Below are 57,671 nucleotides of genomic sequence, written 5' to 3' on the forward strand. Positions count from 1 at the left end.
GCGACAACTAGTTTAGCTTTCGCGACCGCATTACGGGTGAAGAGGCGGATCTCAGATACCACAGCAATCTGCCTCTTCGTATTCTACGGCAATAATGCGGTTGTCGCGCTCCCGTCTAGCGAAGCTACAGAGCCACATATAGAGGGTGTATGTGGCGTTCTCGATTCGATTTGAATCGGCTATAATCGGTGCTACGTTATCGTTCGTGTGGTGCTTTCGGCAAGAGCTGTTGAAACAGGGGAAGAAACGGCTTCAGGAGTACTATTGCCACGAGCAAGAAGAGATAGATCGATATCTCATTTGACACCCCTACCTCCCTTGCAACGAGGGAAACACCAGCTGCGAGACCAACGTAGAGCCAGAACGCCAGAACGACGGGGATGTACCCGTGTGTTGGAGAAGGAGACTCGTACATATTTAGACATATGGGCAGAATAGTATAATACTACCGGCTAGTACACCATTTTTGGGCTTTCTGCACCAAATTTATTTATTTTTGCCGGATGTCGCTGTCTTGGCATTGTCGGTGCCGTATAGATACGCCCTATTCAGCACGACCACAGAAAGCTCTCCAACAACTGCCACAAGTGGCGTACTCTATACAGGTGGTACACATCTAACCGGTTCCGCCATCACGTCTCTACTACAGCCACGTTGCAACCCCGTCAGTTGTACAACCCGACGAGCAACAGCACCGCCGCCCCGAACAGCGCGAACAGGCCCACGAGGGGAACGCCCGTCACGTCCAAGTCGTGGAAGCCGACGGCGGCGGCGACGGCGACACAACCGTAGACAGCAGTCGCCCCCGAGTGGCCCACCTCGACGGGCCACGTCCGCGCCTCGTTGCCGAGTTGCTCGCCGAGGTTGATTGCCTGCTCGCCGGCGTCCCACGCGACGACCGTCGCCGCGAACGCGCCCAACAGCGGGAGCATCTCGGCCCCGCGGACGAGTCCCGAGAGACAGATAGTGAGGACGACGAACGCCGCACCAAGCGAGACGAACGTCCGCGAGAACCGCTTCCAGACCGGCACGACGCCGCAGGCGACGAGCAGTGGTCCGAGGAGCCCCGGCGCGATTTCGACGCGCTGGCTCACCGTCTCGGCTCGGACGACGACGACGCCGACAGAGGCGAGCGAGAGGCCGACCCCCGCCAGTGCGACGAGGCCGCCGACGACGCGGTGACCGCGGTGCCACGCCGCCCCGCCGAGGGCGAGGACGGCGATACCGGCGACGTCGACGCCGAGTGCGAGTCGCTGGGCGCTCGTCGTCCCGAGGAGCGCGATGGCGAGAACGGCGGCACAGACGGCGACGAGACTGCTGACGCGCGTCGGGTGGCGCGTGATTCCGTCGACTCCGCTGATTCCGTCGCCGCTCATGCGACTCCCTCCTGTGCCCGCAGCAGTTCCGTTCCGAGGCGGTCCGTCTCGGGGTTCCAGTCGACCACCGGGATGCGGGATTCGCGTAACGTTCGCATCCGATTCTCGCGCTCAGTCGCCGCGAGTCGGCCACCGACCGTCTCCTCGTTCGTCACGTCCGGACTCACCACGGTGACTCGCGTCCCGTTGGCCTCCAACCCGAGCGCCATCGTCAGCACGTCGGGCGAAGTCAGCGGCGTGAGCAACACCACCTGCGCGTTGCTCCCGAGGCGACGCTGCAACTCGGCGTGTTGACTCTGGACGTCCCACTCCTCGTTCTCTCCGTTCTTCCCACTCCCACTCTCTCTCTCGCTCTCACTCGGCGGAATCGTCGAGAACGTCGGACTCGTCGCGAGCAGCGTCGACGCGGCGTCGCCGTGCTCCGGTCCGGTCCCCGGGGCTAACCACGCGAACTCCCGACCGATGCCGGCGAGACCGACGAAGTTCCGCGTGTTCGACAGCGCCGTGAGCATCTGCTCTGCGCCCGCGAGACTGTGCGCCACCGCGTTCTGCTCGTCGGCCCGCCGGGCGCGGTAGGCATCGGCGGTAGCGTCGACCAGCAGGACGACCGACGCGGTTCGCTCCTCGCGGAACTCGATGGTCGTCAACTCGCCCGTCTTGGCGTGGCGCTTCCAGTCGATTCGGCTCATCGGGTCGCCGTGGCGGTACTCGCGGGTCTGGTGGAACTCGATGCCGCTCCCACCCTCGTCGGTGATGACTCGGCCGCTCTGCTGCTCGGTCTGTTGCCGCAACGGGACTTCGGGGACGGTTCCCGTACAGGCCAACTCTGTCTCGGTGTCGACGGTGGTCTCTACCTCGCGCGTCCCCGCGACGTCGCGGGCGACGACCGTCGCCGGTTCGAAGCGATGGCGACCACGTGCTGCGCCCACTGTGTACTCGAACTCGGTCGTCTTTCCGGGACGGAGCACCGCGGCGTGCCGCGGCGACCCGTCGCTCACCGTGAGCATCGGTGGGACGCCGTCGACGATTCGGAGGTCCGTCAGCGTGCTGTCGCCCGTGTTCTGGACGCGGACGGTCACCACCACGTCGTCGCCGTCGTCGGGACTGTCGTCGCCGAATCGACGCTCGATGTCCAGACGCACCTCGGGCGTCGCCGTGAGATGCGGGTAGGCCGCGAACGCCGCGCCGACGACGCCGAGGAGGAGCACGAGCGGACGGGCGGCGACGACGCCGACGCCGCCCACGAAGAGCGCGACGGCGACGATGCCGCGCCACCGTCGGGTTCGACGGACGGTCATCGGTCGTCCTCCGTCCGTCGGCCACCGTCGGTGACGCGCCGGTCACTCGTACCGACTATCTCTTCCGCTGCCCGGCGTGCACCGTGCTGGAACCACGACCGACCCCGGAGTGCGGCCGTGACCCGCGAGGAGACGGGCGGACTCGGCCCCCTCTCGCCGCCGACGAAGGCGGCCGCATCTCTGTCGTCGGTCCACGTCCCGTTCTCGACGCGTTCGCGTGCCGTCTCGCGGCCGCAGTTCTCGCGGCGCATCACGGTCTGGGTCGCCGTCTCCCGAAGTCGACCCCGAACGCGTTCGCGCTCGTCGCCGAACAGCTGTTCGCGGAGGCCGACGCCGCCGCCGACGACGCTGTCGAACTCGGCTCCCGGGGCGGGTGCGGTTCGGACGTGCTCCGGGTCTGGCGGCGTCGCCTGCGCCTGTCCGCCGACCGCGCGGAGGCCGACCACGACGAGGACGAGGAGGAGGGCGACTGCACCGAAGACGACGAACAGTTTGTAGTCGCTCCCCGCCGCGTCGACGGCGTCGGCGACGGGAATCGCCCCGCCGAGGCCCGGCGTCAGGAGGACGCCGAGGGCGAGTGCGAAGACGGCGACGCCGAGGACGACGACGGGCGTTCGCGCCCTCATCGCTTCCCTCCGAGACCGAGTTGGCGGCGACTCCGCGAGACGCGTTCGAGATGTGCGTCGGTCGGTGACTGCTCACCGTAGCGCACTTCCTCGAACGCTCGCCGGAGGCTGTGGACCGGTTCGGGGTCGTAGCCCGCGGCGACGGCGTCTTCAGCGCACTCGGCGGGTGTCTTGGCGTGCGGCCGGTCGACACCGGCCGACTGTAGTAGGTCCAGCCACGCCCGCTCGACGTCGTCTCGTGGTTGCCACTCGACCCGCCTCGCGTCGTCGTTCGTGTCCCGGTTTTCGCCACTCGCCAGCAACGCCAGCAACGGGGCGGCCAGTCGTCGTCGGTAGCGATAGGCGAGACCGACGACGGTCGACACGACGAACGCACCGACGAGATACGGCAGTAGTGCTTCGAGGAGAGCGATGAGCGTGTCGAGTAGACTCTGCTCGTCGGTTGTCTGGTCGGCGCTGGCGCTCGACGAGCTAGAACTCGAACTCGATGACGACGAACTCGCACTCGACAACTGCGACTGCGATTGGGATTGAGATTGAGACTGAGACTGCGACTGCGACTGCGACTGTGATTGACTCTCTTCGGACTGCTGGACGTCCTGTTTCACCTCTTCGGCTTGCTCTCGGCCGATAGGGAGCGTGTCGTAGTCGAGTTCGATGGCGTCGTCGGGGTTCGACGCCAACGACGATTCGAGCGTCGTCGACGCCACTCCCAGTGAGGCGACGCAGGCTAACGCGATAACGACGGAGACGACTCGCTCTGTGTTCATGCGCGCGGTGGTAACTCCTTGTGTCCACTCTACCGGGTTCCTCAATAGTTATTCAGCGGCTAATCTCACACTCCCCGAAACCCACGATTCTCCTCTGTTCGAAGCCTCTCGAGGCGCTCTTGCTGTCGAGACGTGTGGCACGTTGTCCTCGACTGACGACGTCCGCACTCGTTCGGTTCCGTAGCGGCCGCTGTCAAGCAGACGAACTTACGACGGGTATAATGAAGGGCCGCCCCCCCGTGCATCGAACTAATGAGCCTGTTCGGCACGAGCGGAATCAGAGGACCAGTCGGTGACGAAGTGACGGCGGACCTCGCTTTGGCGGTGGGGCGAGCGGTCGTCTCCGAGGGCGCAGGGACCGTCGTCGTCGGCCGCGACCCACGTGGGAGCGGCGAGATTCTGGCCGACGCCGCGAAGGCGGGCGTCCGCGAGTGTGGTGGTGACGTCGTCGACCTCGGGATGGTCTCGACGCCGACGCTCGCACGGAGTATCGAGCGACACGACGCCGACGCAGGCATCGTCGTCACCGCCTCGCACAACCCCGCTCCCGACAACGGCCTGAAGCTCTGGAACCCCTCCGGACAGGCGTTCGACACGGCCCAGCGCGAAGCTATCGAGTCGCGCATCCTCGACGAGGAGTTCGACCTCCAAGCGTGGGACGGAATCGGCGAGGAGTCGACCGACGTCGACGGAACCGACCACCACATCGCCGACCTCGTCGCGTCGATGCGCGAGGAGTTCGACGGCGAGGAGACGCCGTTCGACGGTCTCTCCGTCGCCGTCGACGTCGGTAACGGCGCGGGCGGCGAGACGGCCGACGCGCTGACCGAACTCGGCGCGCACGTCCACACCCTCAACGCCCAACCGGACGGCCGGTTCCCCGCCCGACCCAGCGAACCGACCGCCGAGAACTGCCGCGCGCTCTCGGCGTTCGTCGCCGAGTCCGACGCCGACCTCGGCATCGCCCACGACGGCGACGCCGACCGGATGCGCGGCGCCACCGAATCCGGCGCGTTCATCTCTGGCGACACCCTCTTGGCGCTCTTCGCGCGCGCCGTCGTCTCCGAGGGCGACCGCGTCGCCGCGCCGCTCAACGTCAGTCTCGCCGTCGACGACGAACTCGAAGCCCGGGGTGCGTCCCTCACGCGCACGCGCGTAGGAGACGTATACGTCGCCGAACGTGCGACCGAGTCGGACGTCGTCTTCGGCGGCGAGTCCAGCGGTGCGTGGATTTGGCCCGACGAGACGCTCTGTCCCGACGGCCCGCTGGCGGCGTGCAAACTCGCGGCTATCGTCGCCCGCGACGGGTCGCTCGACGCACTCGTCGACGAGATTGCGACCTACCCCCTGCTCCGCGACAACCGCGAACTCGACGACAAGTACGACGTGATGGCTCGCGTCGAGGAGGCGGTCACGGCCGCCTACGACGACGACCAGGTCTCGACCATCGACGGCGTCCACGTCGAGACCGAAGACGGATGGTTCCTCGTCCGCGCGAGCGGGACACAGCCACTCGTTCGCGTGACGGCGCAGGCACGCTCCGAAGGCGAGGCCGAAGACCTGCTGGCGACGGCGCTCGACTTCCTCGACGACGCACAGTAGCGCAGACCGCCTACACTCTCTATCTCTCATCTTAGCGCGTGAGACGTTCTAATTCGCTCCCGAGTCTCTCGACTCGACAGCGACTGCGACTCAAAAGAAGTGTTCGACTGTCGGGCTAACAGTCGTCGTCGACGTCGGGACCGTCCGAACCGTTCTTGCTGTCGTCACCCGTGTCTCCGTCGGAGTCATCGCCAGCACCGTCGTCGCTGTCGTCTCCGGAGTTGCCGTCGTCATCAGAGCCGTCACCGGCACCGTTTTCGCCGTCACCGGAGCCATCGGCGTCGTTGCCACCGTCTCCCCCCTTTTCTCCGTCACCATCCTCTGACTCGTCTTCGCCAAGTGTGACTTTCGCGAGGACGCCGAAGGAGCCAGACCCGTCGTGCGCACTGGAACTCCCGGCGAGGATGGCACTGTTCTCTCCGACTGCGAATCCCTCGTCGAGTCCTTCGTCCGTTTCGTTTTCGTCGGCGACGACGTGCCACTCGTACGAACCGTTCGTGTCGACCTTGAGGACGTACAGGTCGTCGTGCTCCGCCGAACTGGGAGTGTTCCCCGCGGTGAGATAGCCGTCGTCGTGTTCGACGATACGCCGACCGTAGCCAGTGAACTCGGCCTCGTACGTCTCGTACCACTCCAGTTCGCCCTCCGCGTCGAGTTTCGCGAGTCCCGGTCGGTCGTCGGCTCGCTTGGTCTCTTCGCCGACCCACTGGACACCCGACATGGCGACCCCACCGTCGGCAGTCGCAGTGATGTCGACTACGATCCAGTCTTCGAGCGAGCGACTCCAGATTACTTCGCCGTTCTCGTCGAGTTCGTGCAGTCCGGTGGCGGTCTGCAGTAGATAGGTGCCGTCGACTGTCACCGACCCGCTCCAGACTTCGTGGGGCGTGTCGTTCCCGTAGTCTCCGAGGTTCCCCTGTCTCTCCCACTCCATCTCGCCGTCAGCGTCGAGTTTCACGACCCAGACCGACCGGTCGTAGTCCTCTTCGCCGTCGTACTTCTGTCCGCAGAGGATGGCACCCCCGTCGGGCGTCGCGATTGCCTCCTCGAAACTGCGGTAGGCTGAACTGTCACCCTCGTCGTATCTCCGCTCCCACTGGGCCGTTCCCTCGGAGTCGACTTTCGTCACGCCCGCGATTCGCCCGGGTATTTGTCCTCGCGGCGTGTCTCGGGAGGTATTCCCGCAGATGATGTAGCCACCGTCTGCCGTCTGCACGGTGTCTTGTTGCCCCATGTCGCCGTTGTACGTCTCGGTACGAACCTTCTCACCCGTCTCGTCGAACCACTGGAGAGTGAACCCGACAGTGCGGATTCCACAGACGTAGCCACCGTCATCGAGCATCGAGACCGACAAGAAGGTGTGTCCCGACTCCGCAGGCTCTTCGTCGTAGCGTCGAAACCACTCCACTGCCGGCCCGCGTTCGTCGCCCTCGGTGTCGTCAGCCGCCACAGAGAGGCCGGTTCCGGTGGCACCGACGACGCCGGCAGCGCCGAGTAGCTTCAAGATACTGCGTCTAGAGGTTGGTTTGTCTACCATCGCGGTGATTGTTATTCTTAATAGACACTTCAATATAAATCGACTAAGCTATCTAAGACGCTTTTACCAACTCACAAACTTGTCTATCGATGATGAATCCCAGTCTCCTTTGTCGTGGCTTCTTACCCAAGGCAATACATTCGTATGCCATGCCGCCGAAGGACGATCAAGTCTCACCGACACTGTCCCCTATGATTACGGCCGACGTTGACTTTCTCGACTTTCTCACCGACCGATGACAGACGACGAACCGGGCAACACGATGCGTGAGCGAGTCGGTACTCGCCGCACCCGTTTCCTGCTCTACGCGCAGTTGAACGTCAACCGCCTCGTGCTCACGCTGTGGGTGAGCCTCGCGTTCTTCGTCGCGCTCATCGTCCTGAGCACGTTCGACGGAACGCCCATCCGCGTCGTCATGCGGGCGTCGGACCCCGTCGAGACGTTGTTCCAAGGCTTTCTGACGGCCATCATCACGGGTGTCACGTTGGTCGTCACTATCTCGCAGTTGGTGCTCTCACAGGAACTCGGGCCGCTCGGCGACCAACGCGACCGGATGGAGGGGGCGATGTCGTTCCGTGACGAGGTCGAAGACTTCTTCGACGCCGCGCCGCCGCCAGAGCCCTCGTCGTTCCTCCAGGCGCTCATCGACATGAGCGCGGAGAACGCCGAAGAGCTCAGAGAGACCGTCTCCGACGACCACGACGAGGAGTTTCTCGACAGACTCGACACGTTTCTCGACCAACTCGTCAGCAACGCCGAGGCCGTCTCTGCAGAACTCGAAGACGCTCAGTTCGGGCGGTATCAGGTCGTCAAGTCGGCGCTGGACTACAACTACTCGTGGAAGATCTATCAGGCGCGACGGCTCCAGCGCGACCACGCCGAGGACCTCTCGGCGGCGGAGCGGGCGGCCTTCAACGACCTGCTACAGGTGTTGCAGTTCTTCGGCCCCGCCCGCGAGCACTTCAAGACGCTCTACTTCGAGTGGGAACTCGTCGACCTCTCGCGGAAGATGCTCTACGTCTCGGTACCCGCGCTCCTCGTGGCGACGGCGATGCTCGTCATCGTCGACCCGTCGACGCTCCCCGGTATCTTCCTCGGCATCGACACGATGAACTGGATCGTCATCGCGTCGGCGACGGTGTGTTCGGTTCCGTTCTTCCTGCTCGGCGCGTACATGCTGCGACTCGGTACCATCGCCCGTCGGACGCTCGCCATCGGCCCGTTCATCCTCCGGGAGTCGGGCCGTTCGGACACCATCGACTGGGAGTCCTGAGTGCTCCGTCTCGTCGGCCTTCACGGTGGCCGACACGAGCGCTCTCCCCCGGCTGCTGAGCGTCTTCTGGTCACGGTTTCTCTCTCGTCTCAACTGTCGGTGCTCGACGCGCCGTTTTGACTCGTTTCAACCTCCTAATCGTGCGCACCAGCACGTAGCGTCCGTGTTCTCTCCCGTAGCCAGTCGCTCGTCGAGTGAGGTGTGAGACACTGATTTATACACCGCTAATCGGCCACGAAGCCCGCCGTACTCCCTTCGAAACCGCTAATCTCTCCTCTCGACCGCTTAACCGGCTCATAATAATGGGCGCTTGGTGAGTAGACGTAGTCAACAAGACATGCAGGCAGTCATCTTAGCCGCTGGCCAGGGAACGCGAATTCGCCCACTGTCGGAGACGACGCCGAAGCCGATGCTCCCGGTGGCGGACCGCCCCATCGTCGCTCACGTGGCAGACACCGCCGTCGAGGCAGGTGCCGACGAACTCGTGTTCGTCGTCGGCTACCTCGGTGAGCGCGTCCGCGAGTACTTCGGGGAGGAGTACCGCGGCGTCTCCGTCAACTACGTCGAGCAGGACGAGCAGGTCGGCACTGCCGACGCCGTCAACGAGGCACGCGAGTATCTCGACGGTGACTTCGCCGTGATGAACGGTGACAACATCTTCGACGCCGAGTCGGTGTCGGAACTCTTCGACGCCGCCCCGAGCGTGGCCGCTTACACCGTCGAGGACCCGTCGAGTTACGGCGTGCTCTCGACGGACGACGGTGGGTCGGTCGTCACCGACATCGTCGAGAAACCCGACGACCCGCCGACGACGATGGCCAACGCGGGAGCGTACGTCTTCCCCGCGGAGGCACGCGAGTATCTCGAAGTCCCCGCGAGCGAACGCGGCGAACACGAGATTACGGACGTGCTCGAACGCGTCATCGACGAGTTCACCGTCACGCCCGTCGAAGTCGAGCGCTGGCTCGACGTCGGCCGGCCGTGGGAGCTACTCGAAGCGAACGAGATTCTGCTCTCGGACCTCGAACGCGACGTCCGCGGCGACGTCGCCGAGGGCGCAGACCTCCGCGGCGACGTCGTCGTCGAGGAGGGCGCGACGGTCGAACCGGGCGTCGTCGTGAAGGGCCCGGCACTCATCCGCGAGGGCGCGAAGGTCGGTCCGAACGCTTACATCCGGGGGGCGACGCTCGTCGGCAAGGACGCTCGCGTCGGCCACAGCGTCGAGATAAAGAACAGCGTCCTCATGGAGGACGCTCACGTCTCGCATCTCTCGTACGTCGGCGACAGCGTGCTCGGACCGCACGTCAACTTCGGTGCCGGCACGAACGTCGCCAACCTGCGCCACGACGACGAGGACGTCCACCTGATGGTCAAAGGCGAGTACACGTCGACGGGTCGCCGCAAGTTCGGCGTCGTCGCCGGACCACGCGCCAAGACGGCCATCAACACCAGCCTCAACCCGGGCACGAAGCTCTCGCTCGACGCGACGACGAAGCCCGGCGAGTCGGTCATGAAGGACCGATAGCACGATAGCACGATAGAACCGCTCACGAACACCCCGCTACCCACCACTACAAACTACTTCCCGTGTCACGGAGTCTCGTCACCGCGTTCGCCTCGATTGCCGGGTCGCGTATACTCGTCATCATCGCCTCGGCCGTCATCTCACCAGCGCTGGTCTTCTTCCTCACGACCGACCAGTTCGGCGAGTACGGCTCCGTCATGGCCGTCTTCAGCCTGTTGATGATCCTCGTCAGCTCGGGTATCAACAGCGGCGTCCGCAAGTACATCTCCGAGGAGCGCGACGAGGCCCACTGGCAGGACCACGTCTTCGCGTACTACTTCCGCCTCGCAACCGGTCTCGCCGTCGTCGCGGCGGGTGTGTTGGCCGTCGGCGCGTACACCGGCGCACTGTCGAACCTGCTGAACTCCGACGGTGGCGACCTCACGACGTACTTCTACCTGCTCGCGCTGCTCGTCGTCGCCTCGCAGTTCCGCGAGTACGTCCGCCGGGCGCTCATGGGGCTGAAGTTCGAACACATCGGCGAGCCACTTCGCGTACTGGAGAAGATCTCCTTCGGTGTCGTTGCCGTCGTACTCGCCGCACTCGGCTACGGCGTCGTCGGCGTCCTGTTCGGCCTCATCACCGCGAGTCTGCTCGTGTTCACGGTCGGCCTGTTCTTCATCGCCAAAGAGGTCCGACTCTCCTACGTCCTGAAGCCGCTGCCGGACAACTTCCCCCGTAAAGAGCTGTTCCACTTCAACCACCTCACCATCGTCTACGTCTTCTTGCTCACGTCGATGTACCACATCGACCTCATCTTCGTGAAGGCGTTCATCGGGTCGACGGAGGCTGGACTGTACAAGATGGCGCTGGTGTTGGTGCAGTTCCTCTGGGTCATCCCGCGCTCCATCCAGTCGGTGATGATTCAGTCCACCTCGAATCTCTGGGCCGAGGGGAAGATAGACCAGATTCAGGACATCGCGGCGCAGTCGACGCGGTACGCGTTGCTCATCACGACGCTACTCGCGCTCGGTCTCGGTGCGCTCGCGAGCGACTTCGTCCCGCTCTATTACCCCAGCGTCGAGAGCCCCGAGACGGTCGTCACCGCGATTCTCCTGCTCCTGCCGGGGACGCTCGGGTTCGCGATGGCGCGACCGCTGCTCTCTATCAACCACGCGAAGGGTGACATGAAGTCGCTCATCGCCGCGACGGGTGCAGCGGCCGTCATCAACCTCGTGTTGAACGTCATCCTCATCCGTGGTGTCGGCCCGATCGACCCGATGGGGACGCAGGGGGCGGCCATCGCGACCAGTATCGGCTACGGGTCGCTGCCGCTGTTTCAGGTGTGGGTCGGTCGTCGCTTCGGCTACGACCCGTTCGCGGACGTTCGGTTCTTCCGCATCGTCGCCACGGGCATCATCGCCGCTATCCCCATCTTCGGCCTCCCGTACTTCGTCGTCGACAACGCGCTGCTCTCGCTGTTCCTCGTCCCGCCGCTCGGGTTCGCGGTGTTCATGGCAGCGGCTATCGGGACGGGAGCGGTACGGACGGGCGAAGTGCTGAAACTCCTCGGGTCGTTACCCGAGCCAATCGCCTCGAAGGCACGCGGGGTCGAACGATGGCTCGACGGCGGGAACGACGGACCGCTCGGCGGTGGTGGCTCCCGGACGCTGTTCAGCGTCGCACTCCCCATCGCGGGCATCGCGTTCTTCGCGGTCGGCATCGGCTTCGTCGCCGGCATGCCAGGACTCGGCCTCGGCGGCGGTAACGACTCCAACACGACGCCGATGGCCGACAACGCCACGCCGACACCCACGCAGAACGGGTCGTTGACGAACAACACCACTGCGACGCCGACGGCGTCGCCGACGACGGCCGCTGACGACACCGGGGCGACCCCGACGCCGACGGCGTCACCGACCACCACGGACGACGGCGGTGGACTGTTCGGTGGCGGCGACGACGACGACGACGGCCTCTTCGGAGGAGACGACGACAGTGGAAGCGGTAGTGGCGGCGACGACGCTGGGAGCGGTGGGAGCAGTGGAAGTGACGACGACGACGACAACGGTGACAGTAGCGACGACGATGACCCGACAGACACGCCGACACCAGAGTCGACGACTTCCACGACGACGACCGAGACCACGACCGAACCGACCGAGACGACGACAACAGCGACCACGACGACTACGACGACCACCGAGACGACATCGGAACCAACTGAGACGACGACAACGACGGAGTCGACGCCCACGCAGACGGCGACGGACACAGCGACGTCGACTCCGGAGCAAACGACGGAGCCGACGGCCACCGAGACGTCGACGGCAACGGCAACCGAGACGACGGCCGAATCGACCAGCGGGACGAGCGAGTCGAGCAGTACGAGCGACACGAGTGGTACGCCATCGACGTCTGACACCTCGGCTACTCAGTCAGACGACACGTCGACGACCTCGTAGCTACACTCACACACGGCTCGTGTGAACGCGCCGCAAAATATTCTACTATTCCGTAGTATTCGGACGGTATACCCCCCTCTACATCCTGTTTAAACAGTTCGAAACTGATTTCGTCGGACGAGTGTCAGACGCTCAGCCGCCGAAAATCGCTCGTTGCAACGATTTGCAACAGTCGGGAGTGTCGACCCAGTTTATTATCGCCCCGTTATTTCGCTTGACCAGCGATGAACGCAACGCAGTCGACCCGTGCATCACCCACGTCCGCCGAGGCAAGCGGCGACGACGTGGCGCAGTTCGAACCGCTCTCGAAGGATAAGCTCTTCCACATCCTACAGAACCAGCGGCGACGGTACGCACTTCGGTACTTGCAAGGGACCGAAGAAGTCGTAGACATGCGCGATGTCGCCGAACAGGTGGCCGCGTGGGAACACGACACCACCGTCCAGCAGCTCACGTCCAATCAGCGCCAGCGAGCGTACATCTCGCTCTACCAGTGTCACCTGCCGAAGCTCGATGAAGAAGGGATCATCGACTACAACCAGCAGCGTGGCTTCGTCGAGCGAACGCCGTTGGCGGATCAACTCGACCCGTACCTCGAAGCGACCGGGTCGACGGAGAAGGACGCCGAAGAGTCCGAAGACGACACCGAGCTGTCGGCACGGGAGGGTCGACAGATGGGTGTCTCCGAGTGGATGACGATCGGCGGTGTCGCAGTCGCGGCACTGTTGTCGGCGCTGACCGCCCTCGACGTCTCGGTCTTCGCCGGAATTCCGGACCTCGCAGTGGCTGGCGTAGTCCTCTGTCTCTGCTCGTTCCTGACTCTGAAGCTTCCCCGCTCGCTGACGCAGTCCGTTCGGTAGTTTCTCAGACACTCTGCAGGCGGCTTGGTAGCACGACTCGCGCCCGACAGCCCAACCGTGACACCTACGTGTGAGGGGATAGTGCTGTCGAACACGAGTAGCGGACCAGCCGTTCACCCGCCCCGTCACGACCCATGCAAACCCGTACACGCGCCGCGGTAGTCGCCGCGCTCGTCCTTACTGTCAGCCTCGTTGCGATTCCCGTCGGTGCCGTCACCGCGCAGCTCGGTGCCGTCACCGTTGAGGGCGACGCCGTCGTCCAAACGGATGCCAACGAGACCTATCTCTGGCAGTCAGAATCGTTCACAGTCAACACTTCGTTCGCAACCGACACTGGTGGCGTGTACCAGTTCTGTCTCGAGGGGAACAACGACGGGAACAAGTCACAACGACTCACCTGCCAGTCCCAGACTATCAAGAACAACACGACCACGTCGATATCGTTCCGCGTGAAGAACGCCTCCGGACTCAACGGAGAGGTGTCGCTGAGCGTCTTGGCCACCGAATCGTTCAACAGCAACAGCATGCCCGTCAACCGGTCGAAAACTGTCTACGTCATCCAGAAACAGGGTGACTTCGATGGCGACCGACTGAGTAATCAGGCGGAAGTCCGCGCCGGAACCGATATCAACGGCACCGACACCGACGGAGACACGCTTCGGGACGGTGACGAGGTCCAAATATACAATACGAGTCCGACGAAGTCGGACACCGACGGCGACGGTCTCTCCGACAGTACCGAGGTGGGGTCGTCCGCACGGTCGAACGCGACTGTCGCCGACACCGACGGCGACGGCCTCCTCGACGGTAAGGAGGTCGAACTCGGCACCAACCCCGCCGTGGCCGACACCGACGGCGACGGTCTCTCCGACGGCGAAGAGGTCCACACCTACGACACCGACCCGACCGAGGTAGACACCGACGGCGACGGGATTCCCGACGACGAGGAGATCATGGTGGGAACGACCCCGAACGACGGCGAGGCCGACAGCGACAACGACGGCGTTCCCGACAACGAAGAGGCCGAAGCCGGCACCAACGCTTCCTTGGCAGACAGCGACGGCGACTTCCTCTCCGACAAGACGGAGTTAGAGCTCGGCACCGACCCGACAGACGGGACGACACTGCTCGTCTTGCTCGCCGGTATCGGTTTCCTCGTCATCGGTCTCGTGGGCTGTATCCGTCTCTTCGGCCCCGACGACCCCGCTGACCTCTCCGCGTGGCTCCCGTCCGGCGGGGCTGCGAGTGGTTCGTCCACGCCGTCCGACGTCGCCACCAACGGTGGGTCGGCTATGACGACGGACTCGACGTCGCCCGCCGACTCGGCGGATACCCCCACGCCCGTCGGTGAGGAGACGGGCGACCCCGACGACCCGATGCACAACCTTCCGTTCGACCTCTCGGACCCACTCACCGACGAAGACGAGGTGTTGAAACTGCTCTACGAGTCCGAGGGCCGACTTCGGCAGAGCGAAATCAACAACGCCACCGACTGGTCGAAGTCGAAGGTCAGTCGTCTCCTCTCCAGTATGGAGGAAGACGGCAAGATTCGGAAGATAACTATCGGCCGCGAGAACCTCGTCACACTCGCCGACCGCGTCCCCGAGAGCGCCGAATCGCCGTTCGAAGACGAAGCGAAGTAGCGCGACTTCGAAACGACGCTCGGTGACGCGTTCGTCGAAAGCGATACGTGTAGTTAAATAGTGTCGTCGAAAATACGTCTCTGTCCCGTCATGAGTGGTCTCCTCCCCCGGTGGTTCACCGCGAAACCGTTCGCCGTACAGATCCTCCTCCTCGCACTCGCCCTCGACCCGATTGGGTTCGTCTCCGGCTATCTCCTCGCGCCCTCTTTCGGCGTCGAACCGCTCATCGGGGGCGTCTACGGCCTCGTCGCCGCGAGTTTCCCGATGTCGTGGCACGTGATGAGCCACGCTGCCTGACCGAATCGGTCCCTACTTCGTCGCTCCGACTCAGCGAAGAGAGCGAACCGTCACTTACCGAAACCGACCGAGTACCGCTCGCACGACTCGCTCTCTCGACGTCGGCAGGTCGTACAGCTGTTGGTCTTCGGTCCACGAGAGTAACTCCCGGACGTCGCGCCGTATCTCGGGTGTCCGGCGGTCACGGATATCACCGGTCTGTACCGCCAGTGCCGTCTCGATGGCGTCGCGGTGGGACTCGTTTCTGACGACGTTCAACAGCGTGAGCAGTTCGGTTCGCCTGTCGTCGGCGTCCCACACGTCGTCGCCGAGCGACGCCTTCGGGTCTTTCAGGAGTTGGAGCGGCCCCGACGCGGTTCCCGCCCGAAGCCAGTTTCTGTATCGCTGCTCGAACAGGCGGACGGCAATCTCCTGCCAGTAGGCCCGGAGTCGCTCGCGGTCCGCCGTAATCTCGGAGACGCGATGGAGATAGTCGAGATGTTCTCCCACTTCTCGTTCGCGACCCATCTCGCCGACGACGCCGTCGACGAGTTCCGTCGGAATCAGGTCGATACCGGTCAGCGTGTCACCCTGCAGCGTGAGTTCGACACAGAGGCCCCACTTCGTACTCGGGCGGTTCGTCTGGTCGAACAGGAAGTTCCCGAGGCTGTAACAGATGGGGACGTCGTCGTAGACTTCCCACCCCTGGGCGACGTGGGGGTGGTGGCCGACGACTGCATCCGCCCCGGCGTCGACGAACCCGCGGAGTTGCGCCTGTCGCTGCTGCGGTGGGAGCGGCGTGAACTCCACGCCGCCGTGGGCGACGACGAGGACGAAATCGTTCGCCGCCGCCGCCTCGGCGATTCGGCGTTCGGTACTTCGATGAGAGGCCCACGCGGTCCCCGGCGTGTCGTGTTCGGCGACGCCGAACTCGCGTTCACAGACGTTCACCACTGCCAGCGATGTCTCGCCGACGGTGAGTTCGAGCGGGTCGAGTGCGGCCTGTTGGTTCTCGCCCGCGCCGACGGTCTGCAGACCGGCAGCGTCGCAGGCGTCGAACGTCGCGTCCAACCCGTCCTCGCCGTAGTCCATGATGTGGTTGTTGGCGAGACAGGCGACGTCGAACCCGGCGTCGGTGAGGAGTTCGGCCGCCCTCGGGTCCGACGCCTTCGCCGGTCCCGACTTGGTGATGGGTTCCCCGTCGCCCGGGACGGGTGCTTCGAGGTTGACCAGTGCGTGGTCGGCCGCCGTGATGCGTTCTGCGAGGGAGTCGGCGATGGGGTCGGCCGCGAGGCCACCCTGATAGATACAGTCGCCGGCGAGGAAGACGCGCCGAGTCGGTCGGTCACTGTCGTCGGTGCTCTCGGGTCGGTCGCCAGCGAGGACGAGTCTGTCGGTGTGAGTGGTCGTCATAGATGAGTCGGAAGGTGTAGTCAGCAGTCGGCCGGGAGGTGTTTAGCTACGGTGGTCCGGTGGGTTCGGTTTCTGTCTCACGTCGAGAGCGACGGCGGGCGGAGGAGTTCGTCCGGTGTGCACTGTGATTCGCCCGTCGCGAACTCGATCCACGTCGTGAGGTCGTTCATGCGGAGTTTCACGCGTGGGGGGAGACCGTGAACTTCCTCGTAGCCAGGGAAGAGCTTCTGGTCGAGGTTGTTTCGGTCGTACAGTTCCTGGCGGTCCGGCCACGGGTTCTCGAAGGCTTTGACGCCGGGGAGTTTCTCTCGGAGGAACTTCTCTATCTGGTTCATCCGGAAGGAGTGGTGTGGTCTGTCCGGTGGCTGGTGACGGAGAATATCGGGGTCGAGTTTCTCCAGTGCCTGCAGGAACGTCCGCGTGTTGCGGTGTTCCGGCGGTGTCTTCAGATGCCACTCCAACAACTCGCGGTCGACGGCGACGAAGCTCTCGACGTAGTGGTCTGCGAGGTGGCCGCGGAACGGAAGCGTCGGCTTCTGCTTCACCCCGAGGAGGTCGATGGCGTTGTGCGGGTCGTCCGCTCTGTCGAAACACGCCTCGTAGCGCGGTTGAATCACGTCGCGAGCGAACTCGTCCGCCGAACGTTCGTCGAGGCCATCGTAGTCGGCACCCGAGCCCTCGCTGCCAAGAAATCCCAGTTTCTTGGCGAAGTGCTGGGGCACGTCCGGGTCGGGTTCCAACCCCTGCAGCGGGAAGGTCCGGTCGAACATCTCGAGTCCCTTGCCCGGGAGGAAGAAGCCGCGGAAGAGCGTGTCGAACAGCATCCCGTGGTAGACGGTGTCGACCTCTATCTCGTCGTTGTTGCCGCGGTGGTGGATGTGCAGCGACTCGCGAATCCCTTGGGAGTACTGGATGACCTCCGGTCGGACGTCGAGATAGCGCTCCGTCACTTCCAGCGTCTCGTGGTCGATGCCGTACTGTGCGGCGAGTTTCTTGGCGACTTTCACCTCGGCGGCCTCGGGCGTCCCGAGCGTGTAGCCGACGTCGAGGTCCGGATGTTGCGAGAGGATGGCCCGCGAGTCGTAGCCCGCACTGAGGAGCATCCCCTTTCGGCCGGGAAGTTCGATACGCCGCTCGATGGCTCGCTCTAGTCGCTCGGCTAGCTCGGTGGCGTAGTCGAACTCCGACGGTGGCTGTGGGTCGTAGACGAACCGCGAGAGTTCGCCCGCCGACTCGGGGGTGAGATAGCCGTCGAACGGCACCCGCTCCAACTCGTCGAACACCGTCGCTTCGTCGAAGGCGACGCCGAAGTGCGTCACTTCCGCGAGCGCCTGTTCGTCGAGCGAGGCGTTCGTCACCGCTTGCGCGACGTTCGCCGCGTCGGTGCCGAACACGCGGACCTCCGGTGCGTCGGTGTAGTAGCACTCCCACGACCGAATCGCGTCGGTGACGAGTTGCGCGTCGCCGCCGTGTTCGACGTAGGCGAGATACGACCCGTTCAGCAGGTCGAAGGCGTCGTCGCCGACTTCGGCGTAGCGACCCAGGAGCTCTTTGGCTGGCGAGGCTCCCGTCTCGGAGACGACCTCACCCCAGACGACACAGGTTCCCGTCTCGTCGTCGTGGGCGACGGTTCGCCCCGGAAGGCCGTAGCCAACGTCACGGACGCCGATGGTGGCTTGGTCGGTCTCGACGACCGTGTTGAAACGTGCTGGGTTACAGAACCGTTCGAAATCGGCTCTGCTCCCGAAGACGCCGAACAGTTCGTTCTGCATCGTCGATGAGTTCACGAGATGTGGTGTAGCAGCTTTTCGGTGGTTACTCGACCGTCACGCTCTTCGCGAGGTTTCGCGGCTTGTCGATCTCGCGGTCGAGCATGTCGGCGGTGTAGTAGGAGACGAGCTGAAGCTGGACGTTCGCGAGGAGTCCCGCGATGTCGGGATGCGTCTCCGGGATGTGTAGGACGGTGTCGGCGAACTCGTGGACACTCTCGGCGTCGTCGGTGATGGCGACGATGTCGGCACCGCGGGTGTGCGCCTCTTCGGCGTTCTTCCGCGTCTTCTCGCCGTTCTCGCCCGTAAAGAGCGAGAAGACGACCGACTTCGGCGTCACGAGCGCGAGCGGTCCGTGTTTGAGTTCGCCCGACGCGAACCCTTCGGCGTGCTCGTAGGTGATCTCCTTGAACTTCAGGGCACCTTCGAGCGCGACCGGGTACTCGTTGTCCCGGCCGATGAAGAAGTACGACTCCTTGTCGAGGTACTTCTCGCCGACTGCCTCTGCCGTCGACGTCGCCAGCACTTCGTTGATGTACTCCGGCAGTTTCTCGAGTTCGCTGAAGAACTCCTCGTTGTCCTCGCGGGCCGTCCCCTGTTCGAGGTCCTGCGAGAGTCGGTGTGCGAGGAGCGTCAACGTCGCGACCTGCGAGGAGAACGTCTTCGTCGCGGCGACCCCGATTTCGGGGCCAGCGCGGATGTAGAGCGCGTGGTCGGCCTCGCGTGCGGCGCTCGACCCGACGACGTTCGTGACGGCGACGGTCTCTGCACCCGCGTCCTGTGCGGCGCGAAGTGCGGAGATGGTGTCTGCCGTCTCACCGCTCTGCGTGACGGCGATGGTGAGAGTGTTCTCCGTCACCGTCGACGTGTCGTACTCGCTGGCGATGGTCGCCGTCGCACGAACCCCACTGCGCTGGAGCTGCTGTGCCCCGTAGAGCGCGGCGTGGTAGGACGTCCCGCAGGCGATGAACTCGACGTGGTCGACGTCGTTGAACGTTCCCTGTGGGAACTCTTCGAGGCTGACGTCGCCGTCGTCGGTGATACGCCCACCGAGCGTGTTCGAGAGGGAGTCGGCCTGCTCGTTGATCTCTTTGAGCATGTAGTGGTCGTACTGACCCTTACCGGTCTCCTCGGCGTTCCACTCGACCTCTTCGACGTCGCGCTCGACGACGTTGCCCTCACGGTCCGTGAGGACGAGGTTGCCGGGGGTGACCTCGGCGAAGTCGCCGTCTTCGATGTAGATGACTTCGTCGGTGAAGTCGAGGAAGGCAGGAACGTCACTCGCGAGATAGAAGCGACCAGCCTCGTCGTCGACGCCGACGACGAGCGGTGAGTCCTGACGGGCGGCGTAGACTTTGTCTTCGCCGTCGACCATCAGTGCGACTGCGTAGCTACCGTCGAGTTCGTCGACGGCGGTCTTGAACGCCTGCTCGACGTCCATCCCCTTGTCGAGGTGGTGCTCGACGAGGTGGGGGATGACCTCGGTGTCCGTCTCGCTCTTGAACTCGTAACCCTCGGCCTCCAGCTGGCGGCGGATGGACTCGTAGTTCTCGATGATGCCGTTGTGGACGACGACGACGCGGTCGGTCTGACTCGTGTGCGGGTGTGCGTTGGCGTCCGTCGGTGGGCCGTGTGTACTCCAACGCGTGTGACCGATGCCGACGCTCCCGTTCGGGACGTCGCTGGCGATGGTCTCTTTGAGCTCACTGATCTTACCGGCCTTCTTTCGAACGGCGATGTTGTTGCCGTTCTGGACGGCGATGCCGGCCGAATCGTAGCCGCGATACTCTAAGTTCTCGAGGCCAGTGAGTAGCTCACCGACCGCGTCGTCCGAACCTACGCATGCGATGATTCCGCACATTAGTGTGACTCCTCCGTACTGCTTCGATTACTTGTCTGCGCGGTCCAACCGCCGTGTGTCCGGTCGAACGTGCCCGGTCGGTTCATGATGTGTGTGTCTCCTCCCGCGCAGCCTTCCTCCGAGGAAGATGACGCGGCTGTGTACTTCTCGCTTCGTCTGAAAGGCCCATTATTATACGTGGGCTAACGTTCTGACGCCTCGATTCGCCGGTTTTCGGCACCTCGTTTAGGCGCTACTGAGTCGCTGAGCCGACGAACACGGCCTCGTCACCACGACGTACTGACACCCCCGAGTTCGGGCGATAACGCGCTTAGGAGAGGGGTAAACCGCCTCGAAAGCCCGAATTCGGCTCGCCGACCATCCGGCGGAACTCCCCCCATCTCTCGTCTGACGACCTGTCGAATCGGCGGTTCGTGTCTAACGAGCGTCAGGTGTCTCACTATTCTGTCGTGATTCTGACGCGAGCGCACGCTCACAGTCGGATACCGAGCGAGTCGCTCGGTGATTCTGTGGCGAACAGTGTGGAAAACGAGAACTTAGGGCGGTCGTGCCGCCACGTCGACGCCAGTCGTTGGGTAGGTGGCGCGCTTGTGCCCCGTCTGGGGGTGGTTCGACTCGCGTAAGTGGCGTGCTCGTCGACAACTGAGACAGCCGTTGACTTCGTCGTCGTTGTTGCCGAAGCCACGAGCGAACTGTGCTGTGATGAACTCACCACAGCGTCCACAGGTGCGCTGTGATCGAGTTTCCGACTGCTGTGAACGCAAGCGTTCACTCCACTCTTCTCGACGACTTAGAGCTATTATCGAGCTGGTAAGTCTGTTTAGTCCGAGATTATGCCGTTTTCGTGACGCACGACAACAGTTCTCCCACGTCGTAGACACTGGTTCGGGTGGTCGGGACCCGGAGGCTATCCGGTGCGATGGTGTCTCCGGTATTCGAGACGTTGGTGTCTCCGGTATTTGGGACGATACTGCCTCGACGACTCGATGCGACGACCACCTCAGGTACTCCGTGGGTAGCGTCTCGGCTAGTCAGTCTGTGTGTCGCTCGGACACCTGCGGCGTGCCGTCGCTACTCGATGTACTGGAGAGGAAAGAAACGAGGTGAACGGCGACGTGTGGTCGCCGAGTACGGCCTGGTGAGTGTTAGCGACGGTTCTGGTAGGCGACGCCCACCGTGACGAACAGGAACATGCCGGTGATGAACGTGGCGAGATAACTCGACAGCGCCGTCGGCGCGACGCCGACCCACGACATCGCGGTCAGAGCGAGACCGAGCGCAGTCGCACCACTGTAGTAGCGCGCCGAGTCCGTCGTCGTCGCCGAAGCGGTGTCGTCCGTCTCTGCGGACGTCGTCTCGGTGTCGGCGTCGGCGTCTGCATCGGACGCTCCCTCGCGCACTTCGTCTTCGCTGGCGGCGAGGTAGTGTTCGAACTGGTTCGCCAGCGGCGTCCGCTCGACGAACCCGCGGCTCTGGTTGTAGTCGATGATGCCTTTTTCGTCGAGTTTCGGCAGATGCGACTGATAGAGCGCGATGTAGACGCGCTGACGCTCGTCGGAGGTGAGTTGCTGGAGCGTCGTGTCGTGTTCCCACGCGGCCACCTGTTCGGCGATGTCGCGCATGTCGACTCGTTCGTCGTCGTCGACGTCCTGTAGGAACGTCAGCACGCGGCGGCGGCGCTGATTCTGCAGGATGTGAAAGAGGTCGTCTTTCGAGAGTTCCGCCTGCTCTACCGTTTCGTCTGCCGTCTGCGATTCGGTCGTAGTCTCCGCACGTTGCTGCGTCGCTTCGACTGCTTTGGCCGTACTCATTGTTTCGTCACTCAGTACTGTAAACTCCCGTTTCCTGCATTAGCATCGTTCCCAAACAGTTTGGGTAACGAAAAAATCGGTATCGGCTAGGTAACCGGGTAGACTCTCGAAACCCCCGAATACGGTCGATTCAGCGAACGTGTCGAGAGTGCAGAGAGTCTGGGGGTTTATACGTCGAGTGAGCGGTATACCTCGAGTAACCGCTCACCCATCTCGTCGAGCGACAGTCCGTCGACGACTTCCCGCCCGTCCGACCGGGCGTCGCCAGCGGCGATTTCGGCCAGTCCAGCAGCCAACTCGTCGTCGTCGTCGGCGACGACGGAGTTCGACACACCGTCGAGCACGTCGGGCGCGAACCCGACCGGGGTCGTCACGACGGGCACGTTACACGCGGCCGCTTCGCGCACGGCCATCGGGCCGCTCTCGTACTTCGAGGTGACGAGCAGCGCGTCGGCGGCGTTGAAGTAGTACGGCATCTCCTCGTAGTCGACACCCGACACCGTCCGTAGGTCGACGCCTGCCTCCTCGGCGACGCGCTCTGCACGCGGGAAATCCTTGACGTCACGCTCGGTATCGTAGGGGAACAGCGCGATGTCGCCCTCGACCGGCCACCCGACGCGCTCGCGCGCCTCGGTTCGGTCGATGGGCCGAAAGAGGTCGGTGTCGACGCCGTACGGAATCTGGTGGTGCGGCACCGACAGTTCGCGAGAGAGCGGTTCCGACGGCGAGATGACGGCGTCGAAGCGTTCGGCGCATATCTCCGAGAGCGCCGCGAGCCACGACGGGCCGAGCACGTCTGACCCCCACAGCGAGAGGACGATTGGTCGCACTGGCTGAGCCAGCGCCATCGGCGCGGTCAACCCGTAGTTCGCGTGGACGATGTCGAACTCCTCCAGACTCTTGCCGAGCGTCTGGAGGTAGAAGGAGAGATACTCTCGTGGCCCGCGACCTTCGCCCGCACGCGGGACGACGACCGTCTCGCACTCGACGCCGCGCTCCTCCAGCACCTCCACTTGCTTCCGGAAGAACGACCGCTCGGACGTCGTGATGTGGAGGACCCGGAGGTCCAGGTCGGTCTCTGTCTCGGCATCGACGTCTCTCTCCTCTTCGGCGCCGACGCTCGTCTCGCCTGCTTCACTCATTGCCGGAGTGCCCGCAACACCGTCTCGGTGGTGTCACCTTTCTCGGAGAGCAGACGCTCGCGGCGGGCGTCCCAGTCGTCGCCCTCTTCGCCACTGAGGATGGCGACGGCGGTGTCGAGCGCGTTGGCGTGGCGGTAGGCTCCCTGGCAGTTGTACAGGAGCCCGTACCGTGCCTCTATCTCGTCGGTGTAGCCCATCCGGAGCGTGTTGACGTAGACGGCTGGCGTACCGAGGACGGCGCTCTCGACGGCCATCGTCGCACCCTCGCCGACGAACAGGTCGGCGTAGGCCAGCACGTCGTGGATGCGGTGTGGTTCGACGGTGGCGCGGCGGTCTTCCAACTCGTCTGGGAGCGGTGCTTCGGAGGTGATGATGACCTGCGCGCCCGTCGCTTCCAACCGCTCGACGACGTCTGCGATGTCGTCGAACCCGGCCTCGCCGACGTCGTGGGAGGCGTCCCACGACACGAGACGGAGGACGACCAGTTTCTTCTCGGGGTCGACGCCGAGGTCTTCGAGCACGCTCGGGTCCGGGTCAAAGCGATTAGGATGGAGATACGCCAGTTCGTGGTACCCGGCGTACTCCTCTTGCTTGCTCCCGGCGTCGTCGTGGAAGCACTCGGGCGTCCACACCTCGTCGGCGACGGGGAAGGTAATCTTGTTCGCCGGAGCGTGTTCGGTGTCGGTGAAGACGACGCTGCGCGCGCCGACGAGCGCGGCGACGTGTGCCACGGCGGTGCCGCCGATGGCGGTCATCACGTCGGGGCGAATCTCGCGCGCTCGCTTCAGCAGTTTGTACTCGTACTGCACCTGCGACGCCGCCATGCCGCCGACTCCGGCGAGGAGGCCGTCGCCCTGCCCGTCGAGGAGCACTTCGTGGTCGATGTCGTAGGCGTCGAGCAGGTCGACGGCGACTTCCTTGTCCCGGGCGAACACGTGGACCTCGTGGCCCTCCGCTTCCAACTCGCGGATGGCGTGCTTGAAGAAGTGCACGTGCGCCGGATGTTGGATGGTGACGACGTATTTCATCGTGTTACAGGTTGTCGTAGACGAAGCCGGCGGCCGTCGCCTCGGACTCGTCGATGTTGTTCTCCACGTCGATGAGCACCGGCGCGTCGTTGAGCGCGGCGGCCATCGACGCGACGTCGAGGTCCGCGAACTCGTCGTGCGGCGTGGCGAGGATGACGCCGTCGTAGCCGGTGAAGTCCATCTCGTCGGTCATCTCGATGTTGAAGTACTCCGCGCTGGCCTCGTTGTCCGCGCGTGGGTCGTAGCCGACGAGTTCGACGCCGTACTCCTGCAGTTCGCTGATGACGCCGCGAACCTCGGAGGTTCGGATGTCGCCGACGTTCGGCTTGTAGGCGAGACCGAGCACCAAGAGACGCGCGTCCGAGAGCACCTTCTTCTGCGTGTTGAGCGCCTTGAGCGTCAACTCGGCGGTGTGCTTCGGCATGTACTCGTTGACCTCGCGGGCCTGCAGGATGAGCTTCGGCTGGTAGCCCTTCCGCTCGGAGCCGTGTGCGAGGTAGTTCGGGTCGACGGGGATGCAGTGACCGCCGACGAGACCGGGGTGGTAGTCGTGGAAGTTCCACTTCGTTCCCGCGGCTTCGAGCACGTCGTTCGTGTCGATGCCGAGGTGGTCACAGATGATGGAGAGTTCGTTCATCAGCGCGATGTTCAGGTCGCGCTGGACGTTCTCGGTCACCTTCGCCGCCTCGGCCGTCTCGATGTTCGGTGCCTCGTGGATGCCCGCGTCGACGATGGAGCCGTAGAGTTCCGAGAGGTCGGCGAGCACTTCGTCGGTCGACCCGCTGACGATCTTCACGACCTCTTGGAGCGTCCGTTCGGTCCCCGGCGCGAGTCGCTCCGGCGAGTAGCCGAGATAGAAGTCCTCGTTCAGCGTCAGCCCCGACTCCTCTTCGAGAATCGGCCCCAGCACGTCGCGCGTGACGCCCGGGTAGACGGTCGATTCGAGCACGACCGTCGTGTCTGCGGTCAGGTTCTTCCCGACCGTGCGGGCCGCACCCTTGATGAAGTCGAGGTTCGGGTTGTTCATCTCGTCGACGGGCGTCGGCACCGTGATGATGACGTAGTCCGCCTCGGCGATTTTGGCGGCGTCCGTCGTGAACTCCACCTCGCTCGCGGCGATGGTGTCGTCGCCGAGGTCGCCCTCGGTCGTGTCGACGCCGCTGTTGAGCGCGTCGATCTTGTCCTGGTCGATGTCGAACCCGGTGACGTCGTGGCCTTCGCCGTCGAAGGCGACGGCCAGCGGCAGGCCGACGTAGCCCTGTCCGACCACACAGATTCGTTTGCTCTCGGCTCTCGTGTCGCGTTTCTCGGCTGTAGCTTCAGACATTGATACCAACTCCTCGGTAGTGAACGGCGTCGTGGCCACGGAGTTCTGTCAGCGACTGACGGCCGTCCACGACGACCAACCGTCCGCCCTGCGGTGCGAGACTCGTGAGGTCGAGGTCCTCGAAGGCCTCCTGCGGCGTCACGAGGACGACCGAGTCGTACGCGTCGGCGATGTCGTCGAGGTCGACCAGGTTCGCCCCGGCCGCCTCGAACGCGTCGGTGTGCGTGTTCACCGGGTCGACGGCGTCGACGTCGACGCCCGCCTCGACCAGTCGCTCGACAATGGGGAGCGACGGCGTGGCGCGAATCTCGTCGACGCCGGGTCGGTAGGTCAACCCGAGGACGAGCGTCGTCGCCTCGCTCGGGTCGACGCCTTCGGCGTGCAGGCCGTCGAGGACGTGCTCTGCGGTGTAGGTCGGCATCTCGTCGTTCGTACTCCGGGCCGCTTGCATCACGGGCGTCTCCGTGTCGAACTCCTTCATGATGAACTGCGGGTAGTACGGGATGCAGTGGCCGCCGACGCCCGCACCCGGCGTGTGAATCTCACAGAACGGTTGGGTGTTGGCCGCCTCGATGGCCTCCGTCACGTCGATGTCGAACGCTTCGGTGTGTTTCGCCAGTTCGTTCGCGAGACCGATGTTGACGTCGCGGTAGACGCCCTCGAACACCTTGACCGCCTCAGCCGTCGTCGTATCGGAGACGCTGAGGACGTCGTTCGAGTTGATGTGACCGTAGATGAGTTCGGCCACGCGGGTACTCTCCTCGTCCGCGCCGCCGACGATTTTCGGGTACGCGCCACGGATGTCCTCCAGTGCGCGTCCGCTCGCGGTTCGCTCCGGACAGAAGGCGAGACCGAACTCGCCCAGTTCGAGTCCGGACTCTTCTTCCAAGATGGGAAGCAGGCGGTCGACGCAGGAACGCGGCGGGAGCGTCGACTCGGCGATGACCATGTCGCCTTCCTTCAGATTGCTGCCGATGTCGCGCATCACCGACTCCATGATGGAGAGGTCGGGTGCGCCGTCCTCGTCGATGAGCGTCGGGACGATGGCGACGTGGACACGAGCGTCCTTCGCGGCTTCTGCGGGGTCCGAGACAGCGCGGAATGCGTCTCGCGAGACGAGTTCCGAGACGAGTTCGTCGAGGCCCGGTTCGCCAGCGATGTGGTTCTCGCCCGCGTTGATGCCGGCGACCACGTCGGGGTCGACGTCCGCACCGGTGACGTTGCCCGTGACGTCGGCGTAGACGCTCGCCAGCGGGAGGCCCATCTTCCCGAGGCCGTAGACGGCGACGGGTACGTCACCGTTCGTGAAGGCTGCGTGTTGGTCGTCTTCCGATTCCGTGCTGCCGTACAGGGCGGTCCCTGTTGTGAGTGCTTCGCTCATGCGAGTTTGTTTTCGGTGTCGAGTTCGTCCGGAAGCGGTCGGTGCTCTGCGGGACTGCCGACGGCGAGCGTCTCCGGTGGGACGTCTTCGGTGACAGTCGACCCAGCGGCGACGAACGCGCCCTCGCCGATGGTGACACCGGGGAGGATGGTCGCGTTCGCGCCGATGGAGACGCCGTCTTCGATGGTCGGCCCCTGCATCTCGACGTCCTGCCGGACGGGGTAGGGGTCGTTCGTCAGCGTCGCCTTCGGCCCGATGAAGACGTTCGACCCGATGGTCGTGTGCGTCGGGATGTAGACGCCCGTCTGCAGGCTGACGTTCGAGCCGATGTCGCAGGTTCCGTCGATGACCGTCTCGGTTCCCACCACGACTTCGTCGCCGATGGTGGTGTCCTCGCGGACGAGGGCGTTGTGCCCAGTGATGAAGTCCGCGCCGATGGTGACGTCGGCGTAGATTATCGTCCCCTGTCGGATTCGCGCTCGGTCGCCCAGTGTCGCTGGCGACACGTCGTCGCCGTGCATGTAGCCGACCGTCGCACCGTCGTCGATGTCACAGCTGTCACCGGCGTGATACCAGCCCATCTCAGGTCTCCACGTCGATGGTCACTGTCTCGGAGTCGATTCGCTCGGTCGTCTCGTGCCCACCGTCTGCTGGTGCAGCGACCCGGCGAGCGACGACGCCGAGCGTCGCGAGGGTGATACCGAGGACTGCCAGCCCGATGAGGAGTTTGCGGGTCATCTCTGGGTTGCTCTCGTACTGTGTGTGGTCTCAAAGGCGTTTTATTATGGGCGGAGTAAGCGACTTCTTAGGCGTGCGTTAGGCTGCACAACATCCAGGAAAACCAGAACTATGCCCGCTCGCCCGCTCTCCGTGCCGCTCGGTGACACGTCTCTCGAAACCGTCCCAGTGTGACACGCTCGCCCTCACTCGTCTAACACACAGAGACAGTCGTCCATCAGCGGGTTCTTCGAGATGAACACGGACGGTTCCAACGACACCGCGATTCCCCGCCGGTCGTCGAGAAAGAAGAACACCTCGGTGACACTCTCGAAGTTCTTCACGACGAAGTTCAGCGTGTCGTGCGTTCCGTGTTGGGTCCGTATCGTTCGCCCGAGCGACTCCATTCCGGTCGCGTCCATCACCGTCTCCAACTCGGTCTGTTCTTTCGGGATGTCTGCCTCCGACCGAACGTAGACGAGTTCGTACGTCCCCGAGTCCTGAAATAGTTCTGAATCCGTCGTGTAGTCGACGACTGCACGCAACCCGTCACCAACCTCTGCCCGGAGGAACGTCGCCAACTGTCGTGACTGCTTCATCGTCTTCGAGCCAAACGGACGAGTCTGTCGATGTTAGGTGTTTGCTTGTCGGAACTGCCGTCGACCACTGTCTACTGTCGTTCGTACTATCCGTCTCTCCACCGAGATGGCGAATTCGACGGCGTCCTTAAAACCGTAAAAATCGGCGGCGACTGCGAGAAAGAGCGTCGGTGACTGGGATGTCTGGGTTGTCTGGGATGACAGGTATCGAGGACGACTGGGTTAGTCGTCTTGGGTGAGCGGAGAGCGTCCGGTCTTGGTCTCCGGTTCGGTCGCCGCGAGTTCGTCGAGTTGACGGGTGACCTCCAGCGCGCGGAGGCCGTCCTCGCCGGAGACGACGGGGTCGGACCCGGTGCGAACGGCGTCGGTGAAGGCAGTCAGTTCCTTCTTCAGCGGTTCGCCCTGGTCGACGGTGAGTTTCTCGACGACGTTCTCGTGCCGGTAGCGAACGTCGCCGTCCTCGACGTACTCGGGTGCGGACTGGCGGTGAATCTCGATGCTCTGGTCGATGTAGTCGACTTTCACACGCGCCTCGGCCGCGGAGATGGTAAGCTGTCGCACCTTCTCCTGTGTGACTCGACTCGCCGTCAGTTCGGCCACCGTGCCGTCCTCGAACTGGAGGTTGGCGGCACCGTACGCGCCTTCCTGCGTTCCGACGGCGTTGACCGAGTGGACGTCTTCGCCGACGAGCGCCAACACGATGTCGATGTCGTGAATCATCAGGTCCATCACGGCGCTGTCGTCGATTTCGCGGTCCAGCGGCGGGCCAAGTCGTTCGGCGGTCACCGCGATGACGTCGAGGTCGTCGACGATGTCCATCAGCGTGCGGACCGCGGGGTTGAAGCGTTCGACGTGACCGACTTGGAGCACGACACCGCGCTCTTCGGCGAAGTCGATGAGCGTCTGCCCGTTCTTCGGGTCCTCGACGAACGGCTTCTCGACGAGTACGCTGACACCGGCGTCGATACACTCGCGTGCGGCGTCGAAGTGGTACTGCGTCGGGACGGCGATGGAGACGGCGTCGGCCTGCTCCAGCAGTTCGTCCATCGTGAGCGCTCGCGTGCCGAAGTCGGCGGCGACCTCTTTTGCGCGCTCCATGGCGGCGTCGTAGAGGCCGACGAGTTCGACACCCGGCAGGTCACGGTAGATTCGGACGTGGTTCTGCCCCATACTTCCGACGCCGATAACACCGACTTTGACCGTCTCCGAGTTTCTCTTAGACATTGGGTACCTCCGTCGTCGCAACTGGGTCGACTGGTTCGACGTCAACCTCGTGCATGACGTCGACGATTGTTTCGAGGTCTGCCTGCGTCAGGTTCGGATGGACAGGCAGCGAGAGTGCCTGCTGTGCGACCGTCTCGGCGACGTCGAGGTCCGTCGGTCCGGTGTAGTCCTCGTACGCTTCGAGTTCGTGAATCGGGTTCGGGTAGTAGATACCCGACCCGACGCCGTGGTCGTCGAGTTGTTCGATGAGCTCCTCGCGGTTGCCCACGCGAACTGTGTACTGGTGGTAGACGTGGCGCAGTCCCTCGGGTTCGGTCGGGGTCACCGCGTCGGTGTCCGCCAGTCCCTCGGTGAGGAACGCCGCGTTCTCGCGGCGCGCCTCGTTGAACCCGCGGATGCGGTCCATCTGTGCGACGCCGATTGCGGCACAGAGGTTCGTCATCCGGAAGTTGTGGCCGACCTCGACGTGTTCGTAGCCGGACTGACTCCGGCCGTGGTTGACGAAGCGCCGTGCGGCGTTCGCAACCTCCTCGTCGTTGGTCGTGATCATGCCACCCTCGCCGGTGGTCATGTTCTTCGTCGGGTAGAAGGAGAAACACGCCGCGTCGCCCATCGACCCGGCCGTCTCGTCGTGATAGCCCGCACCGTGCGCCTGCGCGGCGTCCTCGACGAGCGGAACGTCGTACTTCTCTGCGATTTCGCGCAGGTGGTCCATCTCCGCGGAGAGTCCGTAGAGGTGGACGGGCATGATGCCGTCGACGTCGCCGTCTCGGTCGCGGACGACCTGTTCGACCGCGTGCGGGTCGAGGTTGAACGTCTCGGGGTCGACGTCCGCGAAGACGGGTTCTGCGCCCGCAAAGCGGATGGTGTTCGCCGTGGCGACGAACGAGAACGGCGTCGTAACCACCGTGTCGCCCTGTTCGACGCCGACTGCGGTCAGCGCCGTGTGGAGCGCGGTGGTACCGTTCGTGGTGGCGACCGCGTGTTCCGCCCCGCAGTAGTCTGCGAAGCGCGCTTCGAACTCGCTGACCGCCTCGCCTGCAGCGAGCTGTCCCGATTCGAGGACGTCGACGACACCTTTCAGTTCGGCGTCACCTACTTCCGGGTCTGCGATTGGAATGCTCATTTGTCTCCCTCTGTTTGTCTGCTCCGATGGACGAGTCGCGCCCTGCCCAGCGTCTCAGCCGGACCGATTGTCGGAGCACCCGTATAGCCCAGTCGTCGCATCATCTGAACACAGAATAGACAGTGGCTTTATTATCGGCCGACTAAGCGGTGTGACGGGCTGGTTCTAGTGATTCCTATGTCAGACTACGACCCGCGTAAACGTTGCAACCGTCGTATTCTTCTGGAGTGTCATATGGCCTTAGGCACCGTCTATGACCGAGAATTCGCCGGTTTTAACGTGAACAGTCTCTACTCTTTTTAGTTGCGGAGCCAGTAGTGCCAGTAATGACAGCCGTGTACGAGTGGGTCGCCGACCTCTTCGTCGTCACCCTCCTGGCGCTGGCGGCAGCCGGGGCAGTTTTCGTTGGACTGACAGGTCCTGCCCGAATCGTCGTCCTCATGCCGATGGTCTTGTTTCTGCCCGGATACGCGATGGTCTCGGCGCTCTTTCCCGAGGGAACTCCTCGCTCGCGCTCGCTTCGGACGCTCAACCGCGCCCAACTCGACGACCCGACCGGTGCCGGCTACCGCCGCATCGGCCCCACCGAACGACTGGTGCTCGCTGTCGCCCTCAGCCTCGCCATCCTCCCGCTGACGGCGTACGCGCTCAACTTCACCCCGTTCCGTATCGCGACGCTCCCGCTCGTGGCGATTCTCACGGGATGGACGCTCCTGTTCGTCGTCCTCGCGGCCGTTCGCCGTGGGTTCGTCGCCGCCGACGAGCGCTTCTCGGCCGGGAGTCTCGTCCCGAGCGGCGTGTTCGGAAGCTTCGGTGGCAGCACCTACAGCCTCCTCTTCGTCGGTAGCCTCCTCGTCCTCGCGGCGAGTGCCGGCGTCGCCGGGTTCGCTTCGCCCGCACAGGACCAGTTCACCGAGACGTATCTCGTCACCGAACAGGGCGGAAACGTCACGACCGAGAACGTCGGTGAGACGGCACGTAACGGCGGGACGATACAACTCGCCATCACGAACCAAGAGGGTGAGCAAGTCGAGTACACCACCGTCGTCCAAGTCGAACAGGTACAGAACGGCGGGGTGTCGAGCGCGGAGACGGTAGACACGTTCACGACTACCGTCGCCGACGGTGAGACGGAACGGTCGCCGTATCAGGTCCAGCAGTCCGGCGGTAGCAACACCCGACTCGCGTTCCTCGTCTACGAGGGTGAACCACCGTCGAACCCGTCTCGCGACAACGCGTACCGCGTGGTCCACGTCTGGCTCTCCGCGCCGAACGGCCAGCAGTCGCTCGCCGCGCCGTCCGCGGAGGCCGTTTAGATGTGGCCGTGGGGACACGCCGCCTTCGGTTACGTCCTCGTCTCTCTCGGTTCGCGGGTGGTTCGGGGGAAACCACCGAGCGGTGCGGCCGTCTTCGCACTCCTCTTTGCGACACAACTGCCTGACCTCGTCGACAAACCACTGTCCTGGGTCTTCCATCTCTTCCCGCAAGGAGTGTCCGTCGCCCACTCGGTGTTCGTCGCCGTCCCCCTCGGTCTGCTCGTCGTCGTCGCCGCGTACCGCTTCCAGCGACTGGAGGTCGGTGCGGCGTTCACCGTCGGTTGGTGGTCACATCTCGTCGGCGACGTCGGAACGGCACTCCTCTACGGCTTCGGCCCGGAGTTCGCACTCAAACGGGTGCTCTGGCCAGTCGCGACGTTTCCGCCGTACGACGACCAGCAACTCGCACTCGAACGCATCGCCGAGTACCTCGGTGAGTTCCTGGCGACACTCTCGACGGGCCAACAACTCGGCCTCCTCGCCGTCTACTTCGGCCCGTTCTTCGTCGCCTTCCTGCTGTGGCTGGTCGACGGTGCACCGGGGGTACGCGAACTTCGAGACATAGCCAACGGTTAATCTAGGCGAATTCAGATAGTATGGATATTTTATTTATTCAAATTCAGTACGTTAGTTTTGACTATTTGTCTCTTGTGGCCGATTTATACTTCTGTTTCACAATGCTTTTCAACTAATCTGATTGTGAGCAAACTGTAATGCCTGAGACCCCACGACAGTTCAGTCGTCGTTCCATCCTTGGCACGGTTGGCGCGGCGGCAGTCGGTACTGCGGCTTTCTCCGGACAGGCCGCAGCGCAACCCAGTAAGTACGAGACTATCAACATCGTCGACGCCGGCGCGGACAACACCGGTAGCGAGTCGATCTCTTCCGTCTTGGAGGACGTCATCGGCGACCGCAGACGAATCTACTTCCCGCCGGGCGAGTACTACGTCGACGAAGGTGTTCGGTTCACCGACTTCGACCGCCTCTGGCTCTTCGGCGACGACGCGACCATCGTCCCAGCCCCCGCCGACGAGTTCGCTGGCGAGGACCACATCTTCAAACTCGGGACGCACTACGCCCCCGGTGACTGGCTCCACATCGGCGACCTGACGTTCGATTTCCGTGCGGACAACACCGGCCTCCGTGCCATCCAAGCACAGGTCAACGACTGTTACATCCACGACATCGACTTCGTCGGGCAACACGACGCCGGCACTCACGGCCCGATGCTCGTCGACGTCGTCGACGAAGACAGCATCGCCGCAGTCGACCGGGTTCGGATGCCCGACGGCGGCGCGTGGACGAAGAACACCGGGAGAGACGGCGACCCCGTCGTCGAATGGGGCCCGACCGGCTTCATCGTCAGCCCGCACCACGAGGGGACGCTTTGGGTCCGTGACTGTGTCGTCGGTGGCTTCCCGGACAACGGCCTCTACGACTCCGGCGCCGGCGGGACCGTCGTCGTCCGTGGTGGTCGCTTCGAGAACAGCGGGACGGCGAGTATCCGCCTCGACGGCGACGGAAGCGTCGTCGACGGGGCGACCATCGTCGTCGACGAACCGCAGAACGGCGTCGCCCAGCAGGGGATTCGTCTCGACGGCGGCAGTGGCTGTGTCGTCAACGACACCGAAATCGTCCTCGAACGACCGACGGCAAACGCAATCACCGTCCGTAACGCGGTCGACTCCGCGAAGATTTCGGACACGACCGTCCGCGTCCTCGACGACGGCGTCGACGGCGCGATTACGGTCGCAGAGGGTGCCGGGTCGACGCTCATCGAAGACACCACCGTCGAACTGGACGCCTCCGGACAGGCTATCGAAATCGAACCCGGAAACGGCGACGTCGTCGTCGCCGACTGTACCGTCATCGGTAACGGCTCCGGTGCGAGCGGTGGTCGTGAAGCCATCGTCTGCGCCCGAGACGACACGGTGTTCCGTTCGAACGTCGTCGAACAACCCGGTGACGACTACCGTCGTGCACTCGGTATCCGTGCCGACAACGTCACCGTCTCCGGTGGGCGATACGAGGCGACGCACCACCCAATCATCGTCGACGGCGACGGTGTGACCATCACCGACGTGACCGCCGAATCCTACGACGGCTACGAAGCGGTCAAAATCGTCTCGGGAAGTGGCACTCGACTCGTCGACAACGCACTCGCTGGCGGCTACACGAGGTAAGCGAGCGTCGTCGACTGGTCCGGACCGTCTAAACAGCTGTGTGAGTCCGCGCGAGGACTCGCTATTTTCTGTTTCGGCTACAGATAGCTTCGCGAGCACCGCTGTATTGTTTTTAACTAGTAGATATGATACTAAAAGGGGACTCGCTTTCCCATTCTGGTATAGTTCTTTTGGCCGCTTTATTTATATTTTATGGCTATTCTGGAATTCGGTTTCAAAAGACTTATCAACAGAAGATACTGTCCACGAACTGCGTTATGCCTGAGACCCCAAATCAGACCCCCACCAGAACGCTTGGTCGTCGTTCCTTCCTTGGCACGGTTGGTGCGGCGGCAGTCGGTTCTGCAGCCTTCTCCGGACAGGCTTCGGCCGGCTCTAGCTACGAGACTATCAACATCGTCGACGCCGGCGCGGACAACACCGGCGGCGAGTCGATTACACCCGTCTTAGAGGACGTGATCGGTGATCGGCGGAAGATCTACTTCCCACCTGGCGAGTACTACATCGACGAAGGTATCCGATTCACCGGCTTCGACAAACTCTGGCTCATCGGCGACGATGCGACCATCGTCCCGGCCCCCGCCGACGAGTTCGACGGTTCCCACCGAATCTTCAAGTTCGGCACCTACTACTCGCCCGGCGATTGGCTCCGCATCGGTAATCTCACGTTCGACTTCCGCGCGGACAACACCGGACTGCGCTGCATCCAAGCGCAGGTCAACGACTGTTACATCCACGACATCGACTTCGTCGGCGAGCACGACGCCGGCACACACGGCCCGATGCTCGTCGACATCGTCGACGAAGACAGTATCGGTGCGGTCGACCGGGTTCGGATGCCCGACGGCGGCGCGTGGACGAAGAACACCGACCGCGACGGCAACCCCGACGTTCGCTGGGGCCCGACTGGCTTCATCGTCAGCCCGTATCACTCGGGGAAGCTCTGGGTCCGCGACTGCGTCATCGACGGTTTCCCGGACAACGGCCTCTACGACTCCGGCTCCGCCGGACGCGTCGTCGTCCGCGGCGGCCGGTTCTCGAACTGCAACACGTCGAACATCCGCCTCGACGGCGACGAGAGTACCATCCAGAACGCGACTATCGTCGTCGACGACGCGAGAGGAGCCGACAACAACCAGCGCGGTATCCGCCTCGACGGCGGCGAGAACTGCTGGGTCACGGACTGCGAAATCGTCCTCGACCAGCCGAACGGTCACGCCATCACCGTGATGCCCGACATCACCTCGGCGAAGATTCAGGACACGAACATCAGACTCGCCCCCGGCGACGAATCGAACGACGCCGCCGTCATGGTCTCGGAAGGCTCCGGCGACGTCACTCTCGACAACGTCTCCATCGACATGAACTGCCCCGGACAGGCCATCGAAATTGAACCCGGAAACGGTGACGTGCTCGTCGAAGAGTGTACCGTCACCGGCGAGGCGTCCGGTTCTGAAGGCGGCCGAAACGCCATTCGCTGTGAACGCGACGGCTCGCGGTTCTACAGTAACGTCGTCGAACAACCCGGTCCGGGCTACCGTCGTGCGCTCTGTCTGGAAGCCGACGACTGTATCGTCTCCAAAGGTTCCTACGAGTCGACGCACCACCCGGTCATCAACCACGGCTCTGGAAACGTCATCACCCAGATAACCGCCAGTTCGTACGACGACTACGAGGGAATCAAAGTCAGCGACGGTTCTCTCGACCTCTACTGGAGCACCGTCTACGAAGGTGTCTCCGGCGACGTCGGCGGTTACGGGAACGAGTATCCGAGCTAACTGAACACCGTTCAGTTCGACTCGATAGATTCGGTTTCGTTCGACCCCCTCGAACTCGGGAGACGGCTCACACCTAGACCACTCTCCGACTCCTCTCGCTGACCGCCATCGGTCTCTCCGTTACGTTCACTTTCACTCTCCACGCGTGGCTGAGCTATATCGCTCCATTCGGCGTCGTAACGGGTGCGATGTTCACCGACCTCACCCACGTGACGATTCTGGTCGACGACCAGGACGAGGCGCTCGACTACTACACGAACACACTCGGGTTCGAAACACACGACGACGTGGCGTTCGGCGACGGGATGCGCTGGGTCACCGTCGCGCCATCGAACAGCGACCGACAACTCGCGCTCGTCGCCGCCGATACACCGGAGAAGTCAGACCGAGTCGGGTCGCAGGCCGCCGACCACGTCGCCGTCGTCCTCGAAACGGACGACTGCGTCGGAGACTACGAACGACTGCGCGAGAAGGGCGTGGTGTTCCACGGCGAACCTGCCGAAGAGCCGTGGGGTATCTCCGCCGTCTTCGAGGACCTGTTCGGGAACGTGTTCAACGTCGTCGAACCCGCCGATTTCGACGAATCCGACGAACTCAGCGCGTGACGACGCGCTTCGTCGCGGCGACTTCGCGATAGAGGTCGGAGTACTTTCCGATGACCGTCTCCGGCGCGAACCGCGGTAGTTCGTCGTCGATGGCGGCGTAGTGGGCGTCGTAGTCGTCGACCAGTCGTTCGAAGGCGTCGGCGAGCGCCGACGGGTTGCCCGCCTCGAACGGTTCGCCCGCGTCGCCGACGATGAAGTCCATACTTCCCACGTCGGAGACGAGAAGCGGGGTCCGCATCGACAGCGCTTCGAGCACCACGCGGCCGAACGGTTCGTCGATGAGGCCCGGGTAGACGAAGGCGTCGGCCTCGTCGTAGATATCGGGCAAGTCGCCGTGGTCGACGTAGCCGAGCCAATCGATGGCGTCGGCGACGCCTTCTTCGCTCGCTAACTCTTTCAGTCGCGCTTCGTACGGTCCCGACCCGACGATTTCGAGTTCCACGTCGTGACCGCGCCGTCGCATCTCGGCGAGTCCGGGGATGAGGACGTGCAGGCCCTTGATGTCCTGCAGTGCGCCGACGTAGAGCAGGGTGACGGGGTCGCCGTCGTCGACGCCTGCCTCGGGGTCGGGGTCCTCGCGGTGGAACGCCTCGTCGTAGAAGTGCGGGATGACGGTCGTTCGCTCGCCCGGGAACCCCAGTGCGGCGTAATCCTCCTTCAGGTGCGGCGAGAGCGCGTGGTAGGCGTCGATATCGTCGGCGTGTTTCATCGACTTCTGGACGAGGTCTATCTTCCCGAGCGAGGAGTAACTCGCGCGGAGTTCGCGTTCGACACCCTGTCGGCGCTTGACGGCCGTCGTCGCGATACAACTCGCACACTTCACGGGCGACGGGCCGGAACATTTCCGCTCGCCGTGGTACATCATGTCGCCCTTCGGACAGACCGGGACGTAGGAGTTCAGCGTCGACAGCGTCGGTACCTCGAGGTCGGCGAGCACGGGGATGAACGCCGAGGAGTAGGAGTGGACGAGGTCGTGACGCTCCATCGCGGGCAGTTCCTCGCGCAGCGCCTCGTGTTTCGCGGCGATTGGGTGGGGAAGCTTCGAGAGGTTGTCGTGCATCACGTACTCGACGCGGTCTTCCGCCGGCAGGTCGGCGTTCGCCGAGTCCATCTGACTCGACACGTAGACCGTCAGGTCGTGGCGCTCGGACAGTCGCTCGATGAGGAGCGTCGACGTCTCCACGGCCCCCGACCCCGGTGCACCGGGGCACTCTGCCGGGACGAAGCCGACGTCGAGTCGCTCGCTCACGTGACTCCCTCCACGGGTTGGCGTACTCGCAGGTTCATGGTGTCACCTTGTGGAGCGGGCGGCTTTATTATCGCCCGCGTAAAGCGGTTCGACTCACTCATCCGAGTCTGTCGAGTGTGACGTGGAACACCGACCCCTCCGGGTCGTTGTCTTCGACCCACACGTCGCCACCGTACTGCGCGACGAGTTGGTTGACGAGATAGAGACCGATGCCCGTCCCACTGCTCTCGGGCCCCTGTTCGCCCTCGCCGAATATCGTCTCCTTTCGCCGGTCGGGGATGCCCGGCCCGTTGTCGGCGACAGAGACGGTCACCTCGTCGTCGTCCGTTTCGACCCACAGCGTCACGCGCGGCGTCTCCTTGTCGTTGTACAGGATAGCGTTCGAAAAGAGGTTCGCGAACACCGACGACAGGAGGTCGTTCGCCCGAACGTCGACGGGTGGAATCTCACCGCGTATCTCGATGCTCCCGCCGTCGTAGAGCCGTCTGACACTCTCGACTTCCGACTCCAGCACCGACTTCAGGGCGACGGGACTCAGGTCGTCCGCTTCCGTCCGGGTGACGGTACTGACGATGTCGCCGATGCTGCGGGTCAACTGCAGGATGTGGTTGCTCGTCCGAATGATCTCGTCGAGTTGTGATTCGCCGTGGTAGTCGACGTGCTCTGCCAACTCGCGTGCCCGGCCGACGACGAGCGTCATCTCGTTGCGGATGTCGTGGCGCGTCAGTTGGTTGAGGATGCGCAACTCTTCGGTCTGGCGGCGCAGCTTTTCTTCTGTCTTCTTCCGCTCGATGGCGTACCGGATGGCGCGTAAGAGCACCTCCGGGGTCACTTCGTCTTTGACGAGGTAGTCCTGTGCACCGTGCGAGACGGCGTCGATACCGAGTCGCTCCTCGGGGACGCCCGTCAGGACGATGATGGGCGTCGTCGACGTTCGGTCGCGAACGTAGTCGACCGTCTCCAGTCCGTGACTGCCGGGCAGGTTCAAATCGAGGAGGATGATGTCGAAGTCGACGTCCGCCAACCGCTGGTCGACTGTCGAGATACGGTCACAGTGATAGAGGGTGACGCCGTCTCCCGACGGCGCTTCGGTCGTCTCGTCGTCGACGACGGTCACGGCGTGTTCTGCGTCGCGGAAGTGCTCCTGGAGGAGACGTGCGTCTCCAGGGTTGTCCTCGACGAGCAGAACGGTGAGTTCGTCAGGAATCATTGGTGACTGGGGGTAGTGTCGCAGCGCGAACCCAAAACGACTCGATACGGTCGACGGCTTCGTCGAATCCGTCGGGGTCTGCGGGGCGCTCGACGTGGGCGTTCGCTTGTTCGTCGTACGACTGTTCGCAGGCAGTCGGCGAGTCACTGATGGTGATGACGGGGATGCGTCGTAGCTGTTCGTCGGCTTTCACCGTCTGAAGCAACTCCACTCCTTCACCGTCGCCTTCGAACTCCATCAGGAGCAACTGCGGTGGTGGAACCTCGCCGCTTCGCATCCGGTCGAGAGCCGTCTCTGCGTCGTTGACGACGGTCAGGTCGAACCGTTCGGCCCGGTCGAAGGCTTCGGTGAGCGCTTCGTCACCGCTTGCGGCGAACAACAGGACCTCTACTGTTTCGTCTCCATCTTCGTGTAACATCGGTTGCTGAATGCGTCTCTCCGTTCTGTGTGTCTTCGCTCAGGTTCTGTTCAATAGTGCCTGCACGTCGCGTGCCGTCGACTCCTCGTCGTCGGCGTCGACGCGCGACTCCAGTTCTTTCAGTCGAGTCTCGAGTCGCTGGTAGCGGTCGTCACGTTTGAGCGTCTCGTCGGTCTTCTCCGCGCGGAGGACCGCCCGCTTCGCACTCAACGCGAGGTACTCCTGCACCTCGGTGTCGTAGGCGGTTCGAGCGAGGACGTCGGCGATGACCTCCTTCAGTTCCTCTTTCGTTCCCGGTTTGACGATGTAGGCGTCGAACCCCATCTGGAGGATGTCGAAGTCCGGTTCGACCGCACTGAGCATGATGACCTGAGACGACAGTCGAAGGTCTCGAATCCGGTCGAGTACCTCCTCACCCGACAGGCCGGGCATCCGCCGGTCGAGGAGGACGACGTCTATCTCGTCGGTGAGCTTTCTGAGCGCCTCCTCGCCGTCGTAGGCGCGCTCTATCTGGTACTCCTCTTCCAGCCAACTCGCGTGCATCGTCACCAGCCGTGGGTCGTTGTCGACCACGAGGACGACGGGTCGGGTGTCCTCGCCGAGATGTTGCTCTCCCCAGTCGGCGAGTGCGTCGATGACCGACTGCATATCTCGTCCGTGTCGGGTGAGGTTGTACTCGACGCGGCGTGGCGATTCACTGACCTCGATTCGGTCGATGAGGTCGTTCTCGACGAGGTCGTCGAGACTGTCTGTGAGGACCTTCGCCGAGATGTCGAGACGATTCTTTAGCTCGCTGAAGCGCAGCGGACCGTCTCGAAGAAGTGCCTGGATGATGACCGGGTGCCACTTCTTCGAGATGAGGTTCACTGCCGCGACCATCGTCTCGACGTCGGCGTCGTTCCTGTTGTTCCGCCTCGACACGTGTGATACTCTCCTTATGTTCACAGACAGTCTGTAGTAATATTGTTATAGGCCTGATAAGGTCGTTTCCTGGCCGAATCTCGGCGTGCTCGGCGGCTTATCAGGCACCTAAGCCGGTTACCTGCGCGTAATCTCGTGACTCACCCGCCCGTTAGTTCCTATTGATACGCTGACAAAAGTTGGTAAGGCTGAGTAGTTATGACGGATACACAGTCTCCGGATGGGGGTCAAATCGACCGACGAACGTTCCTCGGTGCGGCAGGTGCGGCGGCCTTGTTGGGTTCCTTCACGGGTCGGGCGAGAGCGACCCCCGACGCTACGACGGCGCTCGGCGACGGCGACGTCGTCGAGTCGTTCGCGGGAATCGCTAACTTCGGCGGCAAACTCGTCGTCGGGCGTGGCGGCTACCGCACGATTCAAGAAGCGTGGGACGACGCCGAGAGCGGCGACGTCGTCTACGTCCACTCGTCGTACGACGCACAAGAGGTGGGCGAGGAGTTTCCAATCGTCCTCGACTACGAGGAGAAAGAGGTCACGCTGACCGGTGGCCACCCCTCCGGGTCGGTCATCGACGCCGGTGACGTCGACGAGAACGTCGTCGAAGTCCTCGGGCGAGGGATGAACGACTATCGCAACAACCCGCTCGTTCAGAACCTCAAACTCGTCGGCGGCAACATCGGTCTCCGGATTCGGGCCGCCCCGTACTCGACGTACAAGGATATCGTCGTCTACCAGACGAAGTCGCACGGAATCTCCGTCGAACCGTACACCGACGAACGCGGCGACTTCAAGGGGACGTTCGGCGTCACCTTCCGCAACGTCGTCGTCTGGGGCTGTGGCGGAACCGGGTTCCGACTCGACACCGACGCGCGACCCCACAGCACCTCCTTTTTCGGGTGTGACTCGCTTCTCAACGGCGGATACGGCGTCCAACTGCGCGGCTACTCGTGCCGATGGGTCGGCGGCACGATTCAGAACAACGGCGACTGCGGTGTCGACGCCCGAAGCGGCTGTGGACAGTTGGTCAGCGGCGTCTACCTCGAAGGGAACGGGACCGCGATGGCTTCTCCCATCGAGATCTACGTCGCGGAGTCGGGACCGGGGTTCACCTGTGACACCTGCTACTTCCAAGGACACTACGCGCGGAACTTCGACAACGGCCTCGACGACGGCGTGTTCGGTATCTTCGTCGACGGCGCGCCGCACGCGTCCATCTCGAACTGCACCTACCGCAACTTCGACGAGTACTTCCTCTTCGTGCGCGATGCGCGAGACGTCGACGTCCACGCACCGTCGCACTGTCCGCTCGACGGGACGACGTTCCTCGGCGAAGACGACTGTGAACGCCTCCGAAGCGACGGCGTCGTCCAGGAGAGTGACCTCCGATACGTCGAGGGCGTCTTCCGCGGCGACATGGGTATCCACGACGGCGAGGGCGGATTCCTCTGGGGGCCGGCCATCTGGAACGGCCGTGAGTGGCTCAGCGTGATGCGGCCGGAAGTCATCGCCTGAGAGTGACCGACGACCCTCTCGTCACCTCGTTCTCTGTCACCAGTTCACACGGACTATACAACGGTTTGACGGCACTATGGGGTTCTTATTGGGCGATTTCGGTGCTTAGGCGGTGTATTATAAAGCACGTAGGGAGACCAGTAAGAAGTACGAGAGCTACGCACCATCATGTACCGAGAACACACCATCGGCATCGTCGTCCCGGCGTACAACGAGGAAGGCTACGTCGGCAACGTCATCGACACGTTCCCCGACTTCGTCGACCGCGCGTACGTCATCGACGACGCGTCGACCGACGACACGTGGACGGAGATTCAGGAACACGCAGCAGCGTACAACGAGACACACACGTCCGGAGCGGTCGGCTTCGACGACGTCGTCGTTCCCATCCAACACGAGGAGAACCGCGGTGTCGGCGGCGGCATCAAGACGGGCTACCTCGCAGCGCTCGACGAGGATATCGACGTCGTCACCGTCATGGGCGGCGACGGACAGATGGACCCGAACGTGCTGACGAAGTTCATCGACCCCATCATCGACGACGTGGCCGACTACACGAAGGGCAACCGCTTCATGCGCACCGAGGACCTCGACGCGATGCCGCAGTTCCGCCTCGTCGGCAACTCTGTCCTCTCTCTCTTGACGAAGATTGCGAGCGGCTACTGGAAGATTGCGGACCCACAGAACGGCTACACCGCCATCTCGAAGGCGGCGCTCCAGCAGGCCCCCATCGAGGACATGTACGAGTACTACGGCTACTGTAACGACCTCCTGGTCAAACTCAACGCCGAGAACCTCCGCGTCGCCGACATCGCTCACTCCGCCGACAGCGTCTACGACGACGAAGACTGGAAGAGCCACATCGAGTACGACGAGTACATCCCGCGCGTCTCGTTCATGCTCCTGCGGAACTTCATCTGGCGGCTGAACCGCAAGTACCTCCTGACGGACTTCAACCCCGTCGCCCTCCTCTACTACTTCGGCGCCGGCGTCTCTGCGGTCTCTCTCGGCGGCATCCTCGCGTCGCTGCGGAACCGCAAGGAATCGTCCGGCAGTTGGACGCTGTCGCTGTTCCTCGGTATCGCGCTTCTCCTCTTTGCGATGGTCTTCGACATGGAGGCGAACAGCGACAAAGAGGTCCTCATCGACGACCAAGCCGTGGCGGGAGATATGACGACGGACAGTGTCGGCGTCGACGCTTCTGCGGAGTCGGGCGTCTCGGACACCGCGACGGCGGACGATGACTGAGTCGGTTTACCGCTGACCACCCTCTCACAATGAGTCACAAGACACCGAACTCGCTGGTGGGGATGCTGAAGAGCGGCCGCCTCGACATCATCGGTGCCGTCCTCGGTCTGGTCGGCGCGCTGTTGATGCTCCCGCTTCAGCTCCTCGCTTCGCAGGTCTACATCCAGACGCTCCCGCTCGTCCTCGGCGTCGCGTCGCTACTGTATCTCCTCGCGTCTCGAACCCAAAGCGAGAGCACGATTGCCACGTTGTCACCGCAAGCTGCGCGGCTCTTACCGTCGGTCTCCGTGGTCTGTATGGCCGCCCTCGTCGGACTGGCGACGTTCCAAGGCAGCCGGACGCTCCTCTACTACGACATCGCGGCGATGACTGGGATGCTCCTCGTCGCACAGGTGTTTTTCACCGACGACAGCGAGTTCTCCCCCGCGCTCATCCTCACACAGGTCGTGTTGCTCGGACTCGTCGTCCGTCTCACGGCCCTCATGACTTCGCCGGGCTACATCGGTATCGACGTGTGGACACACATGTCGAACTGGACGGCCGCCATCTACGAGTCGCAGTCGCTCCAGCCTATCGCCGACCGGAAGTACTTCGCGTCGCCGCTGTTCCACCTCCTCGTCGCCGGGGCGGCACTGCTGTTCGACATCGGCGTCAGAGAGGCGCTGTTCCTCTCGCTGGGCGTCGCCATGCCAATCTCCGTCCTGTTCGTCTACGCGACGACTCGACTCCTCGTGGGCGTCCGCTGGGCCGTCTTCGCGGCGACTGCGTACGCCATGGTCGGTCACGTCGTCGAGTGGGGAATTCACCTCATCCCGACGAGTCTCGGACTCATCTTCTTCCTCGCCATCCTCTACAGCCTCACGCGCGTCCTCCACCTCGACTACAAACTGCGAGACTTCGTCCTCGTGGTGTTCTTCAGCATCGCCGTCATCCTGACGCACCAGATTTCGGCGTTCATCATGCTGGTGTTCACCGGGGCCGGGTTGCTCGCTCAGTTCGTGTTGAGCTTCGGACTGTTCAACCCGCGACTGTCGAACGTCCTCGACTTCAGCCCACAGGACACGGTGAACCTCACCGGACTGCTCGCGTTCGACCTCGGGCTCATCACGTTCATGTGGTCGCTGACGCCGTATCAGGGCGGGACGTTCCTCGCGACTATCTTTAGCTACCTCGAGAACACCGTCAGAGAGGGTGCCGGCTTCCTCGCACTCGCCAACCCGCAGTCGAGCGGCGAGGCGACGGCCAGCGAAGCCGTCCAGCAGGTGCCGACGCTCATGGACACGGTGGTGAAGTATCTCGACGTCTCCGGGTTCCTCCTCTTGCTCCTCTTGACCATCGTCGGGAGCATGTACGTCCTTCGCCGCGAGAACGCCTCGCACGCGACGTTCACGGGCGTCGTCGCCACCATCGCCATGCTGGTGTTCGTCTTCGGCTTCCCGCTGTTCGGCATCCGGACGTTCGTCCCCGGCCGCTGGTTCGCCTTCCTCGCCGCGCCGATGGCGGTCATCGCCGCTCTCGGCGTCGCGTTCCTCGTGAAGAACCTCACTCCGCGGACGGCCGTGGTGATGCTCTTGCTGTTCACCGTGGCCTTCCCCACGATGACGGCACTGGCGAGCCACGGGACGCTCGACTCGCCGCCGTTCGCCGACACGCAGACGCGCTACAGCTACACCGACGGCGAACTCGCTGCGGCGAGTACCATCGCGGACATCTCGCCCGACAACCGAGAGCAGCCGTTGCACACCGACCATCCCTACCAAACTATCTTCGACCGGCGTGAACAACAACCCGTGAAGGCGATGACTGTCGCCAATGGGACGGCGTCGACGGCCAACGAGACCATCGTCTATCGGACCTATCAGCGGGACGGCGCCGCGTACGTCCGCGACAGTGCGGGCTTCGCGTACCAACCGTCGCTCTCGGAACGACAGGTCTGTAGCGGAGCACGCGACGTCACCTACAGTAACGGTGAAGTCACGCTCTGTACGGTCGCGGGGTCCGGTGGTGACGCCTAATGTCACGACGAGAACCCGTCCGTCACGCCGCACATCGACGAGCACTGTTCGACGAGCGATTGGATTTCACTTATCCAGGCCATAACCAAATGACTGACACCCGAACCACTGATACGATGATAGCGGAGGGGACGCTTACGGCGCGGCAGTACACATTCGCTGGCGTCGGGCTGCAGCATCGAGCGACGACCGAAGGAGGTGACCGTCGATGAGCGACAGTGAAGTAGACACTACTGAGACCGCTGAAACCGCTGAGACCGCTGAAACCGCTGAGACCACTGAAACCGCTGAGACCACTGAAACCGCTGACGACGACCGGATGGACGCCCTCCTCATCGGCATCGACGCCGGCTGTCTGCCGGTGTTCGAACGCCTGTACGACGAGGAGGCGATTCCGAACATCCGCGAACTCTGTGAGTCCGGTGCGACCGGCCCGCTAGAGTCGCAGATTCCGCCGTGGACGCCGAGTGCGTGGCCGTCGATGTACACCGGGGCCAACCCCGGCAAACACGGCGTCTACGGGTTCGTCGACTACGACGGCTACGACTGGCGCGTCGTCGGCGGCGACGACGTCAAGGAACACTCCATCTGGTCGCTGCTCGACCAACACGGGAAATCCAGCGTCGTCGTCAACGTCCCGGTGACACACCCGCCAGAAGAGATAGACGGCGCTGTCGTTCCGGGCTTCATCGGTCCCGAGGACCCGCGTTGTCACCCCGAGGGGACTCTCGACGAACTCCGTGAGGAACTCGGCGAGTACCGCGTCTATCCGAAGTACGCTCGCGGCGACGACTCGCTGACAGATAGTCAGAAGATGGACGAGTACGAGACACTCGTCCGGATGCGGGGTCGCGCGTTCCGCTACCTCGCGGACAAACACAAACCCGACTTCGGCTTCGTCCAGTTCCAGAAGACCGACACGGTCTTCCACGAGTTCGAGGGCGACGAAGAGAAAGTCGAACGCGTCTACCGCGCCACCGACGAGGAGATCGGCGAGATCATCGACGAGTTCGACCCGAAACAGGTCTTCATCGCCAGCGACCACGGGATGGGACCGTACGAGAAGTACGAGTTCCGCATCAACGAGTATCTCCGCGACAAGGGATTCGTGAAGACGACGAAGGGCGGCAAGGGGATGCCGTCGTGGAACCCCATCCGTAACCAACTGCGCGAAGGTGAAGACGAGGACACGTGGGAACCGACGACGGCCGAGCGCATCGCCGCAGGCGCGGCCAAGTTCGGTCTCACCGCCGACCGAGTCGGTAACGGCCTCCGAAAGGTCGGTCTCGACTCCATCGTCAAGCAGTACGCACCGGAGAACATCACGCGAACGGCGTCCGAACAGGTCGACTTCCCGAACTCGAAGGCGTACATGCGCGCCCGTACCGAACTCGGCGTCCGCATCAACCTCGAAGGCCGCGAACCGAACGGCGTCGTGAGCGAGGCGGAGTACGACCAGGTTCGCGCGAACCTCATCGAGATGCTCCGCGGCGTCTCGACGCCCGACGGCGACCCGATGTTCGAGAACGTCGCCCCGCGTGAGGAGTTCTTCCACGGTCCCTACGAGGACAAGGCCGTCGACATCGTGCTCGTCCCGAACAACTTCGAGCAGTTCCTCTCGGCGCACGTCCTCGGCGGCTACTTCGCACCGCCGACCGAGACGTGGAACCACAAACTCGCCGGCGTCTTCGCTGCGGCGGGTGAGGGTATCGACGCGACGGCCGACGTCTCGGACTCGCATCTGTTCGACGTCGCGCCGACCATCATGGCCGCGATGGGTATCCCCTACAGCGACCGCATGGACGGCCGCGTCCTCCCCGTCGTCGACGACATCGGGGCGGACACCTACCCCGAGTACGAGGGCACTGACGCCGCCGCACTCGACGACGAAGATGTCGAGGACCGACTCGCCGACCTCGGCTATCTGTAGTTCTCGGTCGCTGTAACCGCCGCGAACGCTTCTCGCCGGTGTCGAACGCGCGACGGTGCCGTCGCTCTAACGCTGCTGTTGTACGCTTCTCGCAGACTGCCCGGTCTACAGTGTTCCTTCGTCTCCTGACTGGCCGGTGTCCGGAATCGTGAAGTGGAACGTCGTTCCCGAATCGCCGTCGGACTCGACCCAGATACGACCGCCGTGGTGGTCGACGATCTTCTCACAGATGGCGAGACCGATGCCGCTCCCGCTCTGACCGCCCTCTCCAGAGAATATCTCGAAGATGCTGTCTTGGCGGTGCTTGGGGATGCCGATGCCGTCGTCCGAGACGGTGAACGTCCACTCGTCGCCCTCGCGAGCGGCCGAGATGGTGATGCGCGGACGCCCATCGTCGGTGTACTTGATGGCGTTGGCGACGAGATTCTGAAAGAGTTGGGTGAGTTGTCCCGGGTCGCCGTGGACGGTCGGGAGTTCTCCGGCCTCGACGACGGCACCGCTCTCCTCGATGGCGATGCGCAGGTTCGACTGCGCGGTGTCGAGGACGTCGCCGACGTCGATGCGCTCGAAGTCGCGCGTCTGTCGGCCGACGCGCGAGTAGGCCAAGAGCCCGTTTATCATCTCGCGCATCCGCTCTGACCCTTCGACGGCGAAGTCGATGAACTCCTGTGCGTCCCCGTCGAGTTGGTCGCCGTAGCGACGTTCGAGGAGTTCGAGATAACTCGACACCATCCGCAGTGGCTCTTTCATGTCGTGGGAAGCCACGTAGGCGAACTGTTCGAGTTCCGTGTTCGACTCTTCGAGTTCTTCGACGGCCTCGTCGAGTTGCTGCTCCGCCTCCCGTCGCTCGGTGATGTCGCGGCCGACGCCACAGATGTACTGCTCGCCGCCGCAGTCGACGAGCGACGCCGTGAGTTCGTACGGGATGACCGACCCGTCGCGCGTCACGAGGTCTGCGGTGAACCGGATATCCGTGTCGTCTCGCATCTCGGTGACTTTCTCCCGAACGTCGAGACCGTCTTGGAAGAACTCACTTGGCGTACTCGACCGTATCTCGCTGTCGGTGTATCCGGTGACTGCGTTCAGGCGGTCGTTCCAGCGCAGCAGGTTCCCGTCGAGGTCGGCGAGGAAGAGCACGTCGGGTAACCCTCTGACGACGGCGTTGGCGAACGTTCTGTTGCCGACGCCCTCGGCGAACGATGAGGTTCCGACGTTGTGTGTCGAGACGCCGCCGTCGCCGAGTGAGATACGGCTGTCATCTCGAGTAGTGGCTGGGGACGTGGCGTCCGACACGAGCGCGTCGACGATGTCCGTGAGTTGGTCGACGGCCGCTGGCGGGACGGCCTCGTCGTACACTCCGGCTGGGAGGGTGGTCGCCGACTCCGTCTCGACGACGATGGGAAGGGAAGAGGGATCGGTGTCGACTTTCGACAGGAAGGTGGTGATGTCACTGACGGTGTCGCTCACGACGAGCGCGTCGAACGGGGCGACTGCGAGTCGGTTGAGTGCGTCGTCGGGCGTCTTGACGACACACACGCTGACGTCGGCCGTCGACACGAGTTTCTCGATCGTCTCACAGTTGTCCCCGACGTAGAGGAGTTCTAGAGTCACGGTGGCCCTATCCTCCCTATTGTCACTCGGTTGTCTGGACGGCTCTTCGATTTTGACCGTCCATTAGTTGGTTGTTTCGTCCCTGGCCCTTCCATAGTTCTTTTACGTGAATCCGGCAAGAAATATGTTACTCAATGTGATGTTGTGACATGCGAGATTCTCTGTGGCCGCTGACATTCTGTAAGCGGTCGTCAAACCGCTGAAATCGGTAGTTACCGACCGGTAAGGTCGATGGCTCACGTATCTGTTATATTAAGTATATATCCCACCGTGGTGTAGCGGGGTGGTAGAACCGACCGTGATGGAAACCGGACCTACTGCCCTCCTCGATGTGACGTCGACCGGACGAGGAGACGGTATTCAATGAGTGTCGACGAACGGACAGAACAGATGACAGATGACTGGCCACGCTACACCGTCAAGTACGCTTTTGGCTGTCAAGTTCCAGGTATCGACGCCGTATTCGACGCCGACGAGGTGGTCTTGTTCGACCCGACCCGGACTGGAAGCTCTCACTGGATCTCTGCGAAGAAGGGGGCGTACGTCCCACTCGAAGAGACGCGTTGACCGTCACTTCGACTCGCATCCGATGGCCTTCGCCGTCACCCCACCGTCACCGTGTATCGTCACGTGATAGCCTTCGAACGCGAACGCGACGTGACCGCTCGTCCGGTCTGTCTCGATAGTCGTCGGGGCGAACAGTCTGTCGAGCGCACCCGGGTCGATGGTACTGTGGAGCGGTTCGAGTTCTACCGGGTGGACGTCCTCGACGTCGGCGATGAGCGAGACCACGACACTGCTCGGCGGCCGTTCGGCGCTCCAGTCGACCTGTGACGTGTACGTCGGCGAGTCGTAGTCGGCGTCGTGCGTGGTATCTTCCATCTCTAGTTACCTCGGATATTCTATTTCTGAAGACTGATTCGTCTACATACATAAATAATGACCGCTCCACGCAACAGCCTGTGGTCGTCTCGTCCGTCGGTTACTGGTGCTGCGATGCTGTTACTGCGGTTGCCGGACGGCGGTGAGCCAGAAGTCGTTGATGTCTTCGACTACCGTGAGGATGTCCGGGAAGTGACCGGGTTTCGTGACGTACGCGTTCGCACCGAGTGTGTACGCGTCGTCGACATCTTGTTCGGCCGTCGAGTCGCTGAAGACGACGACGGGGATGTGGCTGAGCGTGGCCGTCTCTTTGAGTTCCTTGAGAACGGACTTCCCGTTCTTTCGCGGTAGGCCGAGATCGAGGAGGACGAGATTCGGCTTCGGTGCTGAGGCGTGGTTACCGCGTTGGTAGAGGAAGTCGAGTGCGTCGACACCGTCTTGGGTGACGTGCAGACTCGTCATCTCGTTGACTTCTGCGAACGCTTCTTCGACGAGGCGGCTCGTCGCCAGGTCGTCTTCGACGAGCAGCACTTCCGGCTGTTCTCGGGTCGACTGGGAAGGTGTGGTTGTTGACATCGGTCTCTCTACAGCGTGTTCTCCAGCAACGAGGTGCGAACCGTGTCGAACTTCCGCCCCGTCTCGGTGACGGTTGTCAGATTCGCGTCGGTGTCGTAGCTGATCAGTCCTTCGTCGGCAAGTTTCGGTAGATGGCGGTGGTGGAGGTCGATGGCGACCTGCTGTTGGGCGTCGGTCGACGTCGACGATTCGCCGGCCTCTGCTGTCGCGACGGCCGCGGCGAGTTTCGAGAGCGGAACAGTTGCGTCCGTCTCGACGAGATACTGCAGCGTGTGCCGTCGTCGGTCGGCCGAGAGCACGTCGAACATCGTGTCGAGGGCGTCCGCGGAGATGTCGTCTCGGGTGAGGTCGGATGCGTCGTCCCCGTGCCCGGTCTGGAACGCACTATTCATTCTGTCCAAACAGACACTGGGAACTACTAAAAGAAAAATGCCCAAACGATTTGGGTCGGCTCACTCGGTGAGGAGAATCGAGAGTAGTTTTCGCTGTGCCGTCCGGAGATGTTCGTGGAACGTCGCCGGAGAGATTCCCAGCGACTCGGCGACTTCTTCACCCGTACTCGCTCGCGGCCAGTCGAAGAACCCGGCGTAGAACGCGGTCTGGAGCGCACTCCACTGTCGCTCGGTCAGACTCTCGCGGAACGTCGCCCACAACTCCTGTCGTGACTCTAGTTCTCGTTCGGTCTCGCGCTGCGCGAGGAGGTCGACGTGCTCGTACGTCGCGTCGAGCGACTCGACGATGGTGTGGATGTCCGTGTTGTACGGGAACTCCACCGTCACCATGTGGACACCGTTCTCGACGACCATCCGTTGCACTTTCCCCCCGAGTTTGCCGAAGATACGGACGATGAGGTCGTGGGTGAAGATGAACTCGAAGAGCGCCTCGTCGTCGTGTTCACCGACGAGACGGACGTGCTCGACGTGGTCCGAGGCGGTCGCCATCGCGAGGATTCCGTCGGTGTCCTCACACTGCGTCGAGAAGTATTCGAGGTACGACCCGCCCGGTTCGGAGACCATGCCCTCGAAGGTGAACGTACAGCCCAGTCGCTTCGAGACGTCTCCGAGGAAGGGGTCGGAGTCCTCGATGTGGAAGTCGAGTTCGTTCAAGCGGTCTGTCAACAGTGCCCGCTTGCTCTCGGCGGCGTTGATGGCGTGACCGATGGTCTCGCCCAGTTCGGTCAACACCGCCTGTTCGTCGGCGTCGAAGGCGTAGGACTCACTCGCGTAGATGTTCAACGCACCGTAGGTCGTCTCCCCGTACACCAAGGGGACCGCGATAGAGGACCGATAGCCGCGTTCGAGTGCCGCCTCGCGCCACGGTTCGAACCGTGGGTCGGCCTCGATGTCCTGGACCACCTGTGGCTCGCGGGTCGCGAGCGCCTTTCCTGACGGTCCCTCGCCGGTCGTCCCGCCGCCGACCGTTATCTTGACGCTGTCGAGGTACTCCTCGACGTTCCCCGCCGACGCACGCGGTGTCACCTCTCGACTCGTCGCTTGGTCGTTTCCGATCCACGCGGAGACGTAGCGGTCTGCGACGACGAGACGGTCACACACCGTCCGCTCGATCTCCTCGCGACTCGACGCCTTCACCAGCGCCTGGTCGATATCACGGATGACGGCGTTGAGTCGGTCGAGTTTCTCCAGTTGGTCGCGCTGACGCTCGACTTCTTTCTCGCGTCGGCGACGGTCCGTGACGTCGCGGATAACGAGTTGGACAGCAGGTTTCTGTTCGTAGGTGATGGGTGCAGCCCCCACCTCGATGTAGCGGACGTCGCCGTTGGTGAGGAACCGTCCCTCCATGAACCCCGCTTGCTCTTGGGCGGTGTCGACGCCGGCGACCATCGTCTCCAGCGAGTCGCGGTCCTCGTCGTGAATGTACTCGAACAGCGACTGGCCGTAGACCTCGTCGGGCGTGTCGACGTGGAACAGTTCGGCACCACGACTGTTCAGGTAGGCGATCTCTCCCTCTTTGCTCACCGTCGCGATGGTCTCGGGTGCGACTTCCAAGAGCCGTCGATACTGCTCGCGTTGTTCGCGGAGTTGCACCGAGAGGTTACGGGAACCGAGCAGGTTCGTCAGTCGTCCCTCTAACTCCGCTTTCTTGATGGGCGTCGTGATGAGTTCGTCGACGCGGTCACGGACGACGCCGTCCATCTGTTCCCAGACGTTCGAGCCGTACCGTTCGAGTTGTCGCTCGGGGATTACGAGGAGATACGGCAGCAAGACGGGACGCTCCTTTCGCTTGCGCTGCATCAACTCGTCGTCGTAGTGCTCCATGGCCGCCCGGTCCATGAGACAGAGGTCGAACTCTTGGTCGAGGTCGGCGGGCCGGCGTCCTTCGACGACGTCGTACTCCGTTGCTAACCACTCTGCGAGGAGTCGCCGGTTTTCGGCCTGTTCGATGAACAGGAGGATGCGACTCATCCACCCTCCGATGCGTTCGGCTGTGACGGTTCCCACCGCCACGCCGTCTCCCGCTCCGAACGGGAGGTGCCCACACGCGCGTCACCATCGCTTCCGCTTTCGACCGCGTCCTGTGCCCGGATGTCGGTCATGGTGTTACTCGGAGTTCCAGCCGTCGCGCCGTGACTCTGGCGTGTGTGTGTGTGGAGTTCCGAACGGTGACCGACGGTTCAGTCCGCCTTGTCGCTCGCTGCCCTGACGCTGTGCAGTGCCTCGGTCTTCGAGGTCGACCCACGTCGGGTTCCCACTGAGAATCCCCGTCAGTCCGAGAAGTGGTTCGCCAATCTGCAACCCGTACTCGGTGATACGGAACTCGCGGACGTGTCGCTCGAAGTCGCTCGTGCGCTTCTTCAACACGCCGATGACCTTCCGCATCTCCGACTCCATCTCGATGTGTTGGATGAAGACGATGTTGTCCGAGAGATAGCTGAGTCCCTCCTGTGTGAGTTGGAACTCGCCGACGATGGTCTGCATCTCGTTCATCAGGATGACCGTCACACCCATGTTCTTGAGATAGCGACACAGCGAGTGCAGTTCGTTGATGATGTCTTCGTCTTGGTCGCGGAGGGCGAGTCGGTACCCCTCGACGCCGTCTATCATCACGATACGAGTGTCGTTCTCCTCGACTTCCTCGCGGACGCGGTGGGCGAACTCCGTCGCCGAGAGTTGGAGCGCTTCGACTTCCTGGATGGACAACGTCCCCTTCTCCGACATCTCGCTGACGGGCATGTTGATCGACTCACACCGGTGGACGAGCGTGTTCTTCGCCTCCTCGAACGAGTAGACGACGGAACGCTCGCCACGGCCGGCAGCCTCCTTCATGAACTGGACACCGGTCGTCGTCTTTCCGACGCCGGGTGACCCGGAGATGATGGTGACCGTCCCGCGTTCGAGACCACCGTTGAGGAGTTTGTCGAGTTCGGGAACCCCAGAAGAGACGGACTCGTTGGCGAACTCCTTGTCGTGCATCTCGGGGAGGAGTTTGGGATAGACGGTGATACCGCCCTCGCTGATTCGGAGCGAATGTCTCCCGTCTTTGATGCTCGACCCGCGGAACTTCGGTACGGAGATAATTCGGCCCTGTTCGGCGCGTTGCAGGTGGACGATACCGTCGCTCATGAACTGGAGGTCGTCGTCCGGGGCCGACGGCGTGTCTTGGGAGGTGAACAACACCGTCGCACCCTGCTCTTTCAGGAACTGCATGAACGACAGCACTTCTTTCCGGAACTGATACTCGTCGGGTGACAGATACCGAAGCTGTGTGATCGGGTCGACGAAGATTCGGTCCGGGTCGACGTCCTGCACCTGCTCGGAGATACGGCTCGTGAGCGACTCGTCTTCGACTTCGTCGGGTGCGAAGATGTCGTACGAGAGGTTCTCGACGAAGAACTCCGAATCCGGACTCAAATCGAGGAAGTCGACGTCGGACACGTCGATTCCGAGCGACTTGGCGTTCTGCTCGATCTCTTCGGTTGGCTCTTCGAGGTTGACGTACAGCGCGTTCTCACCGTTCTCGATGCCGGCGGTGAGAAAGTGCATCCCAAGGATACTCTTCCCTGCACCTGGCTCACCACGGATCATATAGGTCCGATTGGGCACCAGACCGCTGTCGAGCACCTCGTCGAGGCCTGCAACGCCGGTTGAGACTCGGTTCTGTTCCCGACTCATTGGGTTGATAAAGAATACGGTCCGTTATGTAGTTTATGTCCGCCACCGACGACGACCAAACTGCGAGTCGTCGCCGTAATTCCGACCTCTTCCTCTCTGATTTCTTACTACTAGCCAAAGTATTAAGGCTCGAAACGGCTGGGAGGAGGTGAAACGGTCACAACTCTTAACGTGTCACCTACGTAAGGGTGTATTCGCCATGCCGGAATGCCAGAACTGTGGGTCCTTCGTGACCGAAAACTACGTCCGTGTGTTCGCACCGAACGGTGCCGAACACCCACGCGTCTGCCCGCACTGTGAAGACAAACTGCGAGACGGTGCCGAAATCAGAGAAGCACGAAGTCGACGACACTGACCGCCGCCGTCTTGGCGGCGTACTCGTCGTTCGACGACTCTCGCTTCTTCTCTCTTGAATCTGCCAGTACAGCTATAGGTGTCTCTCTCGAACGTGGTCGTGCGGTTTGCATACACTGTGCAGACCGTAGCATTCCGGCACGTTGGTCGTCCACGCGACCACAGGGACGTCCCACGCGGACGTCTTTTGCTGGCACTGCTCGGAGCGGTCTGGCGGAATCGTGTTATAGGATGGGCACCTCACCACGCGTAGGTATGTCACTTTCGACCAGCGTCCTCTACGTCGCAGCAGACCGTTCGACGGCCACCGTCGACGTCCTCGCCGCAGAGTATCCGGCGCTGTCGGTCGAGGTCGCTACGTCTCTCGAAGCCACACGGGACCGACTCGACGACGGTGACTTCGACTGCGTCGTCGTCGACGACACGCTGGCAGGACCGAGCGACGCCGAGGCTCTCGCGACACTCACGGACCACCCGACCATCTTCTACACGCGAGACGACTCGGCGGAGACTGTCCGAACGGTCCAGCGAGCGGGGGTCGACGTCGTGTTTCGCTCCGAGACGGGCGGGCCACACCGACTCGCCGCACGTCTCTCTTCGCTCGTCGCGTGTCACGAGACGTCCGACGACGAGACACCGCATCTCTCCTCCGAGTCGATACTCGAAGCCGTCAACGACGGCGTCTACGTGTTGGACGGCGACGGTGTCTTCGTCGCCGTCAACGCTTCGTACGAGAAGCTGACTGGGTTCGACAGGGAGGAACTCCTCGGAGCACACGCGTCGACGGTGACAGGCGAGACTATCAACGCAGAAGCCGAGCGTCTGCAAGCCTCGCTCGAACAGGGCGACGAGGTGTCGATGTACCGGACCGACCTCCCCAGAGCCGACGGGACGACGGTGCCTATCGAGGCACATCTCTCCTTGTTCCCCCTCGGAAACGGTGAGCACGGCCGTATCGGGGTCGTCCGCGACGTGAGCGAGCGAGAGCAGTTGAAGTCGGAACTCGACCAGTTCACCGACCGCGTGACGGACCTCCTCATCTCGCTCGACACCGACTGGCGCTACACCTACATCGACGGGGAGGCCGAGCGGTTCCTCGACGGGAGCGTCGAGGACCACCTCGGCGACGTCCTATGGGAGCGGTACGAAGACCTGGTGAGTACCGTCACGGAGGAGCGCTACCGGGAGGCGATGGAGACCCAGAAACCGGTCTCCTTCGAGACACAGTCGAGTCTCGGCGACGAGTGGTTCCGCGTCAACGCGTACCCCTCCGAGACCGGACTCTCTATCTACTTTCAGGACATCTCCGACCGGAAACTCCGCGAACAGGAACTGAACACGCGCATTCGTCAACAGACGGTCACCGCGGAACTGAGCACACGAGCGCTCGAAGACGTCGACCTCGACGCACTGTTTCAGGAGGCCGTCGAGCGTGTCGCAGCGACGCTCGATGCGGACTACTGCAAGGTGCTCGACTTGCTCCCCGACGGCGAGGCGCTGAGCCTACGCGCCGGCGTCGGGTGGCGCGACGGCCTCGTTGGTGACGCGACTGTCGCCACTGACCACGGTTCGCAGGCCGGGTACACTCTCTTGTCGACGGAGCCAGTCGTCGTCGACGATTTGCAGACGGAGTCTCGCTTCTCCGGCCCGGAACTCCTGACCTCCCACGACGTCACGAGCGGCATCAGCACCATCATCGGTCCCCTCTCGAACCCGTGGGGCGTCTTGGGTGTCCACACCACCGCTCGACGGACCTTCTCCGACTCCGACGTCACGTTCTTCCAGAACGTCGCGAACATTCTCGCGACGGCTATCGACCGGACACATCGCCAACACGAACTGCGACGGTACGAGTCGATGTTCCAGACGGTGAAAGACGGCGTGTACGCACTCGACGCCGACGGCAACTTCCTCGCCGTCAACGACGCGTACGCCGACATCACCGGATTCTCGCGTGACGAACTCGTCGGCGCACACGGGTCGATTGTCTCGGAACGTGTCCACGAGATGGCGAACCAACAGCAGGCCTCGCTCGGCGACGACGGTGTCGCGACGGTTCGAAGCACGCTGGAGACGGCCGACGGCCGACGGGTTCCAATCGAAGTCCGGTTCGCTCCGTTCGAACTCGAAGACGGTTCTGCGGGCCGCGTCGGCGTCGTCCGCGACATCTCCGAGCGTGAGCGACTGCGGACGGAACTCGACGAGGTGCTCGAACGCGTCACGGACGCCTTCTTCGGACTCGACACCGACTGGAACATCACCTTCATCAACGAGCGAGCGAAGGAACTGCTCGCCCGGACGGGCGACGAACTCGCCGGGACCTCGATTTGGCAGCAGTTCCCCGACGCCGTCGGGACGACGTTCGAGACGGAGTACGAACGCGCCATGGAGACCCAGCAGTCGGTGAGTTTCGAGGAGTACTTCCCGCCGCTGGGGGCGTGGTTCCGGGTCCACGCGTACCCCTCCGAGACGGGACTGTCGGTGTACTTCCGCGACATCACCGAGCGCAAGGTACGCGAGGAGCGCCTCGCCTCGCTCAACCGCGCGATGCAGACGCTCTTGGACACGACGACCCAGGAGGAAGTCGTCGATATCGGCGTCGAGACGGCGTCCGAGACGCTCGGCGTCTCGGTTCCGGTACTTCTCTTGTACGACGAGTCGTCGGGACATCTCGTCTCGGCCGAACAGACGGCCGACGAGGCAGCGAGCGTCGACGAGATACTCGTCGTCGGCGACGACTCCATCGCGTGGCAGGTGTTCGTCGAGAACGAACCCCGCGCGTACGACTCTCTCTCGGCAGAACTCGGCCACGAGACGGCAGTCGAGAGCGTCGTCCTCGTCCCGATGGGTCGTCACGGCGTCCTGCTGGTCGCCGACCCCGAACCGGACGCGTTCTCGGAGAGCGACCTCTCGCTCGTCGACATCGTCAGTGCCAGTATCCAGTCGGCGCTGGACCGCGCCGACCGCGAAGAGACGCTTCGAGAGCGAAGCGACACCCTCGAAACACAAAACGAGTCGCTCGACCGACTCCGCCGTATCAACGGCGTCATTCGACAGATCACCGGGACGCTCACACAGGCGTCGACGCGCGAGGAGATCGAGACG

General features: G+C 63.1%; 51 protein-coding genes (1 of these 51 running past the window's edge). 19 read left to right on the forward strand and 32 right to left on the reverse strand.

What is annotated here, in order from left to right; all coding sequences use genetic code 11:
- Positions 1–196 precede the first annotated feature (196 nt).
- The 5 genes from BM083_RS19970 to BM083_RS19990 form a co-directional block, all read right to left on the reverse strand.
- Positions 197–415: a hypothetical protein gene (locus BM083_RS19970; protein ID WP_083851194.1), complete on the reverse strand. Its 219-nt coding sequence runs from the start codon at positions 413–415 to the stop codon at positions 197–199.
- A gap of 250 nt (positions 416–665) precedes the next feature.
- Positions 666–1,376: a DUF7519 family protein gene (locus BM083_RS19975; protein WP_089871981.1), complete on the reverse strand. Its 711-nt coding sequence runs from the start codon at positions 1,374–1,376 to the stop codon at positions 666–668.
- A complete protein-coding gene (locus BM083_RS19980) occupies positions 1,373–2,674 on the reverse strand; it encodes a DUF58 domain-containing protein (RefSeq protein WP_089871983.1) in 1,302 nt (433 codons plus the stop codon). Before BM083_RS19980 ends, BM083_RS19975 begins: the two co-directional genes overlap by 4 nt.
- The gene (locus BM083_RS19985) at positions 2,671–3,300 is read right to left on the reverse strand and encodes a DUF7269 family protein (protein ID WP_089871985.1); all 630 of its coding nucleotides are present in this window, start codon (positions 3,298–3,300) and stop codon (positions 2,671–2,673) included. Before BM083_RS19985 ends, BM083_RS19980 begins: the two co-directional genes overlap by 4 nt.
- A complete protein-coding gene (locus BM083_RS19990) occupies positions 3,297–4,070 on the reverse strand; it encodes a DUF4129 domain-containing protein (protein WP_089871987.1) in 774 nt (257 codons plus the stop codon). Before BM083_RS19990 ends, BM083_RS19985 begins: the two co-directional genes overlap by 4 nt.
- Positions 4,071–4,328: 258 nt before the next feature.
- On the opposite strand from BM083_RS19990, the gene glmM reads away from it, so the two are divergent.
- Positions 4,329–5,672 carry a phosphoglucosamine mutase gene (gene glmM, locus BM083_RS19995; protein ID WP_089872248.1) on the forward strand — a complete coding sequence of 448 codons (1,344 nt, stop codon included), beginning with the start codon at positions 4,329–4,331 and terminating at the stop codon, positions 5,670–5,672.
- A gap of 115 nt (positions 5,673–5,787) precedes the next feature.
- Here the strand turns inward: glmM and BM083_RS20000 are convergent, their stop codons facing one another.
- Positions 5,788–7,209, reverse strand: coding sequence for a hypothetical protein (locus BM083_RS20000; protein ID WP_089871989.1), 1,422 nt, complete (start codon positions 7,207–7,209; stop codon positions 5,788–5,790).
- Between the two features lie 235 nt (positions 7,210–7,444).
- Here BM083_RS20000 and BM083_RS20005 point away from each other — a divergent pair, with 235 nt between their 5' ends.
- The 6 genes from BM083_RS20005 to BM083_RS20030 all read left to right on the forward strand — a co-directional run bounded on the left by BM083_RS20005 (position 7,445) and on the right by BM083_RS20030 (position 15,251).
- Positions 7,445–8,482, forward strand: coding sequence for a DUF7972 family membrane protein (locus tag BM083_RS20005; RefSeq protein WP_089871992.1), 1,038 nt, complete (start codon positions 7,445–7,447; stop codon positions 8,480–8,482).
- 337 nt (positions 8,483–8,819) lie between these two features.
- The gene (glmU, locus tag BM083_RS20010; RefSeq protein ID WP_089871994.1) at positions 8,820–10,007 is read left to right on the forward strand and encodes a bifunctional sugar-1-phosphate nucleotidylyltransferase/acetyltransferase; all 1,188 of its coding nucleotides are present in this window, start codon (positions 8,820–8,822) and stop codon (positions 10,005–10,007) included.
- A gap of 62 nt (positions 10,008–10,069) precedes the next feature.
- Positions 10,070–12,451: an oligosaccharide flippase family protein gene (locus BM083_RS20015; protein ID WP_089871996.1), complete on the forward strand. Its 2,382-nt coding sequence runs from the start codon at positions 10,070–10,072 to the stop codon at positions 12,449–12,451.
- Between the two features lie 224 nt (positions 12,452–12,675).
- Complete coding sequence (locus BM083_RS20020; RefSeq protein ID WP_089871998.1) at positions 12,676–13,311, forward strand: DUF7344 domain-containing protein; 636 nt, start codon at positions 12,676–12,678, stop codon at positions 13,309–13,311.
- Between the two features lie 134 nt (positions 13,312–13,445).
- Positions 13,446–14,954, forward strand: a complete 1,509-nt coding sequence (locus BM083_RS23690) for a helix-turn-helix transcriptional regulator (RefSeq protein ID WP_218148994.1) — start codon at positions 13,446–13,448, stop codon at positions 14,952–14,954.
- A gap of 90 nt (positions 14,955–15,044) precedes the next feature.
- Complete coding sequence (locus BM083_RS20030) at positions 15,045–15,251, forward strand: DUF8141 family membrane protein (protein WP_089872000.1); 207 nt, start codon at positions 15,045–15,047, stop codon at positions 15,249–15,251.
- A 54-nt stretch (positions 15,252–15,305) separates the two neighbouring features.
- Here the strand turns inward: BM083_RS20030 and BM083_RS20035 are convergent, their stop codons facing one another.
- From BM083_RS20035 to BM083_RS20090, 14 genes are all read right to left on the reverse strand, one after another.
- On the reverse strand, positions 15,306–16,643 hold the full coding sequence (locus BM083_RS20035; RefSeq protein WP_089872003.1) for a CapA family protein: 1,338 nt from the start codon (positions 16,641–16,643) through the stop codon (positions 15,306–15,308).
- A gap of 77 nt (positions 16,644–16,720) precedes the next feature.
- Positions 16,721–18,415, reverse strand: coding sequence for an asparagine synthase-related protein (locus tag BM083_RS20040; RefSeq protein ID WP_089872005.1), 1,695 nt, complete (start codon positions 18,413–18,415; stop codon positions 16,721–16,723).
- Between the two features lie 43 nt (positions 18,416–18,458).
- Positions 18,459–20,273, reverse strand: a complete 1,815-nt coding sequence (gene glmS, locus BM083_RS20045) for a glutamine--fructose-6-phosphate transaminase (isomerizing) (protein ID WP_089872007.1) — start codon at positions 20,271–20,273, stop codon at positions 18,459–18,461.
- A gap of 536 nt (positions 20,274–20,809) precedes the next feature.
- Positions 20,810–21,154 carry a DUF7563 family protein gene (locus tag BM083_RS24240; protein WP_449405004.1) on the reverse strand — a complete coding sequence of 115 codons (345 nt, stop codon included), beginning with the start codon at positions 21,152–21,154 and terminating at the stop codon, positions 20,810–20,812.
- A 264-nt stretch (positions 21,155–21,418) separates the two neighbouring features.
- Positions 21,419–22,084: a DUF7344 domain-containing protein gene (locus BM083_RS20050; protein ID WP_245756956.1), complete on the reverse strand. Its 666-nt coding sequence runs from the start codon at positions 22,082–22,084 to the stop codon at positions 21,419–21,421.
- A 167-nt stretch (positions 22,085–22,251) separates the two neighbouring features.
- Positions 22,252–23,226 (reverse strand): glycosyltransferase family 4 protein, encoded by a 975-nt coding sequence (locus tag BM083_RS20055; RefSeq protein WP_089872011.1) that lies wholly within the window; start codon positions 23,224–23,226, stop codon positions 22,252–22,254.
- A complete protein-coding gene (locus BM083_RS20060) occupies positions 23,223–24,254 on the reverse strand; it encodes a DUF354 domain-containing protein (protein ID WP_089872013.1) in 1,032 nt (343 codons plus the stop codon). The genes BM083_RS20055 and BM083_RS20060 overlap by 4 nt, the downstream gene beginning before the upstream one ends.
- Positions 24,255–24,258: 4 nt before the next feature.
- On the reverse strand, positions 24,259–25,581 hold the full coding sequence (locus tag BM083_RS20065; RefSeq protein WP_089872016.1) for a nucleotide sugar dehydrogenase: 1,323 nt from the start codon (positions 25,579–25,581) through the stop codon (positions 24,259–24,261).
- On the reverse strand, positions 25,574–26,962 hold the full coding sequence (locus BM083_RS20070) for a nucleotide sugar dehydrogenase (RefSeq protein WP_089872018.1): 1,389 nt from the start codon (positions 26,960–26,962) through the stop codon (positions 25,574–25,576). The genes BM083_RS20065 and BM083_RS20070 overlap by 8 nt, the downstream gene beginning before the upstream one ends.
- Positions 26,959–27,543 carry an acyltransferase gene (locus BM083_RS20075; protein ID WP_089872020.1) on the reverse strand — a complete coding sequence of 195 codons (585 nt, stop codon included), beginning with the start codon at positions 27,541–27,543 and terminating at the stop codon, positions 26,959–26,961. The genes BM083_RS20070 and BM083_RS20075 overlap by 4 nt, the downstream gene beginning before the upstream one ends.
- A 1-nt stretch (position 27,544) precedes the next feature.
- The gene (locus BM083_RS23545; protein WP_009377935.1) at positions 27,545–27,700 is read right to left on the reverse strand and encodes a hypothetical protein; all 156 of its coding nucleotides are present in this window, start codon (positions 27,698–27,700) and stop codon (positions 27,545–27,547) included.
- Between the two features lie 185 nt (positions 27,701–27,885).
- On the reverse strand, positions 27,886–28,278 hold the full coding sequence (locus BM083_RS20080) for a DUF7522 family protein (protein ID WP_089872022.1): 393 nt from the start codon (positions 28,276–28,278) through the stop codon (positions 27,886–27,888).
- Positions 28,279–28,500: 222 nt separating this feature from the next.
- Positions 28,501–29,502: a Gfo/Idh/MocA family protein gene (locus BM083_RS20085; protein WP_089872024.1), complete on the reverse strand. Its 1,002-nt coding sequence runs from the start codon at positions 29,500–29,502 to the stop codon at positions 28,501–28,503.
- The gene (locus tag BM083_RS20090; RefSeq protein ID WP_089872026.1) at positions 29,495–30,628 is read right to left on the reverse strand and encodes a DegT/DnrJ/EryC1/StrS family aminotransferase; all 1,134 of its coding nucleotides are present in this window, start codon (positions 30,626–30,628) and stop codon (positions 29,495–29,497) included. The genes BM083_RS20085 and BM083_RS20090 overlap by 8 nt, the downstream gene beginning before the upstream one ends.
- A 326-nt stretch (positions 30,629–30,954) precedes the next feature.
- On the opposite strand from BM083_RS20090, the gene BM083_RS20095 reads away from it, so the two are divergent.
- The 5 genes from BM083_RS20095 (at position 30,955) to BM083_RS20115 (ending at position 36,510) form a co-directional block, all read left to right on the forward strand.
- Entirely contained in the window at positions 30,955–31,944 is a 990-nt protein-coding gene (locus BM083_RS20095) for a DUF1616 domain-containing protein (protein ID WP_089872028.1), read from the forward strand.
- Entirely contained in the window at positions 31,945–32,520 is a 576-nt protein-coding gene (locus BM083_RS20100) for a metal-dependent hydrolase (protein ID WP_089872030.1), read from the forward strand.
- A 137-nt stretch (positions 32,521–32,657) separates the two neighbouring features.
- On the forward strand, positions 32,658–34,127 hold the full coding sequence (locus BM083_RS20105; protein ID WP_089872032.1) for a right-handed parallel beta-helix repeat-containing protein: 1,470 nt from the start codon (positions 32,658–32,660) through the stop codon (positions 34,125–34,127).
- Between the two features lie 257 nt (positions 34,128–34,384).
- Complete coding sequence (locus BM083_RS20110) at positions 34,385–35,905, forward strand: right-handed parallel beta-helix repeat-containing protein (RefSeq protein WP_089872034.1); 1,521 nt, start codon at positions 34,385–34,387, stop codon at positions 35,903–35,905.
- Between the two features lie 188 nt (positions 35,906–36,093).
- The gene (locus BM083_RS20115; RefSeq protein ID WP_089872036.1) at positions 36,094–36,510 is read left to right on the forward strand and encodes a VOC family protein; all 417 of its coding nucleotides are present in this window, start codon (positions 36,094–36,096) and stop codon (positions 36,508–36,510) included.
- Here BM083_RS20115 and BM083_RS20120 read toward each other — a convergent pair.
- The 4 genes from BM083_RS20120 to BM083_RS20135 form a co-directional block, all read right to left on the reverse strand.
- The gene (locus BM083_RS20120) at positions 36,500–37,759 is read right to left on the reverse strand and encodes a glycosyltransferase family 4 protein (protein WP_089872038.1); all 1,260 of its coding nucleotides are present in this window, start codon (positions 37,757–37,759) and stop codon (positions 36,500–36,502) included. The two genes, BM083_RS20115 and BM083_RS20120, sit on opposite strands and share 11 nt — an antisense overlap.
- Before the next feature lie 97 nt (positions 37,760–37,856).
- On the reverse strand, positions 37,857–38,969 hold the full coding sequence (locus BM083_RS20125; protein WP_089872040.1) for a hybrid sensor histidine kinase/response regulator: 1,113 nt from the start codon (positions 38,967–38,969) through the stop codon (positions 37,857–37,859).
- A complete protein-coding gene (locus BM083_RS20130) occupies positions 38,959–39,387 on the reverse strand; it encodes a response regulator (RefSeq protein WP_089872042.1) in 429 nt (142 codons plus the stop codon). Before BM083_RS20130 ends, BM083_RS20125 begins: the two co-directional genes overlap by 11 nt.
- A gap of 39 nt (positions 39,388–39,426) precedes the next feature.
- A complete protein-coding gene (locus tag BM083_RS20135) occupies positions 39,427–40,308 on the reverse strand; it encodes a winged helix-turn-helix transcriptional regulator (RefSeq protein ID WP_177197718.1) in 882 nt (293 codons plus the stop codon).
- 198 nt (positions 40,309–40,506) lie between these two features.
- Between BM083_RS20135 and BM083_RS20140 the strand changes: the two genes are divergently transcribed.
- From BM083_RS20140 to BM083_RS20155, 4 genes are all read left to right on the forward strand, one after another.
- On the forward strand, positions 40,507–41,820 hold the full coding sequence (locus BM083_RS20140; protein ID WP_089872044.1) for a right-handed parallel beta-helix repeat-containing protein: 1,314 nt from the start codon (positions 40,507–40,509) through the stop codon (positions 41,818–41,820).
- Positions 41,821–41,988: 168 nt separating this feature from the next.
- Positions 41,989–43,068, forward strand: a complete 1,080-nt coding sequence (locus BM083_RS20145) for a glycosyltransferase family 2 protein (RefSeq protein WP_089872046.1) — start codon at positions 41,989–41,991, stop codon at positions 43,066–43,068.
- A 29-nt stretch (positions 43,069–43,097) separates the two neighbouring features.
- Complete coding sequence (locus BM083_RS20150) at positions 43,098–45,083, forward strand: glycosyltransferase family protein (protein WP_143085780.1); 1,986 nt, start codon at positions 43,098–43,100, stop codon at positions 45,081–45,083.
- A gap of 208 nt (positions 45,084–45,291) precedes the next feature.
- On the forward strand, positions 45,292–47,013 hold the full coding sequence (locus BM083_RS20155; protein ID WP_218148996.1) for an alkaline phosphatase family protein: 1,722 nt from the start codon (positions 45,292–45,294) through the stop codon (positions 47,011–47,013).
- 105 nt (positions 47,014–47,118) lie between these two features.
- Here BM083_RS20155 and BM083_RS20160 read toward each other — a convergent pair whose 3' ends face one another.
- Positions 47,119–48,624, reverse strand: a complete 1,506-nt coding sequence (locus BM083_RS20160; protein ID WP_089872051.1) for a sensor histidine kinase — start codon at positions 48,622–48,624, stop codon at positions 47,119–47,121.
- A 363-nt stretch (positions 48,625–48,987) separates the two neighbouring features.
- On the opposite strand from BM083_RS20160, the gene BM083_RS20165 reads away from it, so the two are divergent.
- Positions 48,988–49,191 (forward strand): hypothetical protein, encoded by a 204-nt coding sequence (locus tag BM083_RS20165; RefSeq protein WP_089872053.1) that lies wholly within the window; start codon positions 48,988–48,990, stop codon positions 49,189–49,191.
- A 3-nt stretch (positions 49,192–49,194) separates the two neighbouring features.
- Here the strand turns inward: BM083_RS20165 and BM083_RS20170 are convergent, their stop codons facing one another.
- From BM083_RS20170 to BM083_RS20190, 6 genes are all read right to left on the reverse strand, one after another.
- Positions 49,195–49,506 (reverse strand): DdfA family disk-determining factor, encoded by a 312-nt coding sequence (locus BM083_RS20170; protein ID WP_177197719.1) that lies wholly within the window; start codon positions 49,504–49,506, stop codon positions 49,195–49,197.
- Between the two features lie 120 nt (positions 49,507–49,626).
- A complete protein-coding gene (locus BM083_RS20175; RefSeq protein WP_245756957.1) occupies positions 49,627–50,082 on the reverse strand; it encodes a response regulator in 456 nt (151 codons plus the stop codon).
- A gap of 8 nt (positions 50,083–50,090) precedes the next feature.
- Positions 50,091–50,474 carry a DUF7344 domain-containing protein gene (locus BM083_RS20180; protein WP_089872057.1) on the reverse strand — a complete coding sequence of 128 codons (384 nt, stop codon included), beginning with the start codon at positions 50,472–50,474 and terminating at the stop codon, positions 50,091–50,093.
- Between the two features lie 60 nt (positions 50,475–50,534).
- Positions 50,535–52,505, reverse strand: coding sequence for a bacterio-opsin activator domain-containing protein (locus tag BM083_RS20185; protein ID WP_089872059.1), 1,971 nt, complete (start codon positions 52,503–52,505; stop codon positions 50,535–50,537).
- On the reverse strand, positions 52,502–52,636 hold the full coding sequence (locus BM083_RS24020; RefSeq protein WP_281244248.1) for a hypothetical protein: 135 nt from the start codon (positions 52,634–52,636) through the stop codon (positions 52,502–52,504). Before BM083_RS24020 ends, BM083_RS20185 begins: the two co-directional genes overlap by 4 nt.
- Positions 52,637–52,640: 4 nt before the next feature.
- The gene (locus BM083_RS20190; protein WP_089872061.1) at positions 52,641–54,212 is read right to left on the reverse strand and encodes an ATPase domain-containing protein; all 1,572 of its coding nucleotides are present in this window, start codon (positions 54,210–54,212) and stop codon (positions 52,641–52,643) included.
- Between the two features lie 199 nt (positions 54,213–54,411).
- Between BM083_RS20190 and BM083_RS24245 the strand changes: the two genes are divergently transcribed.
- A complete protein-coding gene (locus BM083_RS24245; protein ID WP_449405005.1) occupies positions 54,412–54,567 on the forward strand; it encodes a DUF7563 family protein in 156 nt (51 codons plus the stop codon).
- On the opposite strand, the gene BM083_RS23550 is transcribed toward BM083_RS24245, so the two are convergent.
- The gene (locus BM083_RS23550) at positions 54,539–54,679 is read right to left on the reverse strand and encodes a hypothetical protein (RefSeq protein ID WP_177197720.1); all 141 of its coding nucleotides are present in this window, start codon (positions 54,677–54,679) and stop codon (positions 54,539–54,541) included. The two genes, BM083_RS24245 and BM083_RS23550, sit on opposite strands and share 29 nt — an antisense overlap.
- A gap of 142 nt (positions 54,680–54,821) precedes the next feature.
- Here BM083_RS23550 and BM083_RS20195 point away from each other — a divergent pair, with 142 nt between their 5' ends.
- Positions 54,822–57,671, forward strand: the 5' portion of a protein-coding gene (locus tag BM083_RS20195; protein ID WP_177197721.1) for a PAS domain S-box protein. Its footprint extends 1,104 nt past the window's final position; only the first 2,850 of its 3,954 coding nucleotides appear in the window; it begins with the start codon at positions 54,822–54,824; its stop codon lies off the right edge, out of view.

Origin of the sequence: Halogranum rubrum, from assembly GCF_900114455.1 — an archaeon.
In the GTDB taxonomy this organism is placed as follows: Archaea; Halobacteriota; Halobacteria; order Halobacteriales; family Haloferacaceae; genus Halogranum; species Halogranum rubrum.

Bases quoted from the DNA above. Each gene is read 5' to 3' on its own strand.
- BM083_RS19970 (WP_083851194.1), bottom strand. From the start codon at position 415: ATGTACGAGTCTCCTTCTCCAACACACGGGTACATCCCCGTCGTTCTG.
- BM083_RS19975 (WP_089871981.1), bottom strand. From the start codon at position 1,376: ATGAGCGGCGACGGAATCAGCGGAGTCGACGGAATCACGCGCCACCCG.
- BM083_RS19980 (WP_089871983.1), bottom strand. From the start codon at position 2,674: ATGACCGTCCGTCGAACCCGACGGTGGCGCGGCATCGTCGCCGTCGCG.
- BM083_RS19985 (WP_089871985.1), bottom strand. From the start codon at position 3,300: ATGAGGGCGCGAACGCCCGTCGTCGTCCTCGGCGTCGCCGTCTTCGCA.
- BM083_RS19990 (WP_089871987.1), bottom strand. From the start codon at position 4,070: ATGAACACAGAGCGAGTCGTCTCCGTCGTTATCGCGTTAGCCTGCGTC.
- BM083_RS20000 (WP_089871989.1), bottom strand. From the start codon at position 7,209: ATGGTAGACAAACCAACCTCTAGACGCAGTATCTTGAAGCTACTCGGC.
- BM083_RS20005 (WP_089871992.1), top strand. From the start codon at position 7,445: ATGACAGACGACGAACCGGGCAACACGATGCGTGAGCGAGTCGGTACT.
- glmU (WP_089871994.1), top strand. From the start codon at position 8,820: ATGCAGGCAGTCATCTTAGCCGCTGGCCAGGGAACGCGAATTCGCCCA.
- BM083_RS20020 (WP_089871998.1), top strand. From the start codon at position 12,676: ATGAACGCAACGCAGTCGACCCGTGCATCACCCACGTCCGCCGAGGCA.
- BM083_RS23690 (WP_218148994.1), top strand. From the start codon at position 13,446: ATGCAAACCCGTACACGCGCCGCGGTAGTCGCCGCGCTCGTCCTTACT.
- BM083_RS20030 (WP_089872000.1), top strand. From the start codon at position 15,045: ATGAGTGGTCTCCTCCCCCGGTGGTTCACCGCGAAACCGTTCGCCGTA.
- BM083_RS20035 (WP_089872003.1), bottom strand. From the start codon at position 16,643: ATGACGACCACTCACACCGACAGACTCGTCCTCGCTGGCGACCGACCC.
- BM083_RS20040 (WP_089872005.1), bottom strand. From the start codon at position 18,415: ATGCAGAACGAACTGTTCGGCGTCTTCGGGAGCAGAGCCGATTTCGAA.
- glmS (WP_089872007.1), bottom strand. From the start codon at position 20,273: ATGTGCGGAATCATCGCATGCGTAGGTTCGGACGACGCGGTCGGTGAG.
- BM083_RS20050 (WP_245756956.1), bottom strand. From the start codon at position 22,084: ATGAGTACGGCCAAAGCAGTCGAAGCGACGCAGCAACGTGCGGAGACT.
- BM083_RS20055 (WP_089872011.1), bottom strand. From the start codon at position 23,226: ATGAGTGAAGCAGGCGAGACGAGCGTCGGCGCCGAAGAGGAGAGAGAC.
- BM083_RS20060 (WP_089872013.1), bottom strand. From the start codon at position 24,254: ATGAAATACGTCGTCACCATCCAACATCCGGCGCACGTGCACTTCTTC.
- BM083_RS20065 (WP_089872016.1), bottom strand. From the start codon at position 25,581: ATGTCTGAAGCTACAGCCGAGAAACGCGACACGAGAGCCGAGAGCAAA.
- BM083_RS20070 (WP_089872018.1), bottom strand. From the start codon at position 26,962: ATGAGCGAAGCACTCACAACAGGGACCGCCCTGTACGGCAGCACGGAA.
- BM083_RS20075 (WP_089872020.1), bottom strand. From the start codon at position 27,543: ATGGGCTGGTATCACGCCGGTGACAGCTGTGACATCGACGACGGTGCG.
- BM083_RS23545 (WP_009377935.1), bottom strand. From the start codon at position 27,700: ATGACCCGCAAACTCCTCATCGGGCTGGCAGTCCTCGGTATCACCCTC.
- BM083_RS20080 (WP_089872022.1), bottom strand. From the start codon at position 28,278: ATGAAGCAGTCACGACAGTTGGCGACGTTCCTCCGGGCAGAGGTTGGT.
- BM083_RS20085 (WP_089872024.1), bottom strand. From the start codon at position 29,502: ATGTCTAAGAGAAACTCGGAGACGGTCAAAGTCGGTGTTATCGGCGTC.
- BM083_RS20090 (WP_089872026.1), bottom strand. From the start codon at position 30,628: ATGAGCATTCCAATCGCAGACCCGGAAGTAGGTGACGCCGAACTGAAA.
- BM083_RS20095 (WP_089872028.1), top strand. From the start codon at position 30,955: ATGACAGCCGTGTACGAGTGGGTCGCCGACCTCTTCGTCGTCACCCTC.
- BM083_RS20100 (WP_089872030.1), top strand. From the start codon at position 31,945: ATGTGGCCGTGGGGACACGCCGCCTTCGGTTACGTCCTCGTCTCTCTC.
- BM083_RS20105 (WP_089872032.1), top strand. From the start codon at position 32,658: ATGCCTGAGACCCCACGACAGTTCAGTCGTCGTTCCATCCTTGGCACG.
- BM083_RS20110 (WP_089872034.1), top strand. From the start codon at position 34,385: ATGCCTGAGACCCCAAATCAGACCCCCACCAGAACGCTTGGTCGTCGT.
- BM083_RS20115 (WP_089872036.1), top strand. From the start codon at position 36,094: ATGTTCACCGACCTCACCCACGTGACGATTCTGGTCGACGACCAGGAC.
- BM083_RS20125 (WP_089872040.1), bottom strand. From the start codon at position 38,969: ATGATTCCTGACGAACTCACCGTTCTGCTCGTCGAGGACAACCCTGGA.
- BM083_RS20130 (WP_089872042.1), bottom strand. From the start codon at position 39,387: ATGTTACACGAAGATGGAGACGAAACAGTAGAGGTCCTGTTGTTCGCC.
- BM083_RS20140 (WP_089872044.1), top strand. From the start codon at position 40,507: ATGACGGATACACAGTCTCCGGATGGGGGTCAAATCGACCGACGAACG.
- BM083_RS20145 (WP_089872046.1), top strand. From the start codon at position 41,989: ATGTACCGAGAACACACCATCGGCATCGTCGTCCCGGCGTACAACGAG.
- BM083_RS20150 (WP_143085780.1), top strand. From the start codon at position 43,098: ATGAGTCACAAGACACCGAACTCGCTGGTGGGGATGCTGAAGAGCGGC.
- BM083_RS20155 (WP_218148996.1), top strand. From the start codon at position 45,292: ATGAGCGACAGTGAAGTAGACACTACTGAGACCGCTGAAACCGCTGAG.
- BM083_RS20165 (WP_089872053.1), top strand. From the start codon at position 48,988: ATGAGTGTCGACGAACGGACAGAACAGATGACAGATGACTGGCCACGC.
- BM083_RS20170 (WP_177197719.1), bottom strand. From the start codon at position 49,506: ATGGAAGATACCACGCACGACGCCGACTACGACTCGCCGACGTACACG.
- BM083_RS20175 (WP_245756957.1), bottom strand. From the start codon at position 50,082: ATGTCAACAACCACACCTTCCCAGTCGACCCGAGAACAGCCGGAAGTG.
- BM083_RS20180 (WP_089872057.1), bottom strand. From the start codon at position 50,474: ATGAATAGTGCGTTCCAGACCGGGCACGGGGACGACGCATCCGACCTC.
- BM083_RS20185 (WP_089872059.1), bottom strand. From the start codon at position 52,505: ATGAGTCGCATCCTCCTGTTCATCGAACAGGCCGAAAACCGGCGACTC.
- BM083_RS24020 (WP_281244248.1), bottom strand. From the start codon at position 52,636: ATGACCGACATCCGGGCACAGGACGCGGTCGAAAGCGGAAGCGATGGT.
- BM083_RS20190 (WP_089872061.1), bottom strand. From the start codon at position 54,212: ATGAGTCGGGAACAGAACCGAGTCTCAACCGGCGTTGCAGGCCTCGAC.
- BM083_RS24245 (WP_449405005.1), top strand. From the start codon at position 54,412: ATGCCGGAATGCCAGAACTGTGGGTCCTTCGTGACCGAAAACTACGTC.
- BM083_RS23550 (WP_177197720.1), bottom strand. From the start codon at position 54,679: ATGCAAACCGCACGACCACGTTCGAGAGAGACACCTATAGCTGTACTG.